General features: G+C 67.2%; 54 protein-coding genes and 1 pseudogene (1 of these 55 cut by a window edge). 25 read left to right on the top strand and 30 right to left on the bottom strand.

The genetic code is table 11. From position 1 onward, the window contains the following. Positions 1-719, bottom strand: the 5' portion of a protein-coding gene (locus tag LGY53_RS12530; protein ID WP_225726851.1) for a lysine N(6)-hydroxylase/L-ornithine N(5)-oxygenase family protein. Its footprint begins 646 nt before the window's first position; 719 of the gene's 1,365 nt are visible here — the first part of the coding sequence; the start codon lies at positions 717-719; its stop codon lies off the left edge, out of view. A 466-nt stretch (positions 720-1,185) separates the two neighbouring features. Next, positions 1,186-2,214 (bottom strand): asparaginase, encoded by a 1,029-nt coding sequence (locus tag LGY53_RS12525; RefSeq protein ID WP_225726850.1) that lies wholly within the window; start codon positions 2,212-2,214, stop codon positions 1,186-1,188. A gap of 209 nt (positions 2,215-2,423) precedes the next feature. Between LGY53_RS12525 and LGY53_RS12520 the strand changes: the two genes are divergently transcribed. Together LGY53_RS12520 and LGY53_RS12515 are read left to right on the top strand one after the other, a co-directional pair. Further along, on the top strand, positions 2,424-3,500 hold the full coding sequence (locus LGY53_RS12520; protein WP_225726849.1) for a fused (3R)-hydroxyacyl-ACP dehydratase subunits HadA/HadB: 1,077 nt from the start codon (positions 2,424-2,426) through the stop codon (positions 3,498-3,500). 173 nt (positions 3,501-3,673) lie between these two features. Beyond that, a complete protein-coding gene (locus tag LGY53_RS12515) occupies positions 3,674-5,041 on the top strand; it encodes an FAD-binding oxidoreductase (protein WP_225726848.1) in 1,368 nt (455 codons plus the stop codon). Positions 5,042-5,086: 45 nt separating this feature from the next. Here the strand turns inward: LGY53_RS12515 and LGY53_RS12510 are convergent, their stop codons facing one another. The 3 genes from LGY53_RS12510 to LGY53_RS12500 all read right to left on the bottom strand — a co-directional run bounded on the left by LGY53_RS12510 (position 5,087) and on the right by LGY53_RS12500 (position 7,685). Next, entirely contained in the window at positions 5,087-6,667 is a 1,581-nt protein-coding gene (locus LGY53_RS12510) for a M1 family metallopeptidase (protein ID WP_225726847.1), read from the bottom strand. Positions 6,668-6,928: 261 nt separating this feature from the next. Next, complete coding sequence (locus LGY53_RS12505) at positions 6,929-7,093, bottom strand: hypothetical protein (protein WP_225726846.1); 165 nt, start codon at positions 7,091-7,093, stop codon at positions 6,929-6,931. Between the two features lie 67 nt (positions 7,094-7,160). Then, the gene (locus LGY53_RS12500) at positions 7,161-7,685 is read right to left on the bottom strand and encodes a hypothetical protein (RefSeq protein ID WP_225726845.1); all 525 of its coding nucleotides are present in this window, start codon (positions 7,683-7,685) and stop codon (positions 7,161-7,163) included. Between the two features lie 407 nt (positions 7,686-8,092). Between LGY53_RS12500 and LGY53_RS12495 the strand changes: the two genes are divergently transcribed. The 3 genes from LGY53_RS12495 to LGY53_RS12485 all read left to right on the top strand — a co-directional run bounded on the left by LGY53_RS12495 (position 8,093) and on the right by LGY53_RS12485 (position 11,117). Beyond that, on the top strand, positions 8,093-9,247 hold the full coding sequence (locus LGY53_RS12495; protein ID WP_225726844.1) for a permease: 1,155 nt from the start codon (positions 8,093-8,095) through the stop codon (positions 9,245-9,247). 46 nt (positions 9,248-9,293) lie between these two features. Beyond that, positions 9,294-10,244, top strand: coding sequence for a LysR family transcriptional regulator (locus tag LGY53_RS12490; protein ID WP_225726843.1), 951 nt, complete (start codon positions 9,294-9,296; stop codon positions 10,242-10,244). A 102-nt stretch (positions 10,245-10,346) separates the two neighbouring features. Further along, a complete protein-coding gene (locus tag LGY53_RS12485; protein WP_225726842.1) occupies positions 10,347-11,117 on the top strand; it encodes a hypothetical protein in 771 nt (256 codons plus the stop codon). Positions 11,118-11,135: 18 nt separating this feature from the next. Here the strand turns inward: LGY53_RS12485 and LGY53_RS12480 are convergent, their stop codons facing one another. Next, the gene (locus LGY53_RS12480; RefSeq protein ID WP_225726841.1) at positions 11,136-11,747 is read right to left on the bottom strand and encodes a TetR family transcriptional regulator; all 612 of its coding nucleotides are present in this window, start codon (positions 11,745-11,747) and stop codon (positions 11,136-11,138) included. Between the two features lie 101 nt (positions 11,748-11,848). Between LGY53_RS12480 and LGY53_RS12475 the strand changes: the two genes are divergently transcribed. After that, on the top strand, positions 11,849-13,063 hold the full coding sequence (locus LGY53_RS12475) for an FAD-dependent oxidoreductase (protein ID WP_225726840.1): 1,215 nt from the start codon (positions 11,849-11,851) through the stop codon (positions 13,061-13,063). A gap of 108 nt (positions 13,064-13,171) precedes the next feature. Here the strand turns inward: LGY53_RS12475 and LGY53_RS12470 are convergent, their stop codons facing one another. Continuing rightward, a complete protein-coding gene (locus tag LGY53_RS12470; RefSeq protein ID WP_225726839.1) occupies positions 13,172-14,020 on the bottom strand; it encodes an AraC family transcriptional regulator in 849 nt (282 codons plus the stop codon). A 74-nt stretch (positions 14,021-14,094) separates the two neighbouring features. On the opposite strand from LGY53_RS12470, the gene LGY53_RS12465 reads away from it, so the two are divergent. Further along, positions 14,095-14,772, top strand: a complete 678-nt coding sequence (locus tag LGY53_RS12465; protein WP_225726838.1) for a class I SAM-dependent methyltransferase — start codon at positions 14,095-14,097, stop codon at positions 14,770-14,772. 3 nt (positions 14,773-14,775) lie between these two features. On the opposite strand, the gene LGY53_RS12460 is transcribed toward LGY53_RS12465, so the two are convergent. The 4 genes from LGY53_RS12460 to LGY53_RS12445 form a co-directional block, all read right to left on the bottom strand. Further along, complete coding sequence (locus tag LGY53_RS12460; RefSeq protein ID WP_225726837.1) at positions 14,776-16,812, bottom strand: acyltransferase family protein; 2,037 nt, start codon at positions 16,810-16,812, stop codon at positions 14,776-14,778. 130 nt (positions 16,813-16,942) lie between these two features. Continuing rightward, complete coding sequence (locus LGY53_RS12455; protein ID WP_225726836.1) at positions 16,943-18,832, bottom strand: WD40 repeat domain-containing serine/threonine protein kinase; 1,890 nt, start codon at positions 18,830-18,832, stop codon at positions 16,943-16,945. 18 nt (positions 18,833-18,850) lie between these two features. Beyond that, positions 18,851-20,875: a glutaminase family protein gene (locus LGY53_RS12450; RefSeq protein ID WP_225726835.1), complete on the bottom strand. Its 2,025-nt coding sequence runs from the start codon at positions 20,873-20,875 to the stop codon at positions 18,851-18,853. A gap of 145 nt (positions 20,876-21,020) precedes the next feature. Next, complete coding sequence (locus tag LGY53_RS12445; RefSeq protein ID WP_225726834.1) at positions 21,021-21,818, bottom strand: helix-turn-helix transcriptional regulator; 798 nt, start codon at positions 21,816-21,818, stop codon at positions 21,021-21,023. A gap of 93 nt (positions 21,819-21,911) precedes the next feature. Between LGY53_RS12445 and LGY53_RS12440 the strand changes: the two genes are divergently transcribed. After that, positions 21,912-22,709: a sulfite exporter TauE/SafE family protein gene (locus LGY53_RS12440; protein WP_225726833.1), complete on the top strand. Its 798-nt coding sequence runs from the start codon at positions 21,912-21,914 to the stop codon at positions 22,707-22,709. Between the two features lie 8 nt (positions 22,710-22,717). Here the strand turns inward: LGY53_RS12440 and mraY are convergent, their stop codons facing one another. Together mraY and LGY53_RS12430 are read right to left on the bottom strand one after the other, a co-directional pair. After that, positions 22,718-23,791 (bottom strand): phospho-N-acetylmuramoyl-pentapeptide-transferase, encoded by a 1,074-nt coding sequence (mraY, locus tag LGY53_RS12435; RefSeq protein ID WP_225726832.1) that lies wholly within the window; start codon positions 23,789-23,791, stop codon positions 22,718-22,720. 109 nt (positions 23,792-23,900) lie between these two features. After that, positions 23,901-25,301 (bottom strand): MFS transporter, encoded by a 1,401-nt coding sequence (locus LGY53_RS12430; protein ID WP_225726831.1) that lies wholly within the window; start codon positions 25,299-25,301, stop codon positions 23,901-23,903. A 90-nt stretch (positions 25,302-25,391) separates the two neighbouring features. Between LGY53_RS12430 and LGY53_RS12425 the strand changes: the two genes are divergently transcribed. After that, positions 25,392-25,928 carry a helix-turn-helix domain-containing protein gene (locus LGY53_RS12425; protein ID WP_225726830.1) on the top strand — a complete coding sequence of 179 codons (537 nt, stop codon included), beginning with the start codon at positions 25,392-25,394 and terminating at the stop codon, positions 25,926-25,928. A 34-nt stretch (positions 25,929-25,962) separates the two neighbouring features. Here LGY53_RS12425 and LGY53_RS12420 read toward each other — a convergent pair whose 3' ends face one another. After that, positions 25,963-26,991 (bottom strand): hypothetical protein, encoded by a 1,029-nt coding sequence (locus LGY53_RS12420; protein WP_225726829.1) that lies wholly within the window; start codon positions 26,989-26,991, stop codon positions 25,963-25,965. A gap of 51 nt (positions 26,992-27,042) precedes the next feature. Here LGY53_RS12420 and LGY53_RS12415 point away from each other — a divergent pair, with 51 nt between their 5' ends. From LGY53_RS12415 to mptB, 3 genes are all read left to right on the top strand, one after another. Beyond that, the gene (locus LGY53_RS12415) at positions 27,043-27,465 is read left to right on the top strand and encodes a MarR family winged helix-turn-helix transcriptional regulator (RefSeq protein WP_225726828.1); all 423 of its coding nucleotides are present in this window, start codon (positions 27,043-27,045) and stop codon (positions 27,463-27,465) included. 152 nt (positions 27,466-27,617) lie between these two features. Then, positions 27,618-28,259, top strand: a complete 642-nt coding sequence (locus LGY53_RS12410; RefSeq protein WP_225726827.1) for a hypothetical protein — start codon at positions 27,618-27,620, stop codon at positions 28,257-28,259. Positions 28,260-28,330: 71 nt separating this feature from the next. Further along, positions 28,331-29,929, top strand: a complete 1,599-nt coding sequence (gene mptB / locus LGY53_RS12405) for a polyprenol phosphomannose-dependent alpha 1,6 mannosyltransferase MptB (RefSeq protein ID WP_225726826.1) — start codon at positions 28,331-28,333, stop codon at positions 29,927-29,929. On the opposite strand, the gene LGY53_RS12400 is transcribed toward mptB, so the two are convergent. Beyond that, the gene (locus LGY53_RS12400) at positions 29,920-30,810 is read right to left on the bottom strand and encodes a G1 family glutamic endopeptidase (RefSeq protein ID WP_225726825.1); all 891 of its coding nucleotides are present in this window, start codon (positions 30,808-30,810) and stop codon (positions 29,920-29,922) included. The two genes, mptB and LGY53_RS12400, sit on opposite strands and share 10 nt — an antisense overlap. A gap of 83 nt (positions 30,811-30,893) precedes the next feature. On the opposite strand from LGY53_RS12400, the gene LGY53_RS12395 reads away from it, so the two are divergent. The 3 genes from LGY53_RS12395 to LGY53_RS12385 all read left to right on the top strand — a co-directional run bounded on the left by LGY53_RS12395 (position 30,894) and on the right by LGY53_RS12385 (position 33,175). Beyond that, positions 30,894-31,103: a molybdopterin-binding protein gene (locus tag LGY53_RS12395; protein WP_225726824.1), complete on the top strand. Its 210-nt coding sequence runs from the start codon at positions 30,894-30,896 to the stop codon at positions 31,101-31,103. 8 nt (positions 31,104-31,111) lie between these two features. Beyond that, positions 31,112-32,440, top strand: coding sequence for a DUF2254 domain-containing protein (locus LGY53_RS12390; protein ID WP_225726823.1), 1,329 nt, complete (start codon positions 31,112-31,114; stop codon positions 32,438-32,440). Positions 32,441-32,557: 117 nt separating this feature from the next. Further along, positions 32,558-33,175, top strand: coding sequence for a hypothetical protein (locus LGY53_RS12385; protein ID WP_225726822.1), 618 nt, complete (start codon positions 32,558-32,560; stop codon positions 33,173-33,175). A gap of 40 nt (positions 33,176-33,215) precedes the next feature. On the opposite strand, the gene LGY53_RS12380 is transcribed toward LGY53_RS12385, so the two are convergent. The 6 genes from LGY53_RS12380 to LGY53_RS12355 form a co-directional block, all read right to left on the bottom strand. Further along, complete coding sequence (locus tag LGY53_RS12380; protein WP_225726821.1) at positions 33,216-34,094, bottom strand: RimK family alpha-L-glutamate ligase; 879 nt, start codon at positions 34,092-34,094, stop codon at positions 33,216-33,218. Positions 34,095-34,166: 72 nt separating this feature from the next. Further along, a complete protein-coding gene (locus tag LGY53_RS12375) occupies positions 34,167-35,072 on the bottom strand; it encodes an IS5 family transposase (RefSeq protein ID WP_225726820.1) in 906 nt (301 codons plus the stop codon). A gap of 155 nt (positions 35,073-35,227) precedes the next feature. Next, a complete protein-coding gene (locus LGY53_RS12370; protein WP_225726819.1) occupies positions 35,228-36,199 on the bottom strand; it encodes a UbiA family prenyltransferase in 972 nt (323 codons plus the stop codon). Positions 36,200-36,376: 177 nt separating this feature from the next. Next, complete coding sequence (locus LGY53_RS12365) at positions 36,377-37,549, bottom strand: mandelate racemase/muconate lactonizing enzyme family protein (protein ID WP_225726818.1); 1,173 nt, start codon at positions 37,547-37,549, stop codon at positions 36,377-36,379. Positions 37,550-37,561: 12 nt separating this feature from the next. Then, a complete protein-coding gene (locus LGY53_RS12360; protein WP_225726817.1) occupies positions 37,562-38,884 on the bottom strand; it encodes a cation:dicarboxylate symporter family transporter in 1,323 nt (440 codons plus the stop codon). An 18-nt stretch (positions 38,885-38,902) separates the two neighbouring features. Further along, entirely contained in the window at positions 38,903-40,018 is a 1,116-nt protein-coding gene (locus tag LGY53_RS12355; protein ID WP_225726816.1) for a mandelate racemase/muconate lactonizing enzyme family protein, read from the bottom strand. A gap of 135 nt (positions 40,019-40,153) precedes the next feature. On the opposite strand from LGY53_RS12355, the gene LGY53_RS12350 reads away from it, so the two are divergent. Together LGY53_RS12350 and LGY53_RS12345 are read left to right on the top strand one after the other, a co-directional pair. Further along, positions 40,154-40,831: a GntR family transcriptional regulator gene (locus LGY53_RS12350; RefSeq protein ID WP_225726815.1), complete on the top strand. Its 678-nt coding sequence runs from the start codon at positions 40,154-40,156 to the stop codon at positions 40,829-40,831. Between the two features lie 102 nt (positions 40,832-40,933). Then, complete coding sequence (locus LGY53_RS12345; RefSeq protein ID WP_225726814.1) at positions 40,934-41,926, top strand: NAD(P)-dependent alcohol dehydrogenase; 993 nt, start codon at positions 40,934-40,936, stop codon at positions 41,924-41,926. Here the strand turns inward: LGY53_RS12345 and LGY53_RS12340 are convergent, their stop codons facing one another. Beyond that, positions 41,927-42,586 (bottom strand): TetR/AcrR family transcriptional regulator, encoded by a 660-nt coding sequence (locus LGY53_RS12340; RefSeq protein WP_225726813.1) that lies wholly within the window; start codon positions 42,584-42,586, stop codon positions 41,927-41,929. Between the two features lie 108 nt (positions 42,587-42,694). Here LGY53_RS12340 and LGY53_RS12335 point away from each other — a divergent pair, with 108 nt between their 5' ends. After that, positions 42,695-43,615: an SDR family oxidoreductase gene (locus tag LGY53_RS12335; protein ID WP_225726812.1), complete on the top strand. Its 921-nt coding sequence runs from the start codon at positions 42,695-42,697 to the stop codon at positions 43,613-43,615. A gap of 10 nt (positions 43,616-43,625) precedes the next feature. Here LGY53_RS12335 and hemC read toward each other — a convergent pair whose 3' ends face one another. The 3 genes from hemC to LGY53_RS12320 are packed head-to-tail and all read right to left on the bottom strand — an operon-like array spanning position 43,626 to position 47,381. Then, on the bottom strand, positions 43,626-44,549 hold the full coding sequence (hemC, locus tag LGY53_RS12330; protein WP_225726811.1) for a hydroxymethylbilane synthase: 924 nt from the start codon (positions 44,547-44,549) through the stop codon (positions 43,626-43,628). A 59-nt stretch (positions 44,550-44,608) separates the two neighbouring features. Continuing rightward, positions 44,609-46,477: a family 2A encapsulin nanocompartment cargo protein cysteine desulfurase gene (locus tag LGY53_RS12325; RefSeq protein WP_225726810.1), complete on the bottom strand. Its 1,869-nt coding sequence runs from the start codon at positions 46,475-46,477 to the stop codon at positions 44,609-44,611. Further along, positions 46,449-47,381 carry a family 2A encapsulin nanocompartment shell protein gene (locus tag LGY53_RS12320; RefSeq protein ID WP_225726809.1) on the bottom strand — a complete coding sequence of 311 codons (933 nt, stop codon included), beginning with the start codon at positions 47,379-47,381 and terminating at the stop codon, positions 46,449-46,451. Before LGY53_RS12320 ends, LGY53_RS12325 begins: the two co-directional genes overlap by 29 nt. Positions 47,382-47,754: 373 nt before the next feature. On the opposite strand from LGY53_RS12320, the gene LGY53_RS12315 reads away from it, so the two are divergent. The 6 genes from LGY53_RS12315 to LGY53_RS12290 all read left to right on the top strand — a co-directional run bounded on the left by LGY53_RS12315 (position 47,755) and on the right by LGY53_RS12290 (position 52,487). Continuing rightward, on the top strand, positions 47,755-47,985 hold the full coding sequence (locus LGY53_RS12315; RefSeq protein WP_225726808.1) for a hypothetical protein: 231 nt from the start codon (positions 47,755-47,757) through the stop codon (positions 47,983-47,985). 91 nt (positions 47,986-48,076) lie between these two features. Beyond that, on the top strand, positions 48,077-49,099 hold the full coding sequence (locus LGY53_RS12310; RefSeq protein WP_225726807.1) for a winged helix-turn-helix domain-containing protein: 1,023 nt from the start codon (positions 48,077-48,079) through the stop codon (positions 49,097-49,099). 69 nt (positions 49,100-49,168) lie between these two features. Further along, positions 49,169-49,780 (top strand): NAD-dependent epimerase/dehydratase family protein, encoded by a 612-nt coding sequence (locus tag LGY53_RS12305; RefSeq protein ID WP_225726806.1) that lies wholly within the window; start codon positions 49,169-49,171, stop codon positions 49,778-49,780. Positions 49,781-49,872: 92 nt separating this feature from the next. After that, on the top strand, positions 49,873-50,697 hold the full coding sequence (locus tag LGY53_RS12300) for an ABC-2 family transporter protein (RefSeq protein ID WP_225726805.1): 825 nt from the start codon (positions 49,873-49,875) through the stop codon (positions 50,695-50,697). After that, on the top strand, positions 50,690-51,505 hold the full coding sequence (locus LGY53_RS12295) for an ABC-2 family transporter protein (RefSeq protein ID WP_308102874.1): 816 nt from the start codon (positions 50,690-50,692) through the stop codon (positions 51,503-51,505). Before LGY53_RS12300 ends, LGY53_RS12295 begins: the two co-directional genes overlap by 8 nt. 112 nt (positions 51,506-51,617) lie before the next feature. After that, positions 51,618-52,487 (top strand): ATP-binding cassette domain-containing protein, encoded by an 870-nt coding sequence (locus LGY53_RS12290; protein WP_255664636.1) that lies wholly within the window; start codon positions 51,618-51,620, stop codon positions 52,485-52,487. Positions 52,488-52,513: 26 nt separating this feature from the next. On the opposite strand, the gene LGY53_RS12285 is transcribed toward LGY53_RS12290, so the two are convergent. Both LGY53_RS12285 and LGY53_RS12280 read right to left on the bottom strand, forming a co-directional pair. Beyond that, positions 52,514-53,209 (bottom strand): DUF4389 domain-containing protein, encoded by a 696-nt coding sequence (locus tag LGY53_RS12285; protein ID WP_225726803.1) that lies wholly within the window; start codon positions 53,207-53,209, stop codon positions 52,514-52,516. A gap of 149 nt (positions 53,210-53,358) precedes the next feature. Further along, positions 53,359-53,679 (bottom strand): hypothetical protein, encoded by a 321-nt coding sequence (locus LGY53_RS12280; RefSeq protein ID WP_225726802.1) that lies wholly within the window; start codon positions 53,677-53,679, stop codon positions 53,359-53,361. Between the two features lie 399 nt (positions 53,680-54,078). Between LGY53_RS12280 and LGY53_RS12275 the strand changes: the two genes are divergently transcribed. Next, on the top strand, positions 54,079-54,600 hold the full coding sequence (locus LGY53_RS12275) for a DUF4254 domain-containing protein (RefSeq protein ID WP_225726801.1): 522 nt from the start codon (positions 54,079-54,081) through the stop codon (positions 54,598-54,600). Here LGY53_RS12275 and LGY53_RS12270 read toward each other — a convergent pair whose 3' ends face one another. The 3 genes and pseudogenes from LGY53_RS12270 to LGY53_RS12260 form a co-directional block, all read right to left on the bottom strand. After that, positions 54,601-54,933 (bottom strand): hypothetical protein, encoded by a 333-nt coding sequence (locus LGY53_RS12270; protein WP_225726800.1) that lies wholly within the window; start codon positions 54,931-54,933, stop codon positions 54,601-54,603. It abuts the gene before it with no gap. Between the two features lie 45 nt (positions 54,934-54,978). Continuing rightward, positions 54,979-56,127 carry an acyl-CoA desaturase gene (locus LGY53_RS12265; RefSeq protein WP_225726799.1) on the bottom strand — a complete coding sequence of 383 codons (1,149 nt, stop codon included), beginning with the start codon at positions 56,125-56,127 and terminating at the stop codon, positions 54,979-54,981. Positions 56,128-56,158: 31 nt separating this feature from the next. Further along, positions 56,159-57,130, bottom strand: a pseudogene (locus LGY53_RS12260) (ferredoxin reductase); the annotation flags it as partial. Positions 57,131-57,238 lie beyond the last annotated feature (108 nt).

Genomic DNA, 57,238 nt, shown 5'->3' with positions numbered 1-57,238 from the left:
GAATATCCGTAGGACGGGATCACCGCGAAAATGGTGGCGTCCGGCAGCGTGTCGTAGAGGTATCTGGTGATCTCGGCCGCGCTCTGCCCGGCGCCCGCGACGACGACCCGGCGCAGGTCACGCGGATCGCAGCCGTCGAATCGCTCAATGAATTCCGAACTGTGCCAAACCCTTTCACCGCGCTCCAGGCCCGAGGGCATGGCGGGTACCAGGCCGGTCGAGATGACGACATTGCGCGCGTTGAGCACCCGGCGGTCGCGGCCGTGCTCGACCACCTCGATCTCCAGGCGGTCGGCGCGCGGATCGCCGCCGGGCAGCCGGATGCCGGTGACCTCGGCGCCGTAGGTCACCCGGTCCGCGACCATTCGCGCGGCCCATTCCAGGTAGTCGTGGAATTCGTGGCGGGTGGGAAAGAAGTCCCGGTTGTTCACGAACTGGGCGAGGCGCCCCATCGAATGCAGGTAGGAAACGAAGCCGAACCGGGATCGCGGATTGCGGAACGTGACGAGATCCTTGAGAAATGCGACCTGCATCTTCGTCGCGGGCAGCAGCATATTCCGATGCCAGCCGAAGGCGGCCTTGCGTTCGAAGAACACGGCGGCTACCGGTGGCTCCAGCGTATCGGCCGGCAACTCCTCCAATGCGATGGCCAGCGCGAGCCCCGACGGCCCGAATCCGATACCGACCATATCCAGTACATCCGGCGCAGCGGTACTCATACGAAATCCCCCACAAGGACTCCCGAAAATGACTTACACAAACGATCGACCAACTCTCGCATAATCAAACCGCCGGGCCGAAAACGATTCCGTGCCGAACATCGGCATTCGCGATGCCGGGCTCTTCGACGAACCCGTGACAACACCATCTCCCACCGCACCCGAATATGTCCTGTGGACAGGACATCCGGCGCACACGACGCGGTATTCAATGGTGTTATCGGCGCGTCTTCCGGTAAAAATCCGCCGGAATTCCGGCGCCGTCGGTCAGCGCCATTTATGCTGCGCGCCAACGAGATTCGTAACCGAGACGGCGAGTCGGCACCGCGAGCCAACCGAACAGCGGCCAAGCGGGTACGTACCAGTCCTGACACTGCCACAGCAGCATCGGCGTTGCGCGGCCTGGTGGTGCGACGTCGAGCGCCTGATATGCGTCACCGCCGAGGTCGGCGCTGATACGCAGCGCTTATTCGGGTGCGGGCCACGGCCAGTCGCCGGGTTCGCGGTATTCGCCCGCTACGCCGAATGCGGCGAGGATGGCGGTACGGTCCGCACCGGCGGCCAGCAGGGTCAGCAGCAGGAGCCGCGCCTTCAACGGGTCCAGGTAACCGGCTCGAATGAGGCCGCGGGCGAGGAGGTCGCGCTCACTGCCCGCGAAACCGTAGGTGCCCGCGAGGACCGAACCGCTGCCGGTGCGCGAGGCGAGCACGACAGGTACTCGGGCGCAAAGCTTTTCGAGTGCCGGAACGAGGCGGGCCGGTACGTGCCCCGCACCGAATCCGGCGACGACGAGTCCGTCGACGCGATCCGCGACGGCCTCCAGGACGGTGCCGTCCTCGCCGAGCGCCATCGGCAGCACCGGAACCTTCAGGTCGGCGGCGGGATATCCGGGGACGACGGTGCGGTGGGTGAGCCGACTGAGCAGGCGCGCACGTCCCTCGACGAGATAGCCGAGCGGGCCGCCGTTACGTGAGACGAAGGTGGCGATGCTGGTGGTGTGCGTCTTGCCGACCCGGCGCGCGGCGTGGATCTCGTCGGCGAAAACCACAAGGGCGCCTTGGTTTCTCGCATGCGGGTCCGCCGCCGTTCGGATGGCGGCCAGCAGGTTCGCCGGTCCGTCGGCACCGGCCATCGTCGGATTGCGCATCGCACCGGTGACGACGATCGGTTCCGGTTCCGGATGCAACAGATCCAGCAGGTAGGCGGTCTCCTCGATGGTGTCGGTACCTTGCACGACCACGGCGCCGTCGAAATCGCCGATCCGCGTGCCGATTTCGGCGGCCAGTTCGGTGATGTCGGCGATGGTCAGCGCGGCTCCGGCTACCCGGCGGAAGTCGACCACCGCTACCTCGACTCCGCTGTCGGCGAGACCGGGGACCGCGGCGAGTAACTCACCCGCGGACAGCGACGGGGTCACCCCGCCCACCCCGGTCATGGCGATGGTGCCGCCGAGAGCGTAAACGATTACCCGGGAACGATTTCCGAACGAAGGCACCTGGCCAGCGTAGCGACCGAGCTGAAGCCTTGCCGTAGATCCCGTCCACCGCGCGGCGCTCCCCGGCCGTACTCGGTCCAGTCGTCGTGAATACCTCGCGCAGCAGTACCGCACCGGCCTGGGGCGACCCGCATCGGCAATCTACCGGCAATCCGCCGATCTCTGCCGTATGTTGCACACCGAAACCCACCGAACGGAGGTATATCACCTTGGATGTCACCGGCATGGAACGCGATGCGGGCATCGCGCAGCTGGTGGCGGAGATCCCGGCGCTGAATCTGGCGGATTACGCGAGGTCGATCGTCGGTCGCCGCTACCGCGTCAACGAGGAATACGAGGTCGGCCGCGAGAAGATTCGCGAGTACGCACGCGCCGTCCGAGACGAGCATCCGGTCCACTGGAACGAATTCGAAGCCGCGGCATACGGATACCGCGGGCTGCTCGCGCCGCCGACCTTCACCTGCCTGCTCAGCGGGGCGGTCCAGAAAATGCTCGCGGCCATGCTCACCGGCTACGATCTGTCCAGCGCCGTGCAGACCGACCAGGTCTTCAACTATCACCAGCCGATCGTCGCGGGCGACCGGCTCACCAGCAACGTTTCCCTGCACTCGTTCCGCCAGGCGTTCGGCGGCGACCTGATGGTCGTCGAGAATACGATCACCAACCAGCGCGACGAGACCGTGCTCACCGCGTACACCAGCCTGATCGCCCGCTCGGTCCAAACCGAAAAGGACAACGAGATAGCGGAATTCGTGCTCGGGCTCGTCCGGCACGATGTCCGCACCCCCGACGTGCCCGCGCCGACACCGGAACCGATCGCACACCGCGAATTCGAACCGCTGCCGCGACGCGCCGCCGCCAACGGGCGCGCGTTGGCATCGGTGCGAGAGGGTGCGGAGCTGCCGCCGCGCACCGTCCGGCTCACCCGCGGCGATCTGGTCAACTACGCGGGCGTATCCGGAGATCCGAATCCGATCCACTGGAGCGACCGGGCCGCGGAAATGGTCGGACTGGAGCAGGGCATCGTCGCGCACGGCATGCTGACCATGGGCCTCGGCGCCGGATTCGTCACCGCCTGGCTCGACGACCCGGGTGCGCTGCTGCAATACAGCGTCCGCATGACCAGCCCGGTCTACGTCTCCTTCGACGGCACCAGCGAGATCCGCTACACCGGGAAGATCAAATCGGTGGACCCCGCGACGGGCACCGCGACCATCGCCATCGGCGCGACACACGCCGACCGCAAGATCTTCGGCCGCGCCACCGCGGTGGTACAGCTCTCCTGAACCCGAAACGCCCAGGCCGAGAATCGATCTCGGCCTGGGCGTGCTTTCGGCGCACCCGACCTCCGTGAACATCGTTTTCGCCGGAACAGCGATCCGCCCGGACAGCGGTGGTTCCGTACGACACGCGGGCTCTACCATGCGAATACGAGCAGCCCGAGATACGGAGGAGCGCGATGTCGGTGAACAGGGGTACGGGGACCACCGCATCCGGTGGGCCGCCGCTCGAGATCGACACGCGCCCGGCGGTTCTGGATCAGTTCACGGTAGACGAGACCGGGCGCACCGGACGGCGGCCGCAGGGGATCGTCTACCCGACGGGCGTGGAAGAAGTGGTCGCCGTGGTCGAATGGGCCGGGACCACCCGAACTCCGCTCATCCCCCGCGGCGCGGGAACCAGCCTGGAGGGGCATCTGCTCGCGCAGCGCGACGAGCTGATCGTCGACCTGTCGCGGGCGAACGCGATCCTCGACATCTCCCCCGCCGATTTCACCGCGACGGTGCAGCCCGGGGTGACGCGAACCCAATTGAACGCGGCCACCGCGGAATTCGGCCTGCAGTTCACCGTCGATCCCGGCGCGGACGCCTCGCTCGGCGGTATGGCGGCCACCAACGCCAGCGGCACAACCACCGTCCGGTACGGCGGGATGCGCGCGAATGTGCTTGCGCTGCAGGCTGTTCTGGCCGACGCCACCGCGGCCCGGTTCGGCCGCGCGGTCCGCAAATCGTCGAGCGGCTACGACCTGAAGGATCTGCTGATCGGCTCGGCGGGCACGCTCGGCATCATCACCGAGCTCACCGTCCGCCTGCACCCGATTCCGGAATGGCTCCGCTCGCTGCGGATTTCGTTTCCGACGGTGGCCGATGCCGTCGACGCCTCGCTGGCGGTCATGGGTGCGGCGCTGCCGGTCAGCAGGCTCGAGCTGGTCGACGCCCCGAGTATGGCCGCGATCAACGCCTACCGCGGCACCGACTACGCCGAAACACCCGCGCTGTTCGTCGATATCGAATCGTCGTCGGCCGTCGCCGGCACCGCCGATGAACAGGAGGTTCAGCGAATCGCCCAGGCGCACAACGCCATCGATTTCGCGACGGCCCGCACCCACACCGAGCGGCATGCCCTCTGGGAGGACCGGCACAATCTCTTCTTCGCGCTGAAGGCGCACCACCCGGGGCACCGATTCATGGTGACCGACACCGCCGTCCCGTTCTCCCGGGTCGCGGCGGCCGTCGACACCGCGACCCGGCTCGGTGCGGAACTCGGGCTCGCGGTCAGCGTCGCCGGACATATCGGCGATGGCAACGTGCACGCCGTCATCCCCTATACGGACGCGAGCTATGCGGCGGCGCAACAGTTTTCCGACAGCGTGGTGCGGCACGCGCTCGCCGTCGGCGGCACCGCCACCGGCGAACACGGCATCGGCATGGCCAAGAAGAAGTATCTGCGCGACGAGCACGGCGCCGCGGTCGAGATGATGATCGCGATCAAGCGCGCCATCGATCCGCTCGGCCTGTTCAATCCGGACAAGGTGCTGGACGCATGAAAACGGTGGCCGCCCAGGCAAATCCGTGGGCGGCCACCGAATCTGTTACTGACCGGCGCCCTTGCGGTCGCCCTGCCCGGACGGCCACTGCGGTGTCTCGTTGATCTGCGGCGACGGATTCTTCTTGTGGCGGTCCGCCAGCGAACCCGGGAAGAGGTATTCGTCCGCGGGCCGGGTGGTCCCGTTCAGCCAGGCGTCGAAGAAGCCGCCGAGCTGCTCAGGGCTGCGCAGCTGCATGAAGTCGCGGAACTCCGGGATCGATGCGTTGCCGAATTTGTGGTCCTGCACGAAATCCTTTACCGCGGTGAAGAATACGTCGTCACCGATGGTGCGGCGCAGTGCGTGCAGGAACAGCGTGCCCCTGGTGTAGACGGTAGTGAACTCGTTGCCCTTGCCGGGATCGAACAGCGGGATCTTCCAGATGTCGCGCTTCTCCCAGCGCGCGAGGTCGTCCAGGTAGAGCTGATCGGCATCCTGGTTGTCGATCCGCTCCGGCCAGAGGATGTCGGCGGTGTAGCTGGCGAAGCATTCGTTCAGGCAGACGTCCTTCCACAGCGTCACCGACATCGAATCGCCCCACCATTGATGGGCGTTCTCGTGGATCAGCGTATTCAGATCGGTCCACGGCGCGTAGATCGGCCGGGTCTGCGTCTCCAGCGAGAACCGCAGATCCGTGTCGACGTAGATGCCGCCGCCCGCCTCGAACGGGTACGGCCCGTACAGCTGCTCCTCGAAGTCGAGCACCTGCGGGAGCTTCTTCTCCAGCTCCTGTTTCTGCGCCGCCGCGCCCGGCGCGAAGACGCTCTCCAAAGGCGTTCCGTCGGAACGCTTCTGGCTGAGGTGGGTGAACTTGTCGATCGCGATCGTGGTCAGGTAACCGATGATCGGGCTGCGGTCCTCCCAGGTCACCGTGTGGTGATCGGTCCCGGATGGGTTGTCGGAGGTCATGATTCCGTTGGACGCGACGTCCCAGCCGGTCGGCACGGTGGCGTGCAAGGTGACGGTGGCCTTGTTCTGCGGGGTGTCGTTGAGCGGGTACCACGTTGTCGCGGAATGTGGTTCGCCCGCGGCGAAGGCGCCGCCGCTCGGCGAATACGTCCAGCCGTTGCCGCCGGTGTCGGCGGCGGTGCCGGAGTAGTCGACGGTCACCGTGAACGACTGCTCGTTCGGCAGCGGGTCGGCCGGGGTGATGACGAGTTCGTGCTCGCCCTGCCGGTCGAAGCGGGCCGCCTTGCCGTTGACGGTGACGCCCTGCACCGGCGGACCGGCGAAATCGAGGTTGAACGCGGACAGGTCCTGCGTCGCGTTCGCGGTGATCGTCGCCTTGCCGGTGAGGTGGTGGGTCGGCGGGTCGTAGTCGATTCCGAGGTCGTAGTGGACCGCCGTGTAACCGCCGTTGCCGTCCTGCGGGTAGTACGGGTCGCCGACGCCGTCCGAGCCCGGAGCGGGATCGGCCGAACCGGTCGAACCGTTTCCGGTGCCGGTATGCGGGGCGCCGGCGGGCGCCGCGGCCGCCGTCGCACCGCAGATCAGGCTCAACGCCACCACGGCGGGCGCAAGCAGCGCCCGCGATCCCGGTACGGCGCAGGTTCGAATGCGTCCATTCGATGGACGATGAATTCGCATGGGAATCAACCCCTTTGATAAGCAATCCGAGGGCGAACGCAGCCACGCCCCGTATCGGGCGTTCGCCTGGATCTGTGATCGATTGCAGTACAAGCCGATTCGGCGGCTCGAACATCGCTGCCGCTAAACGATCTCACAGAAATGATCGGTAGAGTTATCGCGCCAACTGTGGAAATTCCCCATCAGTGGGCAATCCCATACAGCACAACGACGTACAGCGCGGAAACCGATGGTCTCCGCGCTGAACGCCGAATATTCGGATCAGAATGCCGTCAATAATCCGAGAATCAATTTGGCCAGATCGATCGCGATGCCGACCGAGCCGCTGCCGACGAGCGACGATCCGGTGCTCGGCGAATTACCGCCGCTGCTGGAGCCGGAGTTGTTCTGGGCGATGTAATCCACAACGCTGTAAAGTGCGGACATTTTTGGTACCACCTAACTCTATTGCCGGTATTTCGAATCGCGGCGGTGGGCCCGCCGCGGCGCGCTTTCAGCTGAACGTCACCTGCGCCTGGACCGCGAGGGTGCTCAGGCCACTGGTGTCACAGCCCGGATTCGGCTGGGCATTCTGGATGCTCGCCGCCACCGTGTCGCCGCTCAACTGGCCCCCGGTGACATTCGCGCTGAAGGTCGGCATGGACAGCTGCCAGCTGATATCGCTGGTACTGCCCGATGCCCAGGTGACCGTGCCGGATCCATTGCCGTCCACCGAGATTCCGCACGGGAACAGAATCATCGAGGTGGCCGACGCGGTGCCGGTGCCCGCCAGCTTGCCCGCGGTCAGGTCACTGTGCTGGCCGTTGCTCGAGGTGCAATTGGTGAGGTCACCACTGATGCTGACAGTGGCGCTGCCGCCCGCCTGCAGCGGCGGGGTGAGAGTCAGATTGAGGGACGCCTGGCAGCCGAGATCGCCGTCGGCGGCGCCCGCGGGGGTGGTCGGAAGTAGTGCCATCGCAGCGGCGAGCGGGGTCGCCGCAATCAGCAGAGCCGTGACGCGGACATGTTTTAGCGCCATTTCCCGGTACCTCCAATAAATTAGCGCTCATCCGTGGCATAAGAGCCGCGATCAAGATACGACTTTCCGAGGCCGCCAAGGTATTCCGCGCGGCTCCCCACTCCACTGGGGAATGCGTTCTCGACCACCGCGTCCGCCAATTCGCGCACAGCACTTGGCTTCTCGCACAGAGTATTGCGTGCGCGGGAACCTGAACGATACGCGGGCACAGCCCGATCCGGGGAGCATGCCGACGTACCACGCGCCCATCCGTCGTCATGGGCGACCGCCTGCCCGGCGCACCGATCGTTCCGAACGGAACACGGCCGACATGCGCCCGCACCCTTGACCGTAATACCCCATACGGGTATATGGTGTCCGAGGGGTGCCGTCCGGACCCATCCGACTACCGCGAGACGAGGCCACCGATGCACGCGATCGGACACGCGCTGGCCCTGACCGGGTCCATGACCTGGGAGATCCTCTGGGCGCTCATCCTCGGATTCACGCTGTCGGCGGTGGTGCAGGCGGTGGTGCGCAAATCCACCATCGTGCGGCTGCTGGGCGACGACAGTCCGCGCACGCTCGCGATCGCGGCCGGGCTCGGCGCCGCATCCTCCTCCTGCTCGTATGCCGCGGTCGCGCTCGCGCGGTCGCTGTTCCGCAAGGGTGCGAATTTCACCGCGGCGATGGCCTTCGAGATCGGCTCGACCAACCTCGTCGCCGAACTCGGCATCATCCTCGCGCTGCTGCTCGGCTGGCAGTTCACCGCCGCCGAATTCATCGGCGGGCCGATCATGATCGTGCTGCTCGCGGTGCTGTTCCGGATCTTCGTCCGGTCCAGGCTGGTGGACGCGGCGCGAGCGCAGGCCGAACGCGGGCTCGCCGGATCGATGGAAGGCCATGCGGCCATGGATATGTCGGTGTCGTCGGAGGGGTCGTTCCTACGGCGGCTGCTCTCCCGCCCCGGCCTGACCGCGGTGTCCCATGTCTTCGTGATGGAATGGGCCGCCATCCTGCGCGACCTGATCATCGGGCTGCTCATCGCGGGCGCGATCGGCGCGTGGGTGCCGAATGCGTTCTGGCAGAACTTCTTCCTGACCGATCACCCGCTGCTGTCCGCGATCTGGGGACCGCTGGTCGGGCCGCTGGTGGCGATCCTGTCGTTCGTCTGCTCCATCGGCAACGTGCCGCTGGCCGCGGTGCTGTGGAACGGCGGCATCAGCTTCGGCGGCGTCATCGCCTTCATCTACGCCGACCTGCTGATCCTGCCGATCCTCAACATCTACCGCAAATACTATGGGGCCCGCATGACGCTCACCCTGCTCGCGACGTTCTACGCCGCCATGGTGGGCGCCGGCTACCTCGTCGAAATCCTGTTCGGCGCAACAGGTCTGACGCCGAAGGCACGCAACGCCATGGTGATGACCGACGGCATCAGCTGGAACTACACCACCTGGCTCAACATCGCCTTCCTCATCCTCGCCGCCCTGCTCGTCGTGCGCTTCATCCGCACCGACGGAATCCCCATGCTGCGCATGATGGGCGGCAACCCCGACCCCGCCGCCCAGCACCACCACTGAGCGCTACCCTGCCCTCGACCACCATTGGTTGTGCGAGGAGCGAAAGTTGGAACTGGATCTCGGTGCGGTGCGGGCGTTCATCGCCATCGCCGACGATCGGCATTTCGGAGCGGCGGCCGATGAGTTGCGCCTTACGCAGCAAGCGATTTCGAAGCGGATCGCGAAGTTGGAGGCCGGGCTCGGCACCGTACTGCTGCGGCGCGCCCGCGGCGGCGCCGAGCTCACCCCGGACGGCGTGGCCTTCCTGCCGCATGCGCGCGCCCTGATCGCACTGGCCGATCGCGCGGTGGAATCCGTATGCGGGCGCGACCGTCCGCTGCGCGTCGACGTGATCGGAACCCGGCTCGCGCCGGCGGAATTGGTCCGCGCCTTCCACGAGGCCAACGACGATGTCGAGATCGATATCATCTCCTCGAAAGGGTTGCGCAGCGGGCGATCCGCGCTCGCGAACGGCACCATCGACGTCGCCTTCGCCAGGGTGATCGGCGAGCTCGACCCGGTTATCGACTACGTTCCCGCCTACCTCGAACCGCTACAGGTGCTGGTCAACCGCAGGCATCGGCTGGCGGGACGCCGCCGAATACGCTTGGCGGAGCTCACCGATTCGGTCGCCCGCATGCCGGGCAACGAACCGGGCAGCGAATGGGCGCATTACTACGACGATCTCGCGGGCGAATTCGGACTCACCAACGACACCACCGGACCGGATTTCGGATTGGACCATCTGCTCGACGAGATCGCGCACTCCCCGGAGAGTTTCGTTTTCGGCGCCGAAAAGATGCGCGTCCCATGGCATCCCGAGATCGTCCAGATCCCGATTGTCGATCCGACGCCCGTCTATCCACACTCCATGCTCTGGCATCGGCACAGCCAACATCCGGCGCTGCCCCGCCTGATCGAGCACATCCGCGCCGAATTTCGCCCGTTCGATCCGCGCACGCAGTGGCTGCCGCCGCTGGAAATCCGGACCGAGCTATGGGGTTCCACTCGGCGCTGACAACCGGCGGTTGTCGGCGACACCACGTCGCGCGCGATACGGGCCATAGCCGTGCTGGGGAGACGTCATCCGCCGCCGAGGGTTGCCGCTGCTGGGCGGCCGATGCTCCGACAACCCAGCTCGACGCCGCGAGCCGCAACGCCCAATCCGGGTTTCGACCGGGCGTTTCCGGGTTATCCGCGCCACGGCGGCGTCCGCGACGATGTGACACCGCCGGATGAGGAACAGCCGGACCGGTTGTCCGGCTCGGCTCGATGGGCGGTGTTGGAGGCGGTCGAGATGGACGGATATCCCTCGCTGGCGCGGCGACTGTGGCGGACACTGCCGTGGAGCGGCAACCCGCTGATGCGCCCCGCAGATCGGTTCGAGGGGCTGATCCGGCTGTTCGCCATCGTGCTCGTGCTGGCCGCCGTTCCGCTGGCCGGTCTGGCGGGCACCGTCGGATATACCTCGGCCGCCGCGCGCATCCGCGCCGACAATGCCACCAAAACCCTTGTCCAGGTGGCGATTACCAGCGATCCCGAATTGATCCCCGCCGAGGGTCAGACCGCGGCGAGCCATCTCGAGGCCCACGTGCAGTGGAAATTCGACGGCCACCCCGCGACCGCGACCATCGAGGTGCCCGCATCGGCCAAACGGGGCGACCAGGTCCCGATGTGGCTCGGGCCGAACGGACGCCCCACCGGCGCACCGGTGTCCACCGGGTCCGCCGCCATCCAGGGCATCGGCGCCGGACTGCTCACGCTGACCGGAATCATCTGCGGCGCAATAACTCTCGCCTGGTCCGCGGCATGGCTGCTGGCCTGGCGCAATCGCGCGGAATGGGCGCGCGAATGGCAGCGGATGAGCCGCGCGATCGGGCAGGGCAAGTAGCGCTCGGCCACCGCGAAATCACCGCGCCGCGCTCCCGCGCTCCGATGGCGTCGGCTCACCGACCAGCGCCGCGACGGTTCGATGCAGGCGCAGGCGAATATCGGCCTCCGCGGTGACGGTGAGCAGCAGGTGGTGGACGACGCCGACGATGGCGAGCGCGAGGGCTGCCGGATCCGCCGTCGCGGGCAGCCTGCCGAGCCGCTGCTCGGCCGAAAGGTATGCGGCCGTTGCGCTTTCGATGGTGTCGAGCCCCGCGTTCCGATCGCCGAGCAACTCGCCGATCCGGTCCGCCAGATCGGGACGCGCGGCCAGCAGGCGCACCGAGGCGACTGTTGCGGCCAGCGGACGCGCGAGTACCGCCTCGCACACATTCGCGGCGATCCCGCCGGTGCCCGCCCGCTCCGGCAGGTTCGTCGCCTCGGCGCAGAGGAGGAACCCGCGGTCGGTCGCATAGCCGGTCAGGAATTCGTCGAAGTCGGCGAAATGCGCGTACATCAACCCGGTCGCGACACCCGCCGCCGCGGTGACGGCCCGCCCACTGAGCTTGCCCGGCCCGTCGCGAACGATCAGCTGCTCGGCGGCGGTGAACAGCTGCTGCCGGATCGCGGGGATAGCGACACCTCTAGGCATGACGGCCAGTCTATTGGCCGCCGACGACCGCACCTTGACCAAGTTTGAACATGTGCTCATACTCGGTTTGAACAACTGCTCAAACCGAGAGGATCGCGAGAGTGACGAAGAACGGCGGAAGCGCACAGGCGCACGGCGACCGGGCCGACACACCGGCCAAGCGGGCGGTGATCGTCGGTGCCGGAATCGCGGGCCTGGCCACCGCATTGCGCCTGCACCGGTCGGGTTGGCGGGTGCTGGTGGTCGAGCGCGCGCCGGGGCGGCGCAGCAGCGGTTATCTGGTCAATCTGCCCGGTCAGGCCTACGACACGGCCGAGCGCCTCGGCATACTGCCCCAACTCGTCGCGCGCGATATCGGATTCTTCACCTCGATCCTGACCAGGGCCGACGGCAGCGCGAAGTTCACCGTGCCCGCCGCCGCGGCGCAGGCCCTCGGCTCCCGGATGCTCACCGTCTTTCGGGGAGACCTCGAAACCGTTCTCTACGAGGCGATTTCGGAGATCGTCCCGATCCGGTTCGGCACCACCGTCCGAGCCGTCGTACCCGGACGGGACGAGGTCGAAATCGAATTCGCCGACGGCAGCCGCGAAACGGCCGACCTGCTCGTCGGCGCCGACGGCGTGCATTCGGCAGTGCGCGCGCAGCTGTTCGGCAACGCCACCGACTGCCGGGTGGATCTGCTGCATATGTTCGGGGCACTACCGCTCGACCGCACTCCGGACGATGTGCCGCAGGGTGCGGGCGCCACCTTCATCGGGGTGCGCCGCATGGCGGCGGTGATCAACCTCGGACCCGGCCGGTCGTCGGCCTTCTTCACCTACTACAGCGACGATCCGGAAACGGAGCTGAAGCAGGGGCCGGTGCGGGCCCTCACCACCGCTTTCGGCGATCTGGGCGGTAGCGTGCCCGACGCCCTGCGCCAACTCGCCGACGATCCCGGCGCCGCCTATTTCGACTCGGTCAGCCAGATCGTGCTGGATCGGTGGCACCGCGGCCGGGTGCTGTTGCTCGGCGATTCCGCCTGGTGCGTAACGGTTTTCGCCGGACACGGGGCCGCGCTGGCACTCACCGGGGCCGACCGGCTCGGCGACGAACTCGACGCGCACGGCGACGATATCCCGGCCGCGCTCGCCGCGTGGGAGGCGGCGCTGCGGCCCGAGGTGCGCAAGCGACAGGCGTTGGCCCGCAAGGGGACAGCCCAATTCGCTCCACCGACGAAGGCGCATATCTTCGCGAACGAGATGATGATCCGCGCCATGCGGCTGCCCGGCATCCGCACGATGATGCAGCGCGCCATCGCCCGCGCGAACGAGTAGGCGCGGGTCCGATTCCCACCACTGCTACGAATCAGTAAGCGCGGCCTGCTGTTACGGCTGCCGCCCGACCGCGCCGCCGACGGTCCGCACCGCCTGCCGCCTCGCGTATCACCGCGCCGCCGACCGCTCCCGCCAGCGCCGCGGCGGCGCACCGTTCTCGCGCCGGAAAATGCGGGTGAAATAGCCGGGATCGGCCATGCCGACGCGGCGGGCGATCTCGCCGATGGGCAGTTCGGTTTCGCTGAGCAGCCTGCGCGCCTCGGTCATCCGGCGTTCGACGATCCAGTCCTGCACGGTGCGGCCGGTGCGGCGGCGGACCACGGTGGTGAGGTGGCCCGGTGTCATGCCGACCGCACGCGCGACATCGCGCAGCGACAGCGGTTCGCCGATGTGGTCGTCTATCGCCTCGAATACCGCGGCGAGCAGCGGTTCACCACTGCGCCGCAGATCACCGACCACGTCGGCGGCCATCCTGGCCAGCTCGATCAACAGCAGCGTCAGGTGGGCGAGCGCCGCCTGACGGTAACCCTCCTGGCGTCCGGCGATTTCGGCTTCGATGGCGGAGATCGTGGTCTCCCAGAACGCGTCTCGGCCATCGGGTATCGAAAGACGCAGCAGCCCATCGGAACTGCCGTGCAGGAACGGGTACAGCAGCGGGTGCGACCCCCAGACGGGCCGGGCCGCCCCGCCGAGCGCCCTCGGATCGAATGCGACGACGGCACCGAGGACCATCCCGTGCTCCGCCGGAAGATCGATCACTCGGCCGGGCGCGACGACGTGAACGGCGCCCGTGGTATGGAACAGCACCGGGAAGTCGTGGATATGCCGCCCATCCGGGCCGGGCCTGCCGGGCCGATGCATGCGCAGCACCGATACCGGCGGCGTCACCGGATCGGTCCGGTAGTCGAAAACCGGGATGCCGCGCTCATGCCGCACCAGCCGGGACATCTCCGTCATGACACCGAAGATAATCCCGATATCGCGAACAATCACCCAATTGCGCAGATTGACCGGGGCTCATCATATGACGTATGACCAAACATCATCCCGGAAGCGTCACCGATGCCTTGGGCAACCGCCACGACTACCTGCCCGCCGCCGGGCACGATCTGCTGCTGCCGACCTATGACCTGTTCACCCGGCTGCTCGGCAGGACAACGATGCACACCGCGCTGGTCGTGCAGGCGGAGCTCGAAGCCGGGCAGCAAGTGCTCGAAATCGGCTGCGGCACCGGCAATCTCACTATCACGGCGAAGCGATCCCAGCCCGCTGCCGAGATCACCGGCTCCGATCCCGACCCGCTGGCACTGGCCCGCGCGCAGCGGAAGGCCAAGGACCTGACCGGAATTCGTTTCGAACGTGCCTACGCCCAGGATCTGCCGTACCCGGACGGCAGCTTCGACCGAGTGCTCTCCGCGCTGATGATGCACCACCTGGACGCCGACGTGAAAACGCAGGCGATGCAGGAGGTTTTCCGGGTACTGCGCCCGGGTGGGCGATTGCACATCGTCGATGTCGCGGGTGATGTCCACCAGCACCGCGGCGTGCTCTCCCGCCTCATGCACCGCACCGGCGCCCTGGCGGGAAATTTGGGCGACGGGATCCCGAAACTGTTGCGCGAGACGGGTTTCGAATGCGATGTGCTCTTCGCGGAGCCGCGGCTTGCCCTCGGACTGCTCACCTACTATCGCGCGACCCGCCCCGCCTGACGCTCACCACCAGCCGAGAACCGGGCGGAGCTGCCGCCCCAATTCCGGTGCGAGGGAACGAGAGTAGCTGGCGGTGAGGTGATGTTCGTCGTGATAGATCAGGACGTTGCCCGCGCTCACCGGGCAGACCAGCGGCTCGCAGACCGCGTCGGTGAGATCCAGCGGGAAGACGTTGGGAAAGGCGGCGGCGGGCGCGGCGGCCGGATTGATCGGGTCGAGCGCGTCCGTGCGCCGCATTCCGCAGCCGATTCGATCATCTTGGCGCGCAAGGCAATCGATGGCACGGTAGCGAACGCCGTCGCGGCGCAGCCACGGGGTGTCGCGCACGGCGACCACCTTCAGCCCGCGGTCGGCCAGCTCGGACCACACCTGGAGGTAGTCGTCGGGCGTCTCGTCGCCCGCACCGTCGCGCGGGCGGGTGCCGGTGGTGAACACCCAGTCCGGACGGTCGGCGCCGAGCCGATCGATCACCTCCCGCGACCAGTCGAGACAGTCCGGATTCGCCTCGCCCTTGTAGCTGGGTTCCGCCGCGACCGTCAACGGGCAACCCATCTTCAAATACACGGTGATCCGGAAATGGTGTTCCCCGGCAAGCACTTTCAGCGCCGGAATCCAGTGCTCGGCATGTGAGCTGCCGACCACCGCGATGGTCCGCGCCGCGGTCTGGTCACCGTAGGCGCAGGTGATCACCTCCCGGGTGTCCCAATCGGCGATGCAACCGTCCACCGTCGGATCGGGGTAGTCGGCGGACCCCTCGAAAATGGTGGGCCGCATGGGAACTCGCGGCGCCGTCGCGCCCGCCGCCAATGCTTCGGCGCCGGGATACCGGACCGGATCCAGCATCGCGATGGGCCGGGGCGGATTCGCATAATGCACCAGCTGGGCGCTCGAGGTGACCGCGAGCAGCAGCACACCGAGCGCGGCGACCAGTCGTCCGCCGTGCCTGCGGTATGCCGAAGAGATCGCGCCCGCGCGCAGCGGCGACTCGACGAGCCGATTGGTGAGATACGCCAACATCAGCGACGCGGCGATCACCGCGGCGCCGGTCTCCAGCCCCGCGGTCGGAGTGCCGCGCTCGGCGAGCACGAAGATCAGCAGTGGCCAATGCCACAGGTACAGGGCGTATGCCAGCTCGCCGAGCCGCACCATGGGCGCGGCGGCCAGCAGGCGGTTCGGCAGCGGCGGCTCGGCATTGTTCGCGGCCAGGATCAGCGCGGCCGCGGCGCACACCGGGACCAGCGCGGCGGGGCCGGGAAAGACATTCGCGCCATCGAAAACCCAGCCGCACGCCACAACGCTCGCGAATCCCGCGAAGGCCAGCAGCACCCGCACCGGCTTCGGCAGCGCGACCAGCGGTGCGACGACGGCGAGCAATGCCCCCGCCAGCAATTCCCACGCCCTGGCCGCGCTGTCGTAGTAGTTCCAGCCCTGATGCGTCGCGGCGCCGTGCGCGGCATAGCCGAACGAGGCGATGGCCAGCCCGCCGAACACCACCGCCGCGACGGGACGCGCCCACCGTGCGCCACACACCGCGACGAGCAGCCAAACACCAAGCAACGCAACAAGATAGAACTGCCCCTGCACCGCCATCGACCACAGGTGCTGCAGCGGGCTCACCGACGGATCCGCGGCCAGATAATCGCTCCAGGACAGTGCGAGCCGCCAGTTCTGGTAGTACAGCAGCGAGGCCAGCAGCTGCCCCGCCATATCCATCCACTGCGTATACGGCCGCAACACCACCGTGGCGGCGGCCACCGTGGCCAGCACGACCACCAGCGCGGGCAGCAACCTCCGCACGGTGCGCCGCGCGGTATCCCGCAGTGCCACCGCACCGGTCGCTTCGGCGCGCCGCAGCAGCGATCCGGTGAAGAAGTATCCGGACAGCACCAGAAATATGTCGACGCCGCCGGACACCCGCCCGAACCACACGTGGAACGCCACCACCAGCGCGATCGCGAAGCCACGCAACCCGTCCAGATCCGTCCGGTACCCGGACCGAACCGATTCGGCGGGCGCGACCCCTACCCGGGCGGTCTTCACAGTGTCACGAAGGCGCTCGTCAAGCTCTCGAATGCACCGGCACGGGCGATAGCGGGGTTCGATGACATGACAAATCTCTTATCACGCACGAACGGCCGAGGTCCAACCGCGTGAGCTGCGCTTCATGCCATCAGCTCCTGGCCAGTCGCCACAGTCGCACCGTGCGGTCCTCGCTACCCGAGGCGAGCAGCGATCCGTCCGGATTGAAGGACAGCGACGACACCCGATCGGTGTGGCCATCCAGCGGTCGGCCCGATGGCCGCCTTGTCCGCAAATTCCACAGCACGATGGAGTCGGCTCTGCCGGTCGTGGCGAGCAGGCTGCCATCGGGGCTGAACTCCACCGGGTTGACGGTGCCCGCACAGCTCATCGCCGGACCGTCGGGTTGGCGGGTGTGGACCTTCCAGGTCAGGACCTCGTTCGCCCTGCTGCTGGCCGCGAGCAGAGCTCCGGTGCGGTCGAACGCCAGTGCCGTCACCTTGCCGGTGAGGCCGGTGAGCGGAAGGCCGTCGACCTCGCGGTTGCCCGTATCCCACAGCAGGATCGCATTGCCGTCGTCGGCGGCGACGCGGCGGCCGTCCGGACTGGCCGCACCCGTTCGCGCATGTCCGCCGCTTCGCGGCAAGGCCGGTGTATCGTTCTGCCGCGCAACCACATTCAATAGATGTACGCCGTTCTGATCGACGGCGGCCAGCACCGCGGGATCCCGCCCGAAGCCCGCGAGCACTAGATCGTCGGCCAGGCCCATGATGGCGGCGCCGTCGGCTCGGCGCGAGCGCAGATTCCAGAACCGCACGCTGCCGTCATGTGCGCCACCGGAGGCGAGCAGCGCGCCATCGGGGCTGAACGCGACCGAGGACACGGCGCTGAAGTGGCCGGTGAACGGTTGGCCATCGGCCATGCGCGACCGCACATTCCACAGTTGCACCCGCAAATCGCTGCTACCGGAGGCGATCAGGGCGCCGTTATTGCTGAAGGCGACCGAATTCACCGCACCGGTGTGCCCGGTCAGCACCGCCTCGGGCGTCGCCGCTTTCTCGGATGTGTTGCCCGAAAGCCGAAGCGCGACAAGGCCACCGACCGCCGCCGCGACCGGCAGCGCGATCGCGCCGCCGAGTACGGCACGGCGGCGCAGCCCGCCCGTCCTCGGTTCGGCGGCCTCGTCGCGCACGACCGCTCGCGACTGTGCCGACGTCGTCGCAGCACGCACCGCATCCACGAGATCCGCGCAACTCTGGTATCGCTCCTCGGGCTCCTTGGCCATCGCGATCGCGAGCACCGGATCCAGTCCGGGCGGCAGCTCCGGTCGGCGAGCGCTGGGCCGCGGCGGTGGATCGCTGAGATGTGCGCTGATGACCGCAGCGTGATCGCCTCGCGGAAAAGGTTTTTCGCCGGTAAGGAGTTGAAAGAGCGTGCAGCCCAACGAATAGATATCCGCACGATGGTCGGTGACGCCGTCCCGGAACCGTTCCGGCGCGGCGTATGCGACGGTGGCCTTCAGGCCCGAGGTGGTGGTGTCGTCCAGGGTGCGGGCGATGCCGAAGTCGGTCAACACGACCCGCTCACCGCCGCGTGAATCATGTTCTATCAGTAGGTTGGCCGGTTTGACATCGCGATGGACCACACCGTGCCGATGGGCGAAATCCAATGCGTCCGCGGCGTCCGTGAGCAGTCGCACCACCAGTTCGGTGGGGAGTCCGCCGGGATGCGCCGCAAGCAGCGCGTTGACGTCGCCGCCGTCGATATAGCGCATGGACAGCCATAGTGCCGGGTCGTCGGCGCCGGCGCAGTCGTAGATGGGAACGATATTCGGATGTTCGAGCCGGGCCGCCAGGTTGGCCTCCCGCTCGAACGCCGCGCGGGCCTTGGGGTCGGTCGCGCAGGCGTCATTCAGAATCTTCAGTGCGACAAGACGTTCCAAGCGGGGGTGCCGGGCGAGATAGACCGCGCCCATACCTCCCGTGCCGAGCAGGCGGGCTATGGTGTAGCCCGCGAAGTTCACCCCCGGCTGCAGCAACACACCATCACCTACTGGCAATCACGGTCCCGCACAACCGGTTTGGGTGAGGGTGAGCAGGGCGAACAGTCCGCCGACGACCGGGCGGGCGGCGAATCCGACGCGCTGGCCGGAGACCGTGTCGTACCAGTCGGTCAGCGGCACCCGATCGCCGGTGGTGTCGGCGAATCGATAGACCGATCGCACCAGCAGGTCGCGGGCAGTTGGTTGGTCGAGCAGGAAGGCCGCGGTCCACAACTCCCAGTCGGCTTTGGTGTAGGTGTGCCGATTGTCCAGTGGGACGCCGAAGTCGTTCGCCTGCCCGGCATACCACCCGGCCTCCTGGGTAATCACTTCGGGCGGAACGAGATTCAGGCGGAGTAGGCGGTCGGCGTATCCGTTGTACTTGATACTCCAGGTGCCGGGGTCGTCGTAGGCGAGTTGGAGGTGGGAGCCCGCCGGATCCGGCGCCCTGGCCGCCCACTGCGCGATGTAGTCGCGCGCGATCGAATCGTAGCGATTCCGGTCGTCGGCATTGCCGGTCGCCTGCGCGATCAGGCTCATCGCGCCGATCCCGATGATCCCCTTGAGCGCGAGGTTACAGCTGTGCGCGATCGGTCCGGCGAAATCGTCGGTCTGGTTCTGCAGCGGTGGATCGAGCGCGTTCGGCACCAGATATTCGGCCCAGGCGCGCAGCTGCGGGTAATACTGGGTGAGCAGTGCGGTCGTGTCGGCGGCGGCCGGCCGCCCGATCAGGGCCGCGCACATGATCAGCAGATTCGCCGACTCCTCGACCGGCATATTCTCCCCGCCGCCGTCGTTGTGCCCGTCCGCGACCGGGTAGCGCGCGCCCAGGTCGTGCGGCGCGAACGGCTGCGGCCAATTGCCCGCTCGCACATACTCCAGCAGTGGATTCAGCAGCAGCCGAAGATAATTCGGCGCCAGATACAGGAAGGTCGGCATGGCCGGATAGATAACGTCTACCGTCGAGACGTTGCCGTCGCTGGAAATCTCCTTCAGAAATGCCCATGGCACACCGTCACGATCGACCAGTTCGGTGCCGCCGACCGCCTGCCGCATAGCCAGCGCCGCGATCGTCGCGTACTGGTCGGCGGTGGCACCCGCGCCGAAAATGCTTGCGGCATCCGCGATTATGCGGGCGTCGATGCTGCTCGCCGCGGCGAGCGCGGCGGGGTAGTCGGCGCGGAACCAGTTCAACATATCCGGCCAGTCCGCCCAGTAGGTGCGCCACCAAGGGGCAAGCGGCGCACCGAGATAGCTGACCGCCGGTGTGCGGATATGTCCGATCGTCACAACCATTTCCGGGCTCGGCGTCTGCGCGGTGACGGTGCCGAGATCCCGGCTGAACGCGAAAACCGGCCAGCGGTCGTCGATTCCGCGTGGGCCGGGCTCGACCGTATCGGCCAACGGACCCGCCGCACCGGCGGCGCGCGCCGCATCCGCGTCGGCGATCAGATAGGTCAGGCCCGGATCCGCGTCCGCTGCGAATACCACCGTCCCCCACGATGCCTGGTCCGAATCCTCGGTCAGCACGGCCGGGGCGACCGGTGCGAAACTCAGCGCGCGTTGCGAATCCGCCACTCGCACATCCCAGTCGATGCTCCGGCTCCGATCGCCGTGCGCCCACTCGCCGGTGATATCCAGGTAGACCGCGACATCATGCGAACCGCCGTCGATACAGCGAGCCGTCACGGCGATATAGGACATCGGAACGCTTTGGCGACGCAGGTCGGTCGGGTCGACCGGGGAGAAGAAGGTCACGGTCAATTCGATACCGCCGCCATCGAATACGAAAATCGACCGGGTTGCCGTCGACGAAAGCGAAACCTGTTGCAGCACAGGCAGTTCCGGTGACCCAACCGCACCGGCGAACAGGTACGCCGCCCCGTCGACCCGCACGATGCCCGTCAACGCGGTAATCTGCCCCGCCCAGAACGTCGCCCACGTCCCCGCCAACCGATCCCCCGCCAGCCAGGTGGACAGATAGGGAGACCGCACCGCCAACGGCACGGCGGGCGGCCGAATCACACCGAATTGCGAACTCATTCCGACCCCACTGTTCGTCCGGAATCACGCTCTCCCTCGATCATCCATCGCCCGCGCGCCCTGCGCATCCCCCATCAGCTCGCCGACAACGCCTCCCGCAGCACCACATCGAATCCGATCGTGCGTGCCCCCGAGGAGACGACCCTCACCACCGCCGAGCGACACCGTCTGGCGGCCGACCGCTAGGCCGGAAAGCGCTTGGCGGCATTCGCATTTCCCGGTGGAACATGACCGAGAAGGCGGCCGGGGTTTCATAGCCGAGTTCGGCCGCGACCGCGGTGACCGCCGCTCCCGACATCAGCGCGCGCATCGCGTGCGCGACGCAGGCCCGTTGCCGCCACTGCTGGAAGGTGAGCCCGGTTTCGGCGCGAAAGACGCGGTTGAAGGTGCGCGCGCTGACGCGCATTCGCCGGGCCCAACTTTCGGGCGTCGATCGAATCGACGGGGCCCGCTGAAAGTCCTCACACAGTTCCCGCAGGTCCGCCCGGACCGGTAGGGGCAGTTCGAGGGGTAGCGGTGTCAACGTCCGGAGTTCGTAGAGGATCAGATCGGTCAGCGCGCCGTCTCGGCCGCCGATGCCGTATTCGGGTGGCATATCCACCGCCGCCAAGATCAGTTCGCGCAGCAGCGGTGACACCTCCACCACCTGGCAGCGCGCCGGAAACCACGGCACCGCACCGGGTTCCAGATACAAGCTGCGCGTGCTGACACCCTCCATCAGGACCCGATGATCAATTCCGGGCGGGATCAGCACGGCTCGCCTGGTCGGCACCGTCCATGTCCCATGTTCGGTGTCGACCCGCATGATGCCGTCTGCCGCGTAGAGAACCTGCGCTCGGCGGTGCCGATGGGTGGGCAGCGAATGGTGCGCCGGATAGTCCGTGCCGATGGCCAGGACGGCCCGTTCGATCGAGTCGACCTCGTCCACCAGCACGTTCCGCATTTCCATGAGCGTACGCCGGAGCTGTCGGATTCTCGATAGTTATTGGCAGAGCATCGAATGTGCGCCACACCCCACCGGCCGTACCGTGCGTCTGTGTGGATATCACTGCTGGTCATGATGGGTTTCGGATGTTTGACGGGTATTACGACGGTCCTGTTCGGTTTCGGTGGCGGCTTCGTCACCGTGCCCGTCATCTACGCCGTCTCGGCGGCCACGTCCGGATCGGAGGCGATGCATATCGCGGTCGCCACATCGGCGGCGGTCATGGTCGTCAACGCGACGATCGCGACCGTCACGCACGCACGTTCCGGCGGGTTGCGGCGTGACTATCTGCATCCGCTGTGGGTATTCATCGCGGTCGGCGCCCTCGTCGGCGCGCTGGCGGCGAATACGGTGTCGGACAAGACATTGCACATTCTGTTCGCCGCCTACCTGCTCGTCGCGATCGCCGATATCGTCCTGCGCGGCGGATTCCTCACCCGCGCCACCCGTCCCGAACCACTCGGGAAGACGATGTCGATACTCGGCGGCGTCGGAATCGGAACTGTCGCAGCATTTCTCGGCGTCGGCGGCAGCGTCGTCACCGTACCGCTGCTGCGCCGCCGGGGATTGTCGATGGCCGAGGCCGCCGCGCTGGCGAACCCGCTGAGCATCCCCGTGGCGCTGGTCGCAACGCTGGTGTATGCCTTTGCCGCACAGTCCGATTCGCGTCAGGGATTATTCGGCCACGTCGATCTGGTCGCCGCGCTGGCCCTGCTGGCCGGTGCGCTGCCGACCATCGCGCTGGTCAAGAGATCGGTAGTCAGGATTCCCGATCACCTGCACGCGATCGGATATCCGATGTTCTTGACCATCGTGCTGATCGTCATGACCGCGACCGCGTTCACCTGAACCAGAAGTCAGATCTCGCCGAGATATTCGCCGTAGAAGAGGGCGAGACCGATCGCGGTCGCTATTCCGCTGAGTATCCAGAAGCGGATGACGACCGCGGTTTCGGCCCATTTGCTCAGTTCGAAATGGTGATGGAAGGGCGCCATTTTGAACAGGCGGGCGCGGGTGGTGCGGAAGACGGCCACCTGCAGGACCACCGAGAAGATTTCGGCGACGAACAGGGCGCCGACGACCATCATCAGCAATTCGGTGCGGGTGGTGACGGAAAGTCCGGCGAGCAAGCCACCCAGCATGAGGGATCCGGTGTCGCCCATGATGATTCGCGCGGGTGCGGCATTCCACCAGAGAAATCCGACGCACGCGGCCGCGGCGGCGGCGCAGACCAGGGCCAGGTCCAGCGGGTCGCGGACGTTGTAGCAGCCGGCTTCCGGCCGGGCCGCACAGGAATGCTGATACTGCCAGAAGGTGATGATGGTGTAGCCGCCCAACGCCAATCCGATGGAGCCCGCGGCCAATCCGTCGGCGCCGTCGGTCAGGTTGGCGGCATTGGACCAGGACACGATGATGAGCCCGACCAAGACGAGAAAGCCCAGTGCGCCGAGCGATATCGTCGGCACGTCCCGGATGAGCGAGAGGTGTTTACTCCCCGGTGTGAGCCCGTGGTCGCCCGGAAACCGCAGCGCCAGCACGCCGAAGATCAGCGCGGAACCGATCTGTCCGATGTATTTGCCGGTGGCGGTGAGCCCGAGATTGCGGCGATTTCGTAGTTTCAGGAAATCGTCGATGAAACCGACCCCGCTGAGTGCGGTGGCCAGGCCGAGCACCAGCAGCGCCGATACGGACGGCCCGTCGGCGTCGTAGCGCATGCCGACCAGATGTGAACCCAGGTATCCGGTCCAGGTGCCGATCAGGATGGCCAGTCCGCCCATGGTCGGCGTGCCGCGTTTGGCCTGATGGCTGGCCGGTCCCTCCAGCCGGATCTCCTGTCCGAAACCGCGTTTGGTGAAGATCTTGATCAGTAGCGGTGTCAATAGGATCGAGGTCGCCAAGGCGATCCCCGCCGCGAACAGGATCTGTCTCATCCACTCCCCTGCCATCGTCGCATCGCCGAACCGGCCCGGCGTCGAAACTGCCGGGCCCGGCGAATTCGCGGCCAACCCTACTACACGATGCGGAAGTTCGTTGCGGCACTTAGAGTTTCAGGCTATCGCCGATCGCGGCGGCCGCGATCGGTTCCGGGACGGCACCGCGTGGGCGGCAGGCCAGCACCAGCAGCGCACCCGCGAACGATGCGGCGGCGGTGAACAGTGTCGCGTGGTTCCAACCCGTGAACAGCGCCGACGCATCGGAATGCGCCGGGCTGCTCGCGATTACCGAGACGACGGTGACACCGACGGCGGATCCGACGTAGCGGGCGGTGTTGTTGGCCCCACTGCCGAGGCTGCCGCGCCCCGCCGGAACGGAGGCGACCGCCTCGCGACCGAGTCCGGCATTGACGACGCCGCTGGCGATTCCGATGCCGATCAGGCTGGGCACGAAGCGCTGCCAACCGGATTCGGGTCCGAGCCCGAGCAGTGTGAGCTGACCCACTCCGACAGCGGCGAGCCCGATGGCGAGCTGGATCCGGCCGGACAACCGGATCCTGCGGGCGAACAGCGCGGTGACGACGCTGGTCGCCGACCAGGCGAAGGTGAGCCAGGCCGCGCCGAGCACCGAAATCCCCAGCGCCGCACCGACGAAGCCGGACAGGTAGGACATGAGCGCGATGATGCCCATACCGGTGGCGAAGGCGGCGCCGGCGGCGGCCAGGAAGGCGGGCCTGGTGAACAGCCGCGGATCGAGCATCGCCGCCCTGCTGCGCAATTCGACGACGAAGAAGGCGATGAGCAGCACCGGCGCCGCGACGGCGAGCCCGACCACGATGGGCCGGATGCCGCCGGATCGGCCCTCGATGAGCGCGGCGAGCAGCGCGCTCATCCCGGCGGCCAGCAGCAGCGTGCCGGGCACGTCGAGCCTGCTCGGATGCTCGACCCGGGATTCGTCCAGTAGTTTGCCCGCGGCCACCGCGATGACGGCGGCCACCACCGCGATCACCCAATACGCCGCGCGCCAATCGGCGAAGCGACCCGATACGCCGGCGAGCAAGGGGCCCAGGGCGATTCCACCGCCGACGGATGCGCCCCACACCCCGCTGGCCGCCGCGCGCGCCGGTCCCGCGGGAAAGGCGTGTGCGATCAGGCCGAGGCTGGCGGCGATCAATGCCGCGCCGCCGACGCCCTCGGCGATGCGCGCGATGACGAATGTGACCGTGCCCGGTGCGCATGCCGCCGCGACGGAGGCGATGGCGAACAGCGCGGCACCCGAGACGAAAATGCGCCGCCTGCCGTAGTCGTCGGCGATGGTGCCCGCCGAGAGCAGCGCCGCGCCGAGCCCGACGCTCATCGAGCTGAGGATCCAGATGCGCCCGCCGGAGTCGGCGCCGAGGGCGGTGGCGGTCTCGTTGATCGCGGTGAGGGGTACGCAGAAGGCGATCAGCGCGATCAGCGTGCCGCCGGATGCCACGGCCAGGGTGCGCGATTCCGAGGTGCGCATATCACTCCTATGGTCTGTTGACCGAACCGTTTGAACTATAGGTTCCATGACATGGTTCGGTCAACAGACCATTTCGGCTACACTGGACGAATGGCACTCGGCGTCGATTACGCACGGCAGGACTGCGGCCTGGCCCGCGCCCTGGAGCTGGTCGGTGAGCGCTGGACGATGCTGATCCTGCGTGACGCCTTCTACGGCGTGCGCCGGTTCACCGATTTCGCCGAACACCTCGACATTTCCAAAGCCGTTCTCACCCAACGACTTTCCGCGCTGGTCGCGGATGGGTTACTGACCAGGGAGCGGCACGGTGGCCGCGACGAGTACGTGCTCACCGAACACGGCATCTCACTGTGGCCCGCCCTCTACGCACTGGTCCAATGGGGCGATATCCGGACCTCACCGGGCGCGCCGCGCAGGCTCTGGATCCATACGACATGCGGCACCGCGGTCGATCCCACCGGCCACTGCGCGACCTGCCGGAACACCCCGGGGCCCGCCGAACTCGAAATCCATCCGGGTCCGGGGGCCGATTTCTCGATCCGCGACGATCCGGTGTCGCGCGCGCTGCGCACGCCGCACCGGCTGCTGGTGCCGTTGAATACCAAAGCGGCCACGAATACGGACTGACAAGGCCCCCAACGCATTCCGGATACCGCGTCGATCACACGGCGACCGCCTCTTCCATCTCCTCCTCGGCGGCACGATCGACCGAATGCCGCGCGACGGACACCCGGCGCTTCTTCTCGGCGATGCTCGCGACCACCACCAGCACCAAACCCGCTGCGAGCCAAAGGAACAGGCTGGCCAACCGCGCACCGAAGCCCGCGCCCGCATCGAAGTACAGCAGCCCGCGCACCCCTTCGACGAAGCCCGCCCCATTCCAAAACGCATGCAGCGCACCGAAAAAGCCGTTCTGCAACTCGGGCCGGTAGATACCGCCCGACGAGGTGAAGTTCAGCATGACGAACAACACCATCAGCACCAGCGTCGTCCAGCGCTGCAGGAAGGTGTGCAGGCCGAGGCCGACCAGCACGATTCCGGCGCAGTACAGCAAAGCCAGCGCCCACACAGCGGCCTGATCGTGGTCGACGACGTGGAAAACCGGTCCGGCGACGACGATTCCGATCACGCTGACCGCCAGCGCGGCCCCGAGGCCGAGCAGTGCGCGAACCCCCATCCGCAGCCCCGCACCGGCGGCGCCGATCGCCGCGACGCTGCCGTACGATCCGACGCTCAGCGCGACGAGCAGGAAGAAGATGCCCTGCGCGGTCGGATCACCGCCGGTGGGCGGCGCGATATCGGTGACGGTGAGCGGCACCCCCTGCTGCCCGGACACCTGCTGGAACACCACCTCGACCGCCATGGCCGTGGTGTCCGAGCCGGCCTTGGCCACCAGCAATTCGGGTCGCGGCCCATCCGGAGCGTAGGCGCCGGACAGGGTGCGGTCCCGCAATTCGCGCACCGCGTCGTCGCGGGTCGGCAGGGTGAGCACCTCCAGCTTGTCGCCCGCCCGGTCCTTCATGGTCTGGGCCAGCACCTTGACCTGCGGCGTCGTCCCGATCACCGCGACCTTCAGATGGTTCGGCTCGGGCTGATGGAAGGCGCCCAGGTAGGCCAGTGCCATACCGAGGCACATCAGCAGGGGCGTCAGTAGATGTCCGGCGACGTGCCGGAGTTGATGCTGCACCATGCGCACTCCAATGGTTGGTAAATACAACTATTATGGTTGTATCATACAACTATGACCGGACCGAGGGACGTGGCGATCGACACCATCCAGCGCGAGCTCACCGCATTCGCCCGGCGCGCCCGCGGCCGCGCCGCCGAACTGCATCCGGAACTGTCGCTCGTCGCATTCAGCATCCTGGACCTGGTGATCGAGCGCGACGGCTGCCAGGCCACCGACCTGGCCACCCACTTCCTGCTCGACAAGTCCACCGTCAGCAGGCAGGTCACCGCATTGGAGCGGCTCGGCTACCTCACTCGCGCTATCGATCCGACCAACCGCCGCAACCACATCCTGCGACCGACCCGCGAGGGCAAACGCGTCGCGCGCGAAGCGGAGGATGCCCGGCGGACCGCCTTCGCCGAACGCCTGCGCGAGTGGCCCGACGCCGACATCACCAGGTTCGCCGACTACCTGCACCGGTACAACGCCGAATGATGATCAATGCCGTTGCGTCACTGTGACACTCGACGACACACCCGACATTCGGCACACACCGCATCGATCCACCGACCCGCGCACGCGGCGGCCGACCGGCGTCGTAGGCTGTCGGCTGCCGCCACATCGCCAGCAATCGGGAGGGCTCGCCTGTGCCACAACCTTATGCGCCGTCCGCTTATCCGAGCACACGGCGCGAACCCGAGCGCATCACCCCGTCCGGCTGGTGGTTCGCCCTCGGCGCACTATTCGCGGTGATCGGAATCGTCGGTGGAATCACTTACGCGGCAACGGGTTTCGTGCGGCCAGTGGACCGCATCGCCGCATTCCAGCGGGCGAGCGCGCCGGGCCCCGCACCGGTCCGGCTCACCGACAGCGGTGACTACTACGTCTACCTCGAATATCAGGGCGCTCGCCTCTCCGAACCCGCGCACCCCGTCACCGTCGAACTCACCGATCCGGACGGCAAACCCGTCCAACTGCGCCACCGCGAATCCAGTATGGGTTATCGCGTCGACGGCCACGAGGGCCGAGTCGCCTACGCGTTCACCGCATCCCGGCCCGGCACGTACCAGGTCGCGACGGACGGTGAGGACATCTCGGCCGCCATCGGACCCGGCGTCGGCGCGTCGTTCGTCGGTCCGCTCGTCATCGGCGGCGCACTGATCTTCACCGGCCTGCTCGCCTGCCTGGCAACCACACTCGTCGTCGCGGCACGGCGCGGCGCGCACAAGACCGAGCCCGCACCGGTGGGTAATGCCGCGGGCGCGTTCCGGCAGTGGCACGAATACTGAATCCGTCGCGTTTCGCCGGTGGCCATTCGGCCGTCATCTGACGGACGACTGATACCGCTACGGTCCGAGCGGTGGCAGCGCGCGGATCCGAGGACGTGACGGAGCAGATCCGTCGTATCCGCCTGTTCGGCGCCACCGGCAGCGTACTGCTGGCGATCGGCGCGCTCGGCGCGGGAGCGCAACCGGTGCTGCAGGATCCGACGCAGGGCGTGCGGTTCATCGGCCTGTTCGCCCGGGTGCCGACCTCGGCCATGACCATGTGCCTGCTCGGCATCGCGATGATCGTCGCGGCCTGGCTGCTGCTCGGCCGATTCGTCACGGATCTGAGCCGGGCACAGCTACTCGGCACGGTCGGGCTCTGGACGGCCCCGCTGGTCGTCGCGCCGCCGCTGTTCAGCCAGGACGTCTATTCCTATCTGGCACAGGGGGAAATCGGCGCGCGCGGACTGGATCCGTACGCGCTCGGGCCGGGCCCCGCGCTCGGCATCGATAACGTGCTCACCCGGGCCGTGCCGACGATCTGGCGCGATACGCCCGCACCGTACGGTCCGCTGTTCCTCTCGCTCGGTCGCGGGATTTCGCGGCTCACCGGCGACGATATCGTCGCGAGCATCCTCATGCACCGGGCCGTCGCGCTGATCGGTATCGCGCTGATCGCCTGGGCGCTACCGCATTTGGCGGTGCGGTGCGGGGTCGCGCCGGTGCGGGCGCTGTGGCTCGGCGCGGCCAATCCGCTGGTGCTTTTCCATCTCGTCGCGGGCGTGCACAACGAGGCGCTGATGATGGGGCTGATGCTCACCGGCGTTGTCGCGGCGCTCACCGCGATCGAAGCGGACGGCCCGCCGAACGCCCGGACCGCGGCGCTGCTGACCGGCGGCTGCGCCTTGATCGCGCTGGCCGCGATGGTGAAGATCCCCGCGCTGGTCGCGCTCGGTTTCATCGGAATGGCGTTGGCGCGGCGCTGGATTCGCCGCGGGATGGCCCCATTGTTCGCACTGCCCGCCGCCGCGGCGCTCACCGCGGCGGTCGCGGGCACGGTGATGCTGGTGACGAGCACCGTCAGCGGACTCGGCTTCGGCTGGCTCGGCACCCTCGATATCGCGACCGCCATCCGCAGCTGGCTGTCCCCGTCCACCGCGCTCGGCATGATCACCGGATTCGGCGGCGTACTGCTCGGACTCGGCGATCACACCACCGCGGTGCTCGGATTCACCCGCCCTCTAGGCGAACTCATCGCGGCGGCCATCACCGTGCGGCTCCTGTTCTCGGTCTACCGGGACCGGTTACATCCCGTTGGCGGACTGGGCCTTTCGATAGCCGCCATCGTCATTCTCTTCCCGGTGATGCACCCTTGGTACCTGCTCTGGGCCATCCTCCCGCTCGCCGCCTGGGCAGCCACAACCGGCTACCAACGCGCCATCATCGGCATAACAGTGCTCTTCTCGTTCCTACAGGTACCAAGCGGCTCGGAATACCAATCCCCCTTCGCGGTAGCCCTGGCCGCCGCAGCAGCCGCCATCACCGGCCTGACCCTGATCTTCTTCACCCGAACGACCCTCCCCTGGCGCGCGACAGGCACCCGCGTGGCGTATTCCGCCGATGCGGCGACACGCGAGCGGGCTCGGCATTCCGCGGAACCGTCCGGCGTCGCGGCCGCGGCTCAGTCGTGATGGGGTTTGCCGACGGTGAAGCCGGAAGTATCGATCGGGCCCGGGAAGAGGGAGCGGTTGGTGGCGGCTATGCCGGTGGGCTGGGCGGGGAAGGCGGACAGGGGTTTTCCGTCGATGGCGATATCGGTGAAGGTGATGGGGGTGAATCTGGGCAGAGCGTTGTCGAGGACGCCTTCTACGACTACCTCCGCGGTGCGGGCGGGTTCGGGTGATTCGCGCTGCGTCGATCGGGTCCAGCCGCGGGTGCGGTTTTCCAGGGTTGTGGTGTAGGCGACGCCGTCGTAGGTGACGGTCGCGCGGACGGTGTCGCCGGGGCGGACGACCGCGTCGGAATAGTCGTGCGGCGGCTCCGGGTACGCCTCCCACCACGACCGGCTGTCGGGCCGGGCGCGGCAGGCGTCGCCGAGCGCCCCGAACGCGCATATCCGATCGGCGACGGGACCCAAAGTGTCGAAGGCGTTTTGGCTGGCCAGCTGCAACAGTTCGGCCAGCGGCGGGTTCCGGTCGGTCCAGTCGGCGGCGGCGCCCTGCAGGGCGAGCCCGGGATCGGCCGCGATATCGGCCGATACGCTGTCGCAGGTGGTTTCGGTGCCGGTCTGCACCAGCGGCAGCGCGAGCGCGCCGTCCACCGCGTCACCGTTGAGCCCGACCCATGGCGAAATCTCTTGCACCACACCGGGATGCGTGCACACCACGGTGGGCTGCACCCAGCTGGCGGTGACCGTCCGGAACGCGCCGTGCACCACATACCCGGCCCAGTTGCTGATATCCGGCGCCTCGGCGCGCTGCGGCGCGGCCTCGGCGACGCCGTTATCCGCTCCGATGATCAGCACCGCGACCACAACCGCCCACACCCGCGCATCGCATACCGACAGCCGCATGGCAGCGAACAATAGCCGAGCGCTATCGCGACACCGGCACGGCATCCGTTTCGAACCGACCTCGGCTGCGTAAGCTCACCCGCATGCGATTGAGCACCCGAAACCAACTGGACGGCACCGTCATCTCGGTGACCCGCGGTGAGGCCATGGCCGTGATTCGCGTCCGGCTCAACGGCGGTGACGAGATCACCTCCTCCATCACCCGCGACGCCGCCGACGATCTCGGGCTCGACGCCGGATCGCCGGTCAAGGTGCTGATCAAGTCGACAGAGGTCGCGCTCGGCGTCGAATAGCGGGCATCGTGCCTGGCAGTTATCTGGAAATCGACCGTCGCCGGGACGCGCTGCGCACCAATCTGTGGTTCGTGCCCGCCGTCGAGGTACTGGCGGCGATCGTGCTCTTCGCAATCACCTTCGCCCTCGATCGCGCCGCGTACCGGGCGGTGTTCACCGTCCCGTCCTGGGTGATCGGCGGCACCCCCGACGCGGCGCGGCAGCTGCTCACCGCCATCGCTGCGGCCATCATCACCGTTGTCGGCGTTGTCTTCTCGATCACCATCGTCGCGCTCACCCTGGCCTCCACCCAATTCGGCCCGCGCATGCTGCGCACCTTCATCCGCGATCGGGGCACCCAGGTCACCCTCGGCACCTTCGTCGCGAGCTTCGTCTACGCGATCGCCGCCCTGGTGTCGATCGGGCCCGATTTCGTGCCGCATATCTGCACCACCGTCTCGATCGTCTCGCTCGTCATCGATCTTGCGGTGCTGATCTATTTCATCAACCACGTCGCGATGCAGATCCAGCTGCCGAATGTGATCGCCGGGATCGCGGTCGAGGTGTCCAGCGCGGTCGAGGTGAACCGGTCCACCACCGGGGCGCCCGAGCGGGGACCGTCGGCCGATGAACTGCTGCGCCTGCTGGCCGCGGAGGGCGGCGAGGTCCGGGTCGCGGGCAGCGGCTACCTGCAGTACATCCGGTACGAGAAGCTGGTGCGCATCGCCACCGAGGCCGACGCGGTGATCCACCTCCCCTACCGGCCCGGCCACTTCCTGACCCAGGGGCAGGTGGTCGCCACCGTCTGGCCCGCGTCCGCCGCCGATCAGGTCGCCGAGCAGTTCGCCCGCGTACACGTCGCGGGTTCGACCCGAACCCTCACCCAGGACATCTCCTTCGGCATCGACCAGTTGGTCGAGATCGCACTGCGCGCGCTCGGCCCGGCGACCAACGATATTTTCACGGCCCTCGCCTGCATAGATTGGCTCGGCGACTGCCTGTGCCGGATCACCACCTCCTGGGATCCGGATCCGGTCCGCCGTGGCAGGGACGGCGCCATCCGGGTGATCGCCACCCACGCCGGCTATGAACGCCTTGTGCAGCGCGCCTTCGAGAAGATCCGCCAATCCGGTGTCGGCATGCCCGCCGTGATGATCCGGCAGTTGGACACGCTGGCCACCATCATGGATCGCACCACCACCCTCGAACAGCGTCAGGTGCTGCTGGACCAGGCCGCGATGATCGAGCGCTCGGCTCGCGCGTCGGTGCCGGAACCGGCCGACCGCGAGGACGTACTGCGCCGCTACCGCGCGCTCGTCGACCCGAGCCCCGAGCGATACCCGGACCAACCGAACTGATTCGCGTCCTCCGGCGATCAGCCGGGTCGCGCGACCTGCGCCCGGCGCGGGATCGGCCTGGTCACAGCTCAGTGCCTGCCGCTATAACCGCAGCATGACGGCCGGTATAGTCCGGGTGTGATCGACTGGGCGGCAATGGATTCGGCTGCGGTTCGGGTCGTCGGGCTGGCCGTGGTCGACAGCTTCGATCCGGTCGCGCTCGCCATAGTCGCCACCACCGTCGCCGCGCACCGCCGCATCTGTTCGGCCGTCACCTTCACCGCGACGCTCGCGACGCTGAGCGTCGGTGTCGGCGTGGCGATCACCTCCGGATTCCACCGGCCGCTGCTGCTCGACGCGCTGCGCACCATCGCCGAATTCCGGCCGCTGCTCGGGCTGCTGCTGGTGGCGGCGGGCGGCTACGAATTGTTGCGCGGCCACAGAACATTGCCGCCGCTGCCATGCCGCACCTTGGCGACGGTGCCGGTCGCCATCTCGTATTACGTTGTCAGCCTGCCTTTTTCGGCCGCGACGCTGACCAAGTTGATCACCGCCACCGCCGTCGTCACCGAATTCCCGGCCCGCTCACCGCTGGTCGTGATCTACGCCGCGATCCTCGCGCTGCCACAGCTCGCGGCCATCGCGCTGTGCGGCTGGCTGCGGCCGGGCGCGGAATCCATCACCCGTGGGCTGGCCGTCGCCAGCAATATCCTGCTCATCGTGATCGGACTGTTGCTCATGACCATTCCGGAGTGAGCGAATGGGCACAGCCTCCCCGCTCGCGACGGAGCGAGCGCTAGGGGAGCGAATGTACGCGCGCCGCGATCACGTCGGTGAAGCGGTCGAGCGCCGACGGCGCCAGGTCGAAGAACATCGCCGGTTCGATGAGTTCCACTTCCATCAGCAGGAATTCGCGCCCCCGGCACACACCGTCGACCCTGGCGTACACGGGCGGTTCCGGCAGCGCGTCGAGCGTGGCGCGCGCCTGCTCCGACAACCACGCGGGCGGATCGGCCAATTCGGCCACGCCGCCGAACATCGGCTGGACCCGGTAATCGGATCCGATGGGCCGCTTGATAACCGCGTGACTGGGCGCACCGTCGAAGAAGTACAGCGACCACTCCCCGTCGGTGCGCACCTCGGGAACGAAGGCCTGCACCAGCGCGGTCCCCGAGGCGGTGATCGCATCGAGCGTGCGCTGTCCGATGTCCGCCGCACTAGCGTCGCGCGAGATCCGCACGGTGTCGTCCGCGCCCGCCGAAATCGCCGGTTTCACAACGGCATCGGCCCAGCCCCTGGCATCGAGCAAATCCGTCAACCGCACCGCCGCGCCCTGCGGCACGAATACGGTCGGGACGATGCGGACGCCGCGTTCCTCCAGCTGCCGCAGATATGTCTTATCGCTGTTCCAGCGCACCAGGTCCGGCGAATTCCACACGGCCGCACCGGTCCAGCCGAGCTGGCTCAGCCACTCGTGGAAATCATCGCAGCGCCGGTGGTATCCCCAAACCCCGTTCAGGACAACGGCATCGTAACCCGACCACTCGGCCGCCGGATCGTCCCACGGCAGGAACCGCGCATCGATGCCCGCCGCGCGCAGGCCCGATATCAAACCGGCATCCTGCGGGAGCAGGGTCGGGTACTTGACGCAGGTCGCGATGGCGAGTGTCGGCACCACACGATGATATTGCCCCACGTCGACTAGGGAGTGTTTCGAAGTGGTGAGGGCGGTCCGTCCGGCCCGCCCTCACTGGTGTCGTAGCCATTGGTTGATCGCGGCGATGTGGATGGTGGCCAGGTAGCGGACGGCGAGTTTGTCGTAGCGGGTGGCCACGGCCCGATGCTGTTTGAGCTGGTTGATGCCGCGTTCGACCGCGTTGCGGTCGCGGTAGATCACCGAGTCGAAGGCCGGCGGACGGCCACCGGCGGGTCCTCGGTTGCGGCGGTGCGCGGCTTGATCGGCGGGAACCGGGATAGTCACCCGGATGCCGCGCTGCCGCAACCATTCCCGGTTACCGCGACTGGAATACGCCTTGTCGGCCAGCACCCGCACCGGCCGCACCCGCGGCCGACCACCCCCGGGTTTGGGCACCTCGATCCCGTCCAGCACCGCCGTCATCTGCGGACTGTCACCCGCCTGACCCGGGGTGATCAACACCGACAACAACCGGCAGCCCTGCTCACACGCCAGATGCAGCTTCGTGCTCCACCCGCCCCGCGACCGGCCCAACCCGTGATCGACCGGCTCCCGGTCACCGACCCCGCCCGGTGGTTCGGCCTGCCCGTGGCCATCGCGGCGAGCTCCGGCGGCGTGCTGGTGAGCCCGGGCGATCGTGGAGTCGACACCGACCTGCCAGACGATCGCACCAGCCGCATCGGCGAACGCCTGCAACAGTTTCAGGATCAGCACCCACACTCCGGCGCGCTGCCAGCGCCGGAACAGCCCATACACCGCCAGCCAGGACCCGTACTCGACCGGCACGTCCCGCCACGGTGACCCGACCCGAGTCCGCCACCGGATCCCGTCGATCAGCTGACGTTTCGTCCACTTCGGCGGGCGTCCCGCCTTCTTCCCACGAGGCAGCAACGGCTCCAACCGCGCCCATTGGGCATCGGTCAGATCCGCACGCCCCGTCACCGCTACGCTGGCCACGAGGTCTCCGGCACTATTCAGGTTTGCTTGGTCGCTAACCCGAAATACCGGAGACCTCACCCATACGCCAACGCGGGCAACAGCTTCCACCGAAACACACTGATGGGGTGGCACCGCATAGCGGTGCCACCCCATCACCTACTTCGAAACACGCCCTAGCCGAGCAGCACACCGAGAATGGTAATCACATTCAGCGCGCCGAAGACGTAGATCGATCCGACGTGCGTGTATTTCGCGGTGTCTTTGTCGAATTCGGCGTCGAGGCGGCGAATCAGCCCGGCCAGCTGGGTGAGCCAGCCCGCGAGCACGGCATCCCCCGCGATCAGGATCCACACCGGCAGCGGATAACTCACACAGAACCAGACCCAGCAGGCGGCGCCCACCGCCTGTGCCGTCAGCGCCACCAGGCAGACGCGGGTGACGCCGAAGACCACGGGTGTGGTGCGCCGCCCGCCAGCGGCGTCGTTGTCCAGGTCGCGCACGTCCTGGGTGATGCCCTCGCCGACACCCATGAACAATGCGACGAATATCGCGAAAAGCCATGCGCGCGACCATTTGTCGGTTTCGATCACCTGTCCCGCGATGCCGAACATCAGCAGCCAGATGGTGGGCCACATCAGCTGCGGCCAGATCGGCCTGCCCGAAAGCCGCAGCGGCGGAACGTTGTACGCGGTCGCGACGGCCACCGCCCCCGCGACCAGCGCACCGACGAATTCGGATAGCAGGAATGCGAGGCCGATTCCGAGCAGGCTCAGCAGCGCACCGCAGACGATGAAATCGCCCGCGCGACCCCGCCCGGTGACCAGCACCCGCGCGTATCGCGACCGTTCCGAACTGGCGCTGTCGATATCGACGTCCATCGCGTCGTTGATCAGCGTCGAGCCCAGGTGGATCGCGCCGAGGACAATGCCGGACACCAGGATCTTCCATAGCGGAACCCAGTGCGTGAACAGCACGCTGAACATGGCCAGCGGGGCCAGCACATCGAACCAGAGCCGCGTCCACACCCGGGTGGAACGTAGGATTCCGGCCGCCCGCACGGCCACCGAGGGCCCGGCCCGGTGCACCGCGGTATCGATGAACGTTCTGGCGGTCGCCACCGGCGCGGTGTTCGCGAAGCTGCGCAACAGCCCTCCCCCGTACGGGTTGCCTTCAGGTCGCCCACAGGGGTAGTCGATGTCGCTCCGACTCGCCCGCGAATTCGCGGTAAGTGGTCGGAATTGTCCGTACCCCTCCGGCGTGTCAGCCGGGCTCGCCGCATGGCGCATGCCACTCCCGCCGGCGTGGCATGCGCACAACCGGGTTCAGGCGTGCAGTGCGCGAAACACCCGGTACAGCTTCTCCTTGTCCTCGAATCCGATTCCGGGCGTGTCACCGAGCCCGATCCGGCCGCCCGCGATGACGGCGTTGTCGGCGAATCCGCCCGTCGGCTGGAATTCACCCGGATACGACTCGTTACCGCCCAACTTCAGCGCCGCCGCGATGTGCAGCGAGAACTGGTGTCCGCCATGCGGTATGCAGCGCCGCGCCGACCAGCCGTGTTGCCGAAGCATCTGCTGGATCCGCAGATATTCCACCAGCCCGTAGCCGAGCACCGGATCGAATTGCAGATAGTCGCGGTCGGGCCGCATACCCGCGTAGCGGATCAGGTTCCGGGCATCGGCCACCGAGAAGAGGTTCTCCCCCGTCGCCAGCGGCCCGGGGTAGCGCTCGGAAAGCGTTGCGTGCAGGGCGAAGTCGAGCGGATCGCCCGGCTCCTCGTACCAGAACAGCCCGTACGGTTCCAGCGCCCGGCCGTAGGCGAGCGCGGTATCCAGATCGAAGCGGCCGTTGGCGTCCACCGCGAGCCGGGATCCGTTGCCGTCCAACACCTCCAGTACCGCCTCGACGCGCTTGATATCGTCGGACAGGCTCGCGCCGCCGATCTTCATCTTCACCACGTCGTAACCCTGGTCCAGGAAGCCGCGCATCTCGTCCTGGAGTTGCGCCAGCCCCTTGCCGGGCGCGTAGTAACCGCCTGCGGCATAGACGAATACGTCGTCGTCGGGCGCGCCGAGCCGGTAATGCTCGGCGAGCCACCGGTACAGCGGCAGCCCGGCCAGTTTGGCCGCGAGGTCGAACAGCGCCATATCGATGACGCCGACCGCCACCGACCGTTCCCCGTGTCCGCCGGGTTTCTCGTTGCGCACCATCACATCCCACGCGCGCGCCGGATCGATGGCGCGGCCGTCGTCGGTCAGCAGATCGTCCGGGGCCGCCTGCATGAGCCGGGGAATGATGCGGCGGCGCAGGATTTCACCCGCGCTGTAGCGGCCGTTGGAGTTGAATCCGTAGCCGACCACCGGTTCGCCGTCCCGGATCACATCGCTGACCACCGCGACGATGGAGCAGTCCATCGCGCTGAAGTCGATGAAGGCATTGCTCATCGAGGAACTGATCGGGACGGTGCCCTCGTGTATCGCGACGATAGGAGGCATATCTTGTTCTCCTTAACTATCTTTCGAACATCGCAGGCCGATGCTCGCGGCGGCGGCCGCCCGGTCCAGCCCGCCGGGTTCCCACCGCGCGACGACGATGGTGGCCACCGCGTTGCCCAGCACATTCGTCAAAGCCCTTATCAGCGAAAGGAATCGGTCGACGGACAACACCAGCGCGAGTCCGGCGACCGGGACGAGCGCGGTGGCGGCCACCGTATTGGCCAGGGTGACGAAGGCCGACCCGCTGATGCCCGCGGTGCCCTTGGACAGCAAAAGGAACGCCAGGAACAGCGTCAGCTGATCGCCGAAGCCCAGCGGCGTCCCGTACACCTGCCCGATGAACACCACACAGATCGGCACCACCACGGCGACACCGTCGAGGTTGAACGAAAACCCGGTCGGCACAACGAGTCCCACCACGCTGCGCCGGCACCCGACGCCCTCCAACCGCTCCATCAGCCGCGGCAGCACGGCCTCCGACGACGAGGTGCCGAGCACCACCAGCAGTTCCCCGCGCAGCACCTTGATCAACCGGAACAGCGAGAATCCGGCGAGCAGCGCGACGCCGCCGAGCACGACGAGCACGAAAACCGCCAGCGCCAGCGCGGATACGGCCACCAGCCGCATCAGCGCGGTCAGCGTCTGCGGACCGTACTTGCCGACCGTGGCCGCGACCGCGCCGAAGGTGCCGATCGGCGCGAGCAGCATGATCATCCCGATCATCCGGAACAGCACGGCGCTGAGCCGGGCGCAGCCCGTGACGATCGGCTGGGATACGTTGTCCGGCAGGCGAAGCAGCGCGACGGCGAACAGCACCGCGAACATCAGCACCTGCAGGATGTGGCCGCCCGCGAAGGCGCCGACGGCGTTGTTCGGCACCAGATCCGCGAGGAAGGCCGAGAACGAGGTGTTCTTGGCATCACCGCTCACGTAGCTGTTGATGTCACCGGAAGCGTGTGCGGGCGGCGCGACGCCGGAGCCAGGCCGCAGCAGGTTCACCGCGGCCAGCCCGATCACCATGCCGACGGTGGTGACCACCTCGAAGTAGATCAGCGCCCGAACGGCAATGCGCCCAACGGCTTTCATACCGCCCGCGGTCACGATCCCGGTGACCGTCACCAGGAATACGATCGGCGCGATCAGCATCTGGATGAGCGCTATGAACGAGGTGGCGACCGGCTGCACAGCCGCACCCGCCTTCGGCGCGAGGATGCCGAATATCGCGGCGGCGATCGCCGCGACGAGCACCTGGAAGCTGGTGTTGGTGACCAGCCTGCGCCACCGGGACGGACCGGCGGCGGACTCCGGTGTGACGTCGATTGTCGTGCTGCTCATGTGAATTACCCCGCGTCATCACAGATCCGGCACGAGGGTTTCGCGCAGCGCGGCGCGGTCGACGGTCAGGCCGAGGCCCGGCCGGTCCGGCACGGCGATGCGGCCGTCCACCGGTTTCGGCGCGTCGGGGAAGAGCAGTTCGCCCACCTGCACCATGCCCAGATGCCACTCCAGGATCCAGCCGTTCATCAGCCCGGCCAGCGTGTGCAGGTTGAACAGCGGCCAGCCGCCGCCGTGCGCCAGCGGCAGATTGTAGATCTGCGCGAGGTGGGCGGCCTTGCGCGCCTCGGTGAATCCGCCGCAGTAGCAGACATTCGGCTGCAGGATGTCGACGGCCTGATGTTCGACCAGCTCACGCAGCCGCCAACGATGACCCTCCATCTGCCCGGCCGCCAACGGAATTCGGGTGTGCCGCCGCAGATCCGCCATGGCGCGCGCGTCGTTCTGGTGCAGCGGTTCCTCGAACCACGTCAGGCCGACGTCTTCCACGGCGCGACAGAGGAATCCGGCCTCCACCGGGGTGAACAGGTAGTTGGCATCGATCATGAGATCGATGTCGTCACCGACCTCGGCCCGCACCGCGCGGATGCGCGCCGCGTCCTCGCGCCAGCCGCCCTTGTCAACGGCCACAACGAGTTTCAGCGCGCGCACACCCTGATCCAATTGCAGCCGAGCGGCGGCGGCCAGCGTTTCCCGGTCGTACTGCGGGAATCCGAACGTCACGTAGATGGGCACCTCGGTGCGCGCGCCGCCGAGCAGACTGGCCACCGAACGCCCGGCGATCTTGCCCTTGATATCCCACAGCGCGATGTCGAGCAGCGAAAGGGCGCTGGACACCACACCCGTCATCGTGCGCGGATTCAATGTGCGCCAGACCTTTTGGTGGATGGCCTCGGTCTCCGTCGGATCCATGTCCCGCACGACGGGCAGGAAGTGCCGCTCCAGCGCGACCACCACGGATCTGGCGAGGAAATGTCCGGTGAGCGCGACGCCGGTGAGCCCCTGATCGGTTTCCACCTCGCAGAAGACGAATTCCTTCTGCTCCTCGCGGCCGTAGCCGCTGACCTGTTCGCTCATCAGCGGCACCGAGATCGATGTGGTGTGCACGCTGGCCCGGATGTCCTTGATTTTCATCCGTCCTCCTTCGTTCGCATTGGACGGTGGCCCGAGTCTGCGCCGGTAAATTGTCAACTGTCAACGATTTGCAATTGACGATCGACTGTGCGAGCATGCGGAGCTGTCGTCCAGGTGATGCGAGTTGGAGTGCCGATGCCGGAGCCCACGGAAGCAATGAGCGCGCTGCAGCGCCGGGTCGCCGAGCGCCCATCCCTGCTCGGCCTGATCGCCGAGGAACTGGAGCGAATGATCATCACCGGCGCGCTGAAGGGCGGCGACCGGATCAACGAATCCGCGCTGGCCCTGCGGCTCGGGGTGAGCCGGGGCCCGGTGCGCGAGGCCTGCCGTCAGCTGGAACGCGGCAGGCTCGTCGAATTCCGCACCAACCGCGGCATGTTCGTGCGCGAGATCTCCATCGACGAGGCCGCCCAGCTCTACGACATCCGGGCCGGCCTGTTCGGGCTCGCGGGCCGCCTCGCCGCCGAACGCGTCACCCCCGAGCAGGTCGCCGAGCTCCGAAAGGCGGTGCGGCGGCTCGAAAAAGCCATCCCGAAGGTGGACGACTACTACCCGGGCAATGTCGATCTGCACCGCGAACTCGTGGCACTGTCGGGTAATCCGCGCCTGTGCCAGCTCTACGACGATATCTCCAAGGAGCTGCACCTGTTCCGGCGGCACGGGCTCGAAACCGCTACCGCCAGGCGCACTTCCAATGCGCAGCACGCCGAGATCCTGGACCGGCTCGCGGCGGGCGACACCGCGGCGGGCACGCTGATGGAGGCGCATATCCGCTCCGGCAAGGAGCGCATGCTCGCCGCATCTGGTGACTGAATACCCCTGCCGCGACACCTTTCTCGGACCTACCATCAGCTGGAGCGCCGAGGTTGCGACGGGCCGGTCGGCGGACCTGCCCCCGGCGCCACGGAGGCCACCATGAAGGCGATCGTGCAGGAACGTTACGGCGCGCCGGATGTCCTGACGCTGCGCGAGGTTCCGGTTCCCCAGCCGGGAGCCGATGAGGTGCGGGTTCGGGTGCACGCCGCGAGCGTGAACGCATATGACTGGCACGTGCTGCGCGGTGATCCCCGTGTGCTGCGGCTGATTTCACCGACGGCCGGGCTGCGCGGACCCAAACGACCGATTCGCGGCCGGGATTTCGCGGGCCGGGTCACGGCGGTGGGCAGCGCGGTCACGCAGTTGCGGGTCGGCGACGAGGTATACGGCGACCTGGGCGAGGCGGATGGCGCGTTCGCCGAATATGTTTGCGCTCCAGCTGATCTCGTCGACATCAAACCGGCGGGACTGACATTCGAGCAGGCGGCGGCGGTGCCGCTGGCCGGTATCACCGCATTGATGGGCCTGCGCGATGTCGGGCAGGTGCGGCCGGGCCAGCAGGTGCTGATCAACGGCGCGTCGGGTGGTGTCGGCACATTCGCCGTACAACTGGCCAAGGCGTTCGGCGCACACGTCACCGGCGTGTGCAGCACCCGCAATGTCGAGCTGGTGCGCTCGCTCGGCGCCGACGATATCGTCGACTACACCCGAGAAGACTTCGCCGCCAACGGAAAACGCTACGACATAGTCTTCGACCTGGTAGCGAATCGATCGCTAGGCGCACTGAAGAACGCGCTGCGACCCGAGGGCGTACTCGTCATATCCGGCGGCGGCGTCTTCACCGGCGGCAGTTTCCTCGGGCCGATGGCGTTATCCATCAAGGGTCTGTTGGCGGCGCGCTTCGGCCGGTTGCGGGCACGGCAACTGATGGAGAAGCCGGGACGGGACAAGCTCGCGACACTGCGCGAACTCATCGAATCCGGAAGCGTCGCACCGGTTATCGACCGCACCTATCCACTGGACCGGGCGCCCGATGCGATCCGCTACCTGGAATCGGAGCACGCGCGTGCGAAGGTGGTTCTCACAGTGTGATCACTCCGGTGCGAGCACACCTTTCGCGATCACGGTCAGCAGTTCGGTGAGCGCGGTGGCGAAGTCGAGGCGGACGGCCGCCAGGTCCGGATTCCGCTCGTACGCGGTCACCATGGCCGCCGACGGATTGGTGTGACTCCACAGGCTGCCCGCCGAAAAGACAAGCACCCCAGCGAATTTCATCGCATCGTCGGGCCCGAACTCGGGTAACGCGCCGCGCACCAGCTCGGACAGTTCCGCGGTGGCGGCGAGCCAGGAGCGTTTGAAGCGGGCCGCGACCTCGGGCGAGACGTTGCGCTCCAGCACGGCGGCCTGGGAGCTCCAGAGCTCGCACAGCATCGGCTTCGCGGCCAGGGTCGACACCACCGCGTCGATCACCCACTTGCGCCGGGCGGGCAATTTGCCCGTGGCGCCGGACAGCTTGGGCCGCAACTCCGTCAGCCATTCCCGGTAGGTCAGGTCCAGCAGCTCCAGCAGCACCGCCTCCCGGGATTCGAAGTAGCGCAGCACATTCGATTTCGCCAGCCCGACACACCTGGCCAGCTCGTTGAGGCCGATATCGGCCACCGGACGCTTGGCGAGCATGGCGGCCGCGGTATCCAGAATCGTGCGCCTGCGCGCCTGGCGCTGCTCCTCACTGCGTGCCCGTTGGAAGCCCATGCCGCGATTATTTCAGACCATCGGTCTATTGACATCAGACCATTGGTCTCTTAGCGTTGAGGACGCAACAGACCATTGGTCTTTTACCCCGAATCCAGGGAGTGCAGGATGTTCGAAATTCCCGATCAAACCGGCAAAACGATCGTCGTCACCGGGGCGAACAGCGGCCTCGGCAAGGAGGCCGCCGCCCGGCTCGCCGGTGCGGGCGCGCAGGTGATCATGGCCGTGCGCACACCCGCCAAGGGCGAGGCCGCCAAGGCCGAAATCCTCGACCGCCACCCCGCCGCCAAGCTGGAGGTCCGCCGGCTCGACCTCGCCGAACTGGCCTCGGTGCGCGAATTCGCCGACGATCTCATCGCCACCGGCACCCGGCTCGACGTGCTCGTCAACAATGCGGGCGTGATGGCCCCGCCCGAACGGCACACCACCGCGGACGGCTTCGAACTCCAATTCGGCAGCAATTTCCTCGGCCCGTTCGCGCTCACCATGCGGCTGCTGCCGCAGCTACTGCGCGCGGACCACCCCCGCGTCGTCACCATGAGCAGCGGCTTCGCCGATTTCGGCCGGATCCGGCTCGACGATCCGCAATCCGAGCGCGGCTACAGCGGATACCGCGCATACGCGCAGTCCAAACTGGCCGATCTGATCCTGAGCGTGCGGCTCGCCGAGATCGCCACACAGCGCGGCTGGCCGCTGCTCAGCATCGCGGCCCACCCCGGCTACACCCGCACCAATCTGCAGACCACCGGCCCGAATATGGGTCGCAACACCGCACTTCTCGGAATGCTCAACTCGGTCGGCATGCGGATCATGCCGTCCATGGATGTGGCGCAGGGCGTCGAATCACTGCTCATCGCGGCCACCGATCCGGCGGCGCGAAACGGCGGATACTACGGTCCCAGTGGGCGATTCGGCACCGTCGGCCCCGCGGGGCCCGTCCGGATCAACCGGCGCGCACAGGACCGCGAGGTGGGCCGGCGGCTGTGGGCCATGGCCGAACAACTCACCGGAACCCAACTGCCGCAGTAACTTTCGAGGGTCAGTGCGGTATCGCATCGATGATGGCGCGGGCGCCCTGGCGCAGCAGATCGGCGCCGACGAAGAAGCCGAGCGCCTGCGGCTCCTCCGGCACACCCCACTGGTGTGAATCCAGCCAGCGGCTGCCGTCGGCGCTGAAAACCTTGCCGTACAAGGTCAGTCGGCCGGTGGGCTCGGTGCGCGCGAATCCGGCGATCGGCGAATTGCAGTGTCCCTGCAGCGCATGCAGCATCGCCCGCTCCGCATCGGCCAGCCGCCTCGTCTCCGGATGATCGAATCGCTTTGCCAGATCCAGCATTTCGGTGTCATCTGCCCGGCACTGCAATGCGATGATGCCCGCGCCGATGGGTGGGCACATGGTCTCCAGGTCCAGCGTTTCGGTGATGCGGTCGGCCCGGCCCACCCGGTGCAATCCGGACACCGCCGCGATCAGCACGTCGACGTACCCGTCCTCCAGCCGGGCCAGCCGGGTATTCACGTTGCCGCGCAACGGTTTCACGGTCAGGTGCGGGTAGTGCAGCAGCAATTGCGCGGTGCGGCGCACCGAACTCGTGCCGACAACGGCGCCCGCGGGCAGCTCGGCGAGCGGTGCGCCGGACCGGCTGATCACCACGTCGTGGATATCGTCGCGCGGCAGATATCCGGCGAAGGCGAGCCCCTCCGGCACCGGGATATCGCCGGGAATGTCCTTGAGGCAGTGCACCGCCAGATCGGCCTCGCGGTCGAGCAGGGCGCGATCGATCTCCTTGACGAACGCGCCCTTCCCACCGAGCTTCGACAGGTCGCCCATCCAGCGGTCGCCCGCCGTGGTGACCTTGACCAGTTCGCTCTCGGCGCCCGCCGCGGCCAGCAACCCGGCCACCTGCTCCGCCTGCGCCAGCGCCATCGGACTGGACCGGGTGGCGATGCGGATCACGCGCGACATAGCGCGGACTCTACTCGCCACCGCGCGTGTCCTGTCGCCGGTACCGACCGTTACCGGCGTTACCGGTTCCCGGCGTCGGCCGCCAGCTGGTGCAGCGCCGCGACCAGCCGATCCACCTCCGCGCAGGTGTTGTAGAACGCCAGCGACGGCCGGACCGTCGCCTCCAGTCCGAAGCGCCGCAGAATCGGTTGGGCGCAATGGTGTCCGGCGCGCACGGCGATGCCCTTCTCGTTCAACGCCCGGCCGACCTGATCGGGTTGATAGCCGTCGAGCACGAACGACATCACGCTCGCCTTCGTCTCGGCGGTGCCGATCAGCCGCAGCCCCGGCACCTCGCGCAGCCCCGCCGTGGCGTACTCGAGCAGGAAATGCTCGTAGGCCGAGATGTTTTCGATGCCGATGCGTTCGACGTATTCGATGGCCGCGCCGAGACCCACCGCATCGGCGATATTTCCGGTGCCCGCCTCGAAACGCGCGGGCGGCGGCTGATAGGTCGAATGCTCCAGCGTGACATCGGTGATCATATTGCCGCCGCCCTGCCATGGCGGCAGATCACGCAGCACGTCGGCCGCGCCGTACACCGCGCCGATTCCGGTCGGCCCGTACAGCTTGTGCCCGGAGAAGACGAAGAAATCGGTGCCGAGTCCGGTGACGTCGATCCTGGTGTGCGGCACCGATTGTGCGCCGTCGATCAGCGTCACCGCACCGGCCCGCTTGGCCTGCGCCACGATCTCCTCGACCGGCGTTATGGTGCCGAGCGCATTCGAAACATGGGCCACCGCAACGAGTTTGGTCTTATCGGAGAGCAGCCTGGTGTACTCGTCCATGCGCAGCTGTCCCGTATCGTCCACCGGGATCACCTTCAACAGCGCACCGGTCTCGGCGGCGAGCAGCTGCCACGGCACGATATTCGCGTGATGTTCCAGGTGCGAGATGAGGATCTCGTCGCCCTCGCGAATATGCTTGCGGCCCCAGGTTTGTGCGACGAAGTTGATGCCCTCGGTCGCGCCGCGCACGAAGACGATCTCCTCGGCCGACGCCGCGCCGAGGAAGCGGGCGATGATGGCGCGGGCGTTCTCGTACGCGTCGGTGGACCGTGCCGCCAGCTCGTGCGCGGCCCGGTGGATATTCGAATTCTCGTGCCGGTAGAAGTAACTCAGCCGGTCGATCACCGCCTGCGGCTTCTGCGTTGTCGCGGCATTGTCGAACCAGGCCAGCGGATATCCGTTGATCCGCTCCTGCAGGATCGGGAAATCCCGGCGCACCGTGTGCACATCGAAGATCGGATGCCGATCGGTCCAGGCCACCCGGCGGCGCTCGGAAGCGCCGTCGAGGAAATAGAAATCCGGTGCCGAATTCGCCGGCGCCGCAGCACGATACGGATTCGGCTCGGTGAGGAAGTAGAATCCGGCGGACTGGGCGTGGCGCGGCGCGGAGGCGATCGCCGGGATCGGCAGGGCGGGCATGGCAGTGTCGAACCCGGTGGGCGTCGGCACACGCGGCGCGTACTCCGGAACCTCTTGCGGCACAACGCCGAACGGGTCGGCACCGGCGATGCCCTCGGGCACCTCGGGTTCGATCGCGCTGCCCGCGAGACCGGGCGTCGGCGGCCGGGAATCGAAGCCGGGCTGCGCCGGTTGTCCGGGCGGAGCCGAAAGGTGTTGCGGCACAAGGCCGAACCGGTCCGCGCCCGGCACCGCCTCGGTGCCGAACTGCTGCGGCGCAGCGCCGGGCAACCCCGAAAAGAACTCCCCGGCAAGCCGGTTCAGCGTCGCCTCGTCGGGCAGCCAGCTCGGCACCGCACCATCGAGACCCGGCAGCGCGACATCACCTGCCTGGAGCACAACACCATCGACGCCGGGAACGGCGCCGTCCACACCGGGGACGGCGCCGTCCGGCTCACTTCCGGTACTGCGGTGCGTAGTCATGGAACTTGCCGACCTCCGCGCCGTCCAGCAGCGCCGTCGCATCGGGGGTGAGGATGGCCAGCGAGCAGTACAGCGAGACCAGGTAGGACGCGATCGCGCTGCGATCGATGCCCATGAACTTCACCGAAAGCCCCGGACTCTGCTCACCCGCCAGCCCCTGCTGGTACAGACCGACGACGCCCTGGCGCGCCTCACCGGTCCGGATCAACAGGAATTTCGTCTTACCCTTCTCCAACGGCACCTTGTCCGACGGGACGATCGGAATGCCGCGCCAGGTCAGGAACTGCGAGCCGAACATGCTGACCGTCGGCGGCGGCACCCCGCGCCGGGTGCATTCCCGGCCGAATGCGGCGATGCCCTGCGGGTGGGTCAGGAAGAAGCCGGGCTCCTTCCAGCATTTGGCGATGAGATTGTCCAGGTCGTCCGGTGTCGGCGGACCCGCGATGGTCGAAATCCGCTGGTCTTTCGCGGTTTTGGCGATCAGCCCGTACTCCGGGCTGTTGATCAGCTCGCCTTCCTGATGCTCCTTGATCGCCTCGATCGTCAACCGCAACTGCTGGGCAATCTGATCGTGCGGGCTGGAATAGAGGTCTGAAACACGGGTGTGCACATCGAGGATGGTGTGCACCGCCTTGAGCCGGTATTCGTCCGGCTGCTTTTCGTAGTCGACAAATGTATCCGGCAGCGGCGACTCGTCGAAGTTGTCGCATTGGATATCGACCGATTCCGGGTGCACCACCTTGTTCACCCGATAGATGCCCGCCTCCACCGGCACCCAGTTCAGCAGATGCACCAGCCAGCGCGGGGTGATCGTGCCCATCTGCGGCACGGTCTTGGTGGTATTGGCGAGCCGCCGGGCGGCCTCGTCACCAAGCGCCATCGGTTGTCGTACAGCGCGCGTCATCGACACTCCTTGCTCTCTTCAGAGAACACCACTGCGGGTCCGGCACAAGCGAATTCGTGAAGCCTGGAAATCCGTCGCGGGCGTCGCACGGCCGAGCCGCGTACGGCTCGACAAGCGCCCGATGATGTTCGGAACGTATCACAAATTCCCGAATTCAGGGCATTAAGCAACTATGTGGCTATTCGCGTCCGCCGACCGTGTCGCATCGGACCCGTGCCGATCGCGCACGAGCCGCCCGGCCGACGATCCGCGACTGTGCAGCAACCGTTTTCCCGCCGCCGAGCCGGGTGTTTCGGCCTGAGCCGAAACAGGGTGCCAGCGCCGCCCACCGCTCCTTACGCTGCTGTTCGGGAGCGAAAACAGGAGTTGACAGATGATCAAGGATGTGGCGGTGCCACAGTGCGACGGGGTCGTGCGGGCGATGGAGGATACGGCCGACGGGGTGTCGGCGGCGTTGCTGCGAATGGTGCAGGGTGCGCGCTCCGGTCGGCCCCGGACGTACAAGCGACCGGCGTGCGAACCCGTCGCAGTGCCGAAAACGGTGGCGGAGTTGGTGACCCAGCTGGATCCGATGGTCGCTGCGCAGTGGCGCGGGCCCCGGTGACCGCGGCCACCCTTCGGCCCACCCATCACCCCCAGCGGAATCGCTGTGCGATGCTTTTGGCAGAGCGCGGCACGACGGGGCGAGACAACATATGAAACGAATCCACCTCACCTCTCACGATCTGCTGCGGATCCGGATCGGCGCGCCACTGGGCGCGCTCGGCGAAACCATGCTGGCGGGCCGGGAGTTGCAGCGGCGCGATACGACGGTGTTCGCGGGCTGGCGCAGTCAGGTGCGGCGGGCCATTCCGGAGAACTTCGGCGTGCTCGCCGATATCGCCCCGCCCGAGGCGCATTTCGTCGATCTCATCACGCCGACCCGGGGCACCAGATCGATGAGCGCCGGTATCGAGGCGCTGCACCTCACCTCCCGCGACGAGCTCGGCCTCGAACTCGCGAGCACCGTCAAACATCGCGCGCGGGACGGATACCCGCCGCTGCCGTCGTGGACGGCGGGGCTGACGCAGCGGGACGCCACGGTGCGCCGGACCATCGCCACCGCCGTCCAGGACTTCCACGAGGTCGCGTTCGCGGGCCGCTGGGCACACGTCCAGTCCTACCTCGACGGAATGGCCGACCGGTGGGCGAGGACGATGGCCACCGAGGGTGTCGAGGCGCTGTTCGCCACGCTGCAACCGCATGTGCGCTGGCGGGAGCCGGTGCTCGAGGTGCTGCTGTCCACCAGTTGCCACGATGAATTCCTGCACGGACACGGACTGGTGCTCATACCGTCGCTGTTCACCTGGCCGCGGCCGCTCGTGCTGCACTCGGCGGTGGATCGGGACGCGCCGAAGATGCTGGTGATCCCGGCGCTGCGCGATATCGCCGACCTGGCCGCGGCATGGGGTCCGCGCCCGGCCAACGAGGCGCTGAACGCACTGCTCGGCCGGACCCGCGCCGCCGCGCTCCAGGTGATCGCCGACGGCTGCTCCACCAGCGAGCTGGCCCGCCAACTCGGCGTCTCCCCCGCCACCGCGAGCGAACACGCATCGATCCTGCGCGAGGCCGGGCTGATCGAGAGCACGCGGCAGCGCAACGCCATGCGGCACGAGCTCACCGGACTCGGCGCCGCGCTGCTCGATGGGGACCTCGATACCGGCCTGCGCACCGCATAGCCCTATAGTCCCTGGTAGACCCAAGACCCGTTCCCGTGCGAGACCTGTTCCCGATCGGAGGCCGGATCGATGAAGTTGCTCGTCACCGGATGCGCCGGAGCCATCGGTAATACCGTCGTCCGTCTGCTGTCGGATGCCGGGCACGAAGTCGTCGTCGCGGATGCCGCGGCCGATGATGCCGGGCAATTTCCGCCGGAGGTCAGGTCGGTGCCGGTACGACTGCACGACATCGCCCAATTCCTCACGAACACAGCAGGTTTCGATGCGGTGCTGCATTTCGCTGGCGAGTTCGCCGCGGATTCGTCGGCGACGCAGCCGGAATGGCAGTGGGACAGCGCGACCAGCGCCACCCTCGCCCTGCTCGACGCGATGAGCGAGGCAGGTATCGGCAAGCTCGTATTCTCCTGCACGACAACGGCTTACGATTCACCTGCGGATACAAAACTCCCCATCGAGCGAGCGATAACCAGTTACACCCGCTGCTGCGGCCTCGGGGCCGTCTCGCTGCGCTGCCTCGTCACATCGGACAATCCCGATGCGGACCATTCCCACGCACGCGCCCACCTGCGCGCCCTCGACTCCATCCACCCCGGCCGGCATCAGATATACAACCTCGATCACCGCGCGCCCGCCGACCTGTTGACCCTTGCGGGCCACCATCATTCACAAACCGGCGAGTAGCGGACCCATCCTGCCGCACCCGCCGAACCTTGCGCGGACCGGCACGGCACCCTAGGCTGGATAGCTTGTGCGTTGCCGAGCGGAGGGGTCGGATGGGTGCGGCGTTGGCCAGGGCGGATGGCATCGAGGTGTACCGGCGGCTGGTGGTTGCCGGATTCCGGCGGCAGGCGCGATATCGGATGGCGATGTTCGCCGGGCTGGCCACCAACTGTGTATTCGGATTCGTCCGCGCCGCGGTGATGATGGCGGCGGTGCAGACCGCCGGATCGTTCGGCGGGTACACCCAGGGAACGATGGGGGCGTATGTGTGGCTCTCACAGGGGCTACTGGGCGCACTGCAATTCATGGCTCCGGCAACGGATCTGATGGAGCGGATCCGCAACGGTGACGTCGCGATCGACTTCCTGCGCCCGGTCGATGTCCAATTCAGTTATATGGCAACCGATCTCGGTCGCGCCGCGGCGACCATCCTGCCGCGCGGGGTGCCCAGCGTACTGGTCGGCTCGCTGACGTTCGGGCTCGCGCTGCCGACAACCGTCGGGCCGTATCTGCTGGGTGCGGCGAGCATCGTGCTGGCGGTGATGATTTCGTTCCTGTCGCTGTTCCTGGTCGGCCTCGTCGGGTTCTGGGTGGTGGAGACCCGCGGCGTCCGGCTGCTGTACCAAACCGTCGGACCGTTTCTCGCGGGGCTCTTCGTGCCGGTGCACATGTTCCCGGCCTGGTTGCGGACCATCGCGCACGCCACCCCGTTCCCCTCGATGCTGCAGGCGCCGATCGACGTGTTCTCCGGACGCATCGTCGGCATGCCCGCACTGGAAATCGTTGGCACCCAGGTGTTCTGGTTGTTGGTGATGGGCACGCTCGGGCGCATCGCACTGGCGGCGGGCCGGCGCAAACTGGAGGTGCAGGGTGGCTGAACTGTCCGGCACTTGGTTCACCCCGTACGCTGCGGTGCTGCGCTCGCGCATGCGTTCCCAGCGGGCGTACCCGCTGTCCTTCCTCAGCGAGGTTTTCAGCGCATTCCTGATCGGGCTGGTCGAATTCGCCGAGGTCTGGGTGATCTTCCACAATGCGCGGGTGCTCGGCGGCCTCGACCTGGACGGCGCGCTGCTGCTGTTCGGCCTGAGCAATACCGCATTCGCCCTGTGCCAGGTGGTTTTCGGGCATCTGGACGGTCTGCCGACGCTGATCCGGATGGGCACGCTCGACGCGTTCCACCTGCGCCCGCAGCCGCTGCTGCTGCAGCTGATCACCAGCGATATCTCGCTGCGCCGCCTCGCCAGGGCCGCCGTCGCGATGGTCGTACTGGCACTCGGCCTGATCCGCAACGATATCGACTGGGGCGCAAGATCTTTCGCGCTTCTTGTGCTCACCCTCGTCGGGGGGATCGTTCTGTTCGGCGGCCTGTTTGTCTGCGCGGCCGGGCTGCAGTTCTATCTCATCGACGGCGCGGAACTCACCAACAGCTTCACCTACGGCGGATCATTCGCCGCCGCCCAACCCACCTCAATATTCCCGACACCGCTGAAATTGGTGTTCGGCCTGGCGATTCCGGTCGCCTTCACCGCGTACCTGCCCACCATCGCGCTGCTGCGCCTGCCCGGTCCCGCGCTGCTGCCGTCCTGGTTGGCCTGGTGCGTTCCGTTGGCCGCGGCCTGGGTGTGGTTGGTGGCCATGGGTTTGTGGCGGCGCGGCACTCGGCACTATCAGGGAGGGGGCGGCTAGCGTGGCCGAACCAATCGTCGATATCGAAGATCTCACAAAGGAATTCACCCTCTACCGCAAGGACTCGCGCCGCTGGCGCCGCCGCCGCGAAACCCTCACCGCAGTGGACCGAATGACCTTCCGCATCGAAAGGGGCTCCGCCGTCGGCTATATCGGCGCGAACGGCGCGGGCAAGTCGACAACCATCAAGATGCTCACCGGCATCCTGGTGCCCACCGCGGGCCGGGTGCGCACCTGCGGCCTCGAGCCGGTCGGGCGGCGTCGCGAGCTCGCCGGGCGGATCGGCGTCGTCTTCGGGCAGCGCTCCCAGTTGTGGTGGGATCTGCCGCTGCGCGAATCGTTTTCGATTCTGGCCGCCATCCACCGGCTCGATCCGGACCAGGCCCGCAAGCGCACACACGAACTCGTCGAACAATTGGAGATGGCCGAAACCCTCGACACGCCGGTGCGTCAGCTCTCGCTCGGCCAGCGCATGCGCGCCGAGGTGGCCGCCGCGCTGCTGCACTCCCCCGAACTGGTGATCCTGGACGAGCCGACCATCGGCCTAGATGTGCTGTCCAAACAGCGATTACGCGAATTCCTGCGGGCCGAGCGGACCGAACGCGGCACATCGCTGCTGCTCACCACCCACGATATGGGCGATATCGAACGGCTCTGCGAGCGCGTGCTCGTTGTCGATCACGGCCGGCTGGTCTACGACGGCACCCTCACCGGGCTGGCCGGAACGGTCGGCGCGCGCCGGGTGCTCGTGGTCGATCTCGCCGAGCCGACACCGGATCTCGACGATCTCCCCGATGCGCGGCTGCTGTCCAGCGAGGCGGGCGGGATGCGTCAGCGCCTGGCCTTCGATGCCGAAATCACCACCGCCGCACAGCTGCTCGCGGCCGTATCGGAGCGGGCCGAGGTGCGGGATCTGTCCATCGACGAGCCGGGTATCGAGGACGTGGTGCGCCGGATATACGAATCCGCCCGCCGGGGGTGAACCGGCGGGCGGACCGTTGCCGTGCGCTATTCGGTTGGGGCAGCGGCGTTTTCGGCTTCACGGCCGCCCATATCCAGCCGGAAGGGCGGATATGCGTCGGTCATCAGCGAGGAGTAGGCCCGCACCCGGTACCGCCACCGGTTCATGCCGAGCACGAAATCGTAGAGGCCCTGGGGGTAGCGCCTGGTGAACAGCAGTGCGATCACCGCGATCAGCAGCACGACGAAGATCAGCGGGACGCCCATGCCACGCCAGCCGTCCGAATCATCGTCGTAGCCGACGTTGATCATGAGACCGCTGAAGAAGACGCCGAGGATCAGGTAATGCGGAATGGCCAGCAGCCACCACTTCACCAGCACCAGCCCGCGATGCAACCGCTCCGGATAGTCGATGGCCAGATCGGCCGGATAATTCTCGCTGGCCGCCAGGCTGAACGGCGGATATTTGTCGGTGCCGAGCGCGCTACAGGAATAGAAGGTCACCCGCCACGACCAACGCATGACGCCGACATTGAAATCGAACAACCCACGGGGATATCTCCCGGTGAACAGGATCGCGAAGAACGCGATCACCGTGACCACGAAGTAGGCGATGTGCAGGAAGATCAGCACGATGTAGTGCGGAATCGCCAGAATCCATTTGACCAGCCATAACCACCGCGAAAGTGCGGGGTCGAGATCGCCACGGACGCGGACCGGGTAACCGGGGTTGTCGGGTTGCATGATCGACGCTCCTTCAGGTGCTTTCGAGTCGAGCGACAAACCGCTGGGAATTCCAAGATTCTCCCAAACCGGACACCGTTGATCGGCACGTTCCGGTACCGACACGCCAACAGTTCGACGGCTTGCGCCGGGTTTCCGGTGCGAACCGCTTATTTCGGTGCGGCGCCCTGGGACGAGTACAGGCTCACTTCCCCGTCCTCGCCGAGAAACGCATTGACCAGCATGGTGCGGTTGGCCGCGAGTTCCTCCCGGCTCGGCGCCGCGGTGGTGATCGAGACCTGCGGCAGCGCGGCCCAGTTCACCACGTAGCGTTCGGGCGGACCGTCGTCGTCGGAGAGGCGGGCGATCCGGAACACCGACACCGTTTTGCGGACCATGAGCGTGCGCACGACCTCCGCAATTCGCTCGGGGTCTTCCAGGGCGAACATGAATCCGAAACGCAGCTCCGGCGACGATACGTAGGCGGGCACGAATATCGAGGCTAGCCCATCGACGGTGTCGACGCATGCGGCTTGCCGCCTCGATTGCTGCCGGTGCGCTCCGCGATCAGGACGCCCTCACCAAGATGGCAGGTGTGTGACCGATCCGTAACGGAGGATAACGATTTACCGGCAGCTTAGGCGTTCGTACACCATACTATTGCGCCGATTCGGCGACCGCGCTTTCCTGAAAGAGTCCCGATTTTTCGGGCCGTCTTCCTCATCGCATCGTCGCGGATTTCCCGGTTACTTTGCCGTGTTGGTGGACTATGGGGGGACGCTTCGGACTCGGGGCTGCGCCGGAGCCGAGGGGTGCCCCTCCCCGAAATCCTCCTCGGCCCTGGCGCATCCAAGTATCGAATCGAGAGCCACAGTGCAGGGGTATGCACCATGCCAACCGAATACGCCGAAAGCCGTATCGGAGCCGGCGAGCTGCCGCCAGCGTCGGCGCTACTGCGCGCATTCCGGGAACCAGAAGATCCGAATCGCCGCAAGCATCGAGTGCTGGCAGCGGCCCGCGAACTGGTCGAATGCCATGAACGACGACAAAACGCGCTACTCGCCGCACACGATCCCGATGCGCCGAGCGGGCTGGTGGCCAAATGCAGTCAAGTGGTCGAGGATATCGACGGGCACCGAGCCGAATTGGTCGGTGCCATCGACAACTGGGTGGCGGCCAATGTGCCGCACCGCACCGGGGCCTCGCTGCACACCGAGACCCTCGGCGCGGTCATCGACCGTATGGCCGCGAAATGGATTGCGGCACAACAGGCTTTGGGGGTCACGCCGCACCGGCCGCAGACCGACGGGGAAGTCCATCTGCAGTGGTGCAGGCTCGCCGAACTGGCGGACGGCTACAAGGATCTGATCACCGACGTGACCGAGCACCGGCGCAGACTGCCGGTCTGGTGATCACCCTGGCCGGTGCTCATCCGGCCGTTCGGTCTCCGGATCGACCACCTCGGCGTCGAGGACCTCCGACGCCGGAGCAGCCGACTCGGCCCGAATATCGTTGGCGCCGTGGCCGTTTCCGTCAACAGGCGATTCGGCTCCGGCGTCCGGCGCCGAATCGTCTTCCGGCACAGCCACTTCGTGCGCCGCGGCGTCGCGCCGAGCCGCCGCGGCCGCCTCGTTCATCTCGATCGCGTCGGTGATCCACTCGCCGATCTCCCTGGTCACCTCGGCGACGGTACCCGTGATGATCGTGGCGATATTACCGATATGACGCGCCCCGGAGGCGGTCAATTCCTGAATCAAATCCTTACGACTTTCGAATTTCCCAATCACCATTCACACGCCCACTTCGGTCGCCTTCCGCTGACGCATCACGATAACATCGGGAGTTGAATCACTTCGCGTCAACCGGTCCGGCAATGCGAGCCGGAAGATCTTCGCCCACACCGATCCGATTTGCCGGTGCAGCGGTCCGGTGTTGTACGGCAGACCGTATTTTTCACACAATGCCCTGACCTCCGGCGCGATCTCCGGGTAACGATTCGAGGGCAGGTCCGGGAACAGATGGTGTTCGATCTGATGGGACAGATTGCCGGACAATATGTGAAACAGCCTGCTGCCGCTGATGTTCGCCGATCCGAGCATCTGCCGGACGTACCATTCGCCGCGCGTCTCCTCGGCGGTCTCGTCCTCGGTGAACGTCTGTACGCCGGAGGGGAAGTGGCCGCAGAAGATGATCGAGTACGCCCACACATTGCGCACCAGGTTCGCGGTGACATTGCCCGCCAGCGTCGTCACGAACAGCGGACCGCTCAGCAGCGGGAACACCACGTAGTCCTTGAGCACCTGCCTGCCCGCTTTGCGCCACTGACCCTTGACAAGTCGCTTGATATCGGACCACTTCCGCTTGCCCTGCAGGATGTTGTCGACCTCGAGGTCGTGCACCATCACGCCCCACTCGAACAGCAGCATCAGCAGGAACGCGTAGGCCGGGTTGCCCAGGTAGTAGGGATTCCACTTCTGCCCCGGGTCGATCCGCAGGATGCCGTAGCCGATGTCGCGGTCGCGGCCGTGGATATTGGTGTAGGTGTGGTGCATGTAGTTGTGCGAATGCTTCCACTGATCCGCCGGGCAGACCGTATCCCATTCGAACTCACGGGAATTCAGGCCGGGCTCACGCATCCAGTCGTACTGGCCGTGCATGACGTTGTGGCCGATCTCCATATTGTCCAGGATCTTGGACAGGCTCAGCGCGGCGACGCCGGCCAGCCAGAACGGCGGCAGGAACCCGAGATACAGCAGGCCGCGGCCCGCGATCTCGAATCCGCGCTGCGCCTTGATGATCGAGTAGATGTACTCGCGATCCCGCTCGCCCAGGTCGGCGACGATGCGGGCGCGCAGCTCGTCGAGCGCCTTGCCCAGTTCCTCGACGTCCTGCGGGCTGAGGACCAGCGGTCCGTCCTCGGTTACGGTCAGAATTGTCATCGGTTCATCCCCTTCGGTTTTCGGACTGATCTCAGATGGCGATGTCGACATCGCCGACCGGTGCGTTGATGCACAGCTGGACGGGTTGATCCGGATCGCTGTCGGTTTCGCCGGTGCGCAGGTTGCGGGTGCAACCGGAGCGCCGGACCGCGGTGCAGGAGAAGCAGATTCCCATCCGGCAGCCGAATTCCGGTGTCAGACCGGCGGATTCGGCCTGCTCGAGCAGGCTGGCTCCGCTGTTGGCCGCGGTGATGCCGCTGGCCGAGAAGCGCACCGTCCCGGTGGCCTCGGCGTCGTGCGCCGGTGCGAGCGCGACGGTGAATTCCTCGGTGTGCAGCCGATCGGCCAATTCCTCGGCCTCGTACACTCGGCGCACCGCCGCCATCAGCGCCGGCGGCCCGCACAGGTAGGTCTGCGCGTCGGCGAACCAGGGCGCGACCCGCGTCAGCTCGTCGTAGTCGAAATGCCCGCCGCCGCTGATCTCCGTACAACCCACCGGCGCGTCCGCCCGCTGCGGCTCCGGATGACGTCGCGGATAGCGCAACTCGATCCGGAAGTTGTCGTGCGCCTTGGCAATCGACTCCAGCTCGGCGCGATGCGGCACGTGCACCGGCGATTTCGCGTAGTGCAGGAAGGTCAGCTCGCCGCGATAGCCCTCGGCGGCCAGGGTGCGCAGCATCGAGAGCACCGGGGTGATACCGCTGCCGCCGCTGATCAGCAGCACCCGGCCCGGTCGCGGCTCGGGCAGCCGGAAGACGCCCGAGGCCGGGGCCAGGTCGACCACCATGCCCGGCGCGGCGTTCCGGTAGAGGTGATGCGAGACGAGCCCGCCGGGATGCGATTTGACAGTGAGCCGAATGTGCTTGTCGCCGAGCCCTTCCGGGTCGATCGGCGAATAGCAGCGGGTGTGCCGCACACCGTCGATCACCACGCCGATCTGGACGAACTGGCCTGCGGCGTGGCCGCGCCAGCGCCGGGTGGGCCGCAGCGTGAGCGTCACCGAGCCGGGGGGGGGGGGGGGGGCGCCGCCCCCCCCGCGCCACACTACGGCTCGCCTTCACTGCGCCCGCTCCGTTCCGGCGGCCGGAGTGTCGCGGCGGGCGCAGTCTTT

Source organism: Nocardia sp. JCM 34519.1 (assembly GCF_020361265.1).
GTDB lineage: Bacteria > Actinomycetota > Actinomycetes > Mycobacteriales > Mycobacteriaceae > Nocardia > Nocardia arthritidis_A.
This window is presented reverse-complemented; position numbering and strand designations above follow the sequence as displayed.

What these genes read in the sequence shown, in the direction of transcription:
- LGY53_RS12515 (WP_225726848.1), top strand. Translation starts at nt 3,674, where the DNA reads ATGTCGGTGAACAGGGGTACGGGGACCACCGCATCCGGTGGGCCGCCG.
- LGY53_RS12510 (WP_225726847.1), bottom strand. Translation starts at nt 6,667, where the DNA reads ATGCGAATTCATCGTCCATCGAATGGACGCATTCGAACCTGCGCCGTA.
- LGY53_RS12505 (WP_225726846.1), bottom strand. Translation starts at nt 7,093, where the DNA reads ATGTCCGCACTTTACAGCGTTGTGGATTACATCGCCCAGAACAACTCC.
- LGY53_RS12500 (WP_225726845.1), bottom strand. Translation starts at nt 7,685, where the DNA reads ATGGCGCTAAAACATGTCCGCGTCACGGCTCTGCTGATTGCGGCGACC.
- LGY53_RS12495 (WP_225726844.1), top strand. Translation starts at nt 8,093, where the DNA reads ATGCACGCGATCGGACACGCGCTGGCCCTGACCGGGTCCATGACCTGG.
- LGY53_RS12485 (WP_225726842.1), top strand. Translation starts at nt 10,347, where the DNA reads ATGCTCCGACAACCCAGCTCGACGCCGCGAGCCGCAACGCCCAATCCG.
- LGY53_RS12480 (WP_225726841.1), bottom strand. Translation starts at nt 11,747, where the DNA reads ATGCCTAGAGGTGTCGCTATCCCCGCGATCCGGCAGCAGCTGTTCACC.
- LGY53_RS12470 (WP_225726839.1), bottom strand. Translation starts at nt 14,020, where the DNA reads ATGACGGAGATGTCCCGGCTGGTGCGGCATGAGCGCGGCATCCCGGTT.
- LGY53_RS12465 (WP_225726838.1), top strand. Translation starts at nt 14,095, where the DNA reads ATGACCAAACATCATCCCGGAAGCGTCACCGATGCCTTGGGCAACCGC.
- LGY53_RS12450 (WP_225726835.1), bottom strand. Translation starts at nt 20,875, where the DNA reads ATGAGTTCGCAATTCGGTGTGATTCGGCCGCCCGCCGTGCCGTTGGCG.
- LGY53_RS12445 (WP_225726834.1), bottom strand. Translation starts at nt 21,818, where the DNA reads ATGCGGAACGTGCTGGTGGACGAGGTCGACTCGATCGAACGGGCCGTC.
- mraY (WP_225726832.1), bottom strand. Translation starts at nt 23,791, where the DNA reads ATGAGACAGATCCTGTTCGCGGCGGGGATCGCCTTGGCGACCTCGATC.
- LGY53_RS12430 (WP_225726831.1), bottom strand. Translation starts at nt 25,301, where the DNA reads ATGCGCACCTCGGAATCGCGCACCCTGGCCGTGGCATCCGGCGGCACG.
- LGY53_RS12425 (WP_225726830.1), top strand. Translation starts at nt 25,392, where the DNA reads ATGGCACTCGGCGTCGATTACGCACGGCAGGACTGCGGCCTGGCCCGC.
- LGY53_RS12420 (WP_225726829.1), bottom strand. Translation starts at nt 26,991, where the DNA reads ATGGTGCAGCATCAACTCCGGCACGTCGCCGGACATCTACTGACGCCC.
- LGY53_RS12415 (WP_225726828.1), top strand. Translation starts at nt 27,043, where the DNA reads ATGACCGGACCGAGGGACGTGGCGATCGACACCATCCAGCGCGAGCTC.
- LGY53_RS12400 (WP_225726825.1), bottom strand. Translation starts at nt 30,810, where the DNA reads ATGCGGCTGTCGGTATGCGATGCGCGGGTGTGGGCGGTTGTGGTCGCG.
- LGY53_RS12395 (WP_225726824.1), top strand. Translation starts at nt 30,894, where the DNA reads ATGCGATTGAGCACCCGAAACCAACTGGACGGCACCGTCATCTCGGTG.
- LGY53_RS12365 (WP_225726818.1), bottom strand. Translation starts at nt 37,549, where the DNA reads ATGCCTCCTATCGTCGCGATACACGAGGGCACCGTCCCGATCAGTTCC.
- LGY53_RS12360 (WP_225726817.1), bottom strand. Translation starts at nt 38,884, where the DNA reads ATGAGCAGCACGACAATCGACGTCACACCGGAGTCCGCCGCCGGTCCG.
- LGY53_RS12355 (WP_225726816.1), bottom strand. Translation starts at nt 40,018, where the DNA reads ATGAAAATCAAGGACATCCGGGCCAGCGTGCACACCACATCGATCTCG.
- LGY53_RS12350 (WP_225726815.1), top strand. Translation starts at nt 40,154, where the DNA reads ATGCCGGAGCCCACGGAAGCAATGAGCGCGCTGCAGCGCCGGGTCGCC.
- LGY53_RS12345 (WP_225726814.1), top strand. Translation starts at nt 40,934, where the DNA reads ATGAAGGCGATCGTGCAGGAACGTTACGGCGCGCCGGATGTCCTGACG.
- LGY53_RS12340 (WP_225726813.1), bottom strand. Translation starts at nt 42,586, where the DNA reads ATGGGCTTCCAACGGGCACGCAGTGAGGAGCAGCGCCAGGCGCGCAGG.
- LGY53_RS12335 (WP_225726812.1), top strand. Translation starts at nt 42,695, where the DNA reads ATGTTCGAAATTCCCGATCAAACCGGCAAAACGATCGTCGTCACCGGG.
- hemC (WP_225726811.1), bottom strand. Translation starts at nt 44,549, where the DNA reads ATGTCGCGCGTGATCCGCATCGCCACCCGGTCCAGTCCGATGGCGCTG.
- LGY53_RS12325 (WP_225726810.1), bottom strand. Translation starts at nt 46,477, where the DNA reads ATGACTACGCACCGCAGTACCGGAAGTGAGCCGGACGGCGCCGTCCCC.
- LGY53_RS12320 (WP_225726809.1), bottom strand. Translation starts at nt 47,381, where the DNA reads ATGACGCGCGCTGTACGACAACCGATGGCGCTTGGTGACGAGGCCGCC.
- LGY53_RS12315 (WP_225726808.1), top strand. Translation starts at nt 47,755, where the DNA reads ATGATCAAGGATGTGGCGGTGCCACAGTGCGACGGGGTCGTGCGGGCG.
- LGY53_RS12310 (WP_225726807.1), top strand. Translation starts at nt 48,077, where the DNA reads ATGAAACGAATCCACCTCACCTCTCACGATCTGCTGCGGATCCGGATC.
- LGY53_RS12305 (WP_225726806.1), top strand. Translation starts at nt 49,169, where the DNA reads ATGAAGTTGCTCGTCACCGGATGCGCCGGAGCCATCGGTAATACCGTC.
- LGY53_RS12300 (WP_225726805.1), top strand. Translation starts at nt 49,873, where the DNA reads ATGGGTGCGGCGTTGGCCAGGGCGGATGGCATCGAGGTGTACCGGCGG.
- LGY53_RS12290 (WP_255664636.1), top strand. Translation starts at nt 51,618, where the DNA reads ATGACCTTCCGCATCGAAAGGGGCTCCGCCGTCGGCTATATCGGCGCG.
- LGY53_RS12285 (WP_225726803.1), bottom strand. Translation starts at nt 53,209, where the DNA reads ATGCAACCCGACAACCCCGGTTACCCGGTCCGCGTCCGTGGCGATCTC.
- LGY53_RS12275 (WP_225726801.1), top strand. Translation starts at nt 54,079, where the DNA reads ATGCCAACCGAATACGCCGAAAGCCGTATCGGAGCCGGCGAGCTGCCG.
- LGY53_RS12265 (WP_225726799.1), bottom strand. Translation starts at nt 56,127, where the DNA reads ATGACAATTCTGACCGTAACCGAGGACGGACCGCTGGTCCTCAGCCCG.